At 28.8% G+C, this 57671-nt stretch carries 43 protein-coding genes and 8 tRNA genes; 8 read left to right on the top strand and 43 right to left on the bottom strand.

Annotation, left to right across the window (positions count from 1 at the left end; genetic code table 4):
- Nucleotides 1–207: 207 nt before the first annotated feature.
- The 3 genes from ACWXVS_RS01540 to leuS form a co-directional block, all read right to left on the bottom strand.
- The gene (locus ACWXVS_RS01540; protein ID WP_455994710.1) at nt 208–1863 is read right to left on the bottom strand and encodes a hypothetical protein; all 1656 of its coding nucleotides are present in this window, start codon (nt 1861–1863) and stop codon (nt 208–210) included.
- Between the two features lie 368 nt (nt 1864–2231).
- Entirely contained in the window at nt 2232–3491 is a 1260-nt protein-coding gene (locus ACWXVS_RS01535) for a hypothetical protein (RefSeq protein ID WP_455994708.1), read from the bottom strand.
- Between the two features lie 538 nt (nt 3492–4029).
- Nucleotides 4030–6435, bottom strand: coding sequence for a leucine--tRNA ligase (gene leuS, locus ACWXVS_RS01530; RefSeq protein WP_444704766.1), 2406 nt, complete (start codon nt 6433–6435; stop codon nt 4030–4032).
- Between the two features lie 149 nt (nt 6436–6584).
- Between leuS and ileS the strand changes: the two genes are divergently transcribed.
- The 3 genes from ileS (at nt 6585) to ACWXVS_RS01515 (ending at nt 10153) form a co-directional block, all read left to right on the top strand.
- Complete coding sequence (gene ileS, locus ACWXVS_RS01525) at nt 6585–9260, top strand: isoleucine--tRNA ligase (RefSeq protein WP_455994706.1); 2676 nt, start codon at nt 6585–6587, stop codon at nt 9258–9260.
- On the top strand, nt 9247–9831 hold the full coding sequence (locus tag ACWXVS_RS01520) for a signal peptidase II (RefSeq protein WP_455993606.1): 585 nt from the start codon (nt 9247–9249) through the stop codon (nt 9829–9831). Before ileS ends, ACWXVS_RS01520 begins: the two co-directional genes overlap by 14 nt.
- A gap of 82 nt (nt 9832–9913) precedes the next feature.
- Complete coding sequence (locus ACWXVS_RS01515; protein WP_444704768.1) at nt 9914–10153, top strand: hypothetical protein; 240 nt, start codon at nt 9914–9916, stop codon at nt 10151–10153.
- A 62-nt stretch (nt 10154–10215) separates the two neighbouring features.
- Here the strand turns inward: ACWXVS_RS01515 and rpmE are convergent, their stop codons facing one another.
- The 11 genes from rpmE to rplJ form a co-directional block, all read right to left on the bottom strand.
- Nucleotides 10216–10425, bottom strand: a complete 210-nt coding sequence (rpmE, locus tag ACWXVS_RS01510) for a 50S ribosomal protein L31 (protein ID WP_438340297.1) — start codon at nt 10423–10425, stop codon at nt 10216–10218.
- Nucleotides 10426–10498: 73 nt separating this feature from the next.
- Entirely contained in the window at nt 10499–12880 is a 2382-nt protein-coding gene (locus ACWXVS_RS01505) for a phosphoketolase family protein (protein ID WP_455994704.1), read from the bottom strand.
- A gap of 587 nt (nt 12881–13467) precedes the next feature.
- On the bottom strand, nt 13468–14844 hold the full coding sequence (locus ACWXVS_RS01500) for an MSC_0618 family F1-like ATPase beta subunit (protein ID WP_444704770.1): 1377 nt from the start codon (nt 14842–14844) through the stop codon (nt 13468–13470).
- Nucleotides 14844–16388 (bottom strand): MSC_0619 family F1-like ATPase alpha subunit, encoded by a 1545-nt coding sequence (locus ACWXVS_RS01495; protein WP_455993610.1) that lies wholly within the window; start codon nt 16386–16388, stop codon nt 14844–14846. The genes ACWXVS_RS01500 and ACWXVS_RS01495 overlap by 1 nt, the downstream gene beginning before the upstream one ends.
- Nucleotides 16378–16866: an MSC_0623 family F1-like ATPase-associated protein gene (locus ACWXVS_RS01490; protein ID WP_455994702.1), complete on the bottom strand. Its 489-nt coding sequence runs from the start codon at nt 16864–16866 to the stop codon at nt 16378–16380. Before ACWXVS_RS01490 ends, ACWXVS_RS01495 begins: the two co-directional genes overlap by 11 nt.
- A 99-nt stretch (nt 16867–16965) precedes the next feature.
- On the bottom strand, nt 16966–17226 hold the full coding sequence (gene rpmA / locus ACWXVS_RS01485; protein ID WP_438340302.1) for a 50S ribosomal protein L27: 261 nt from the start codon (nt 17224–17226) through the stop codon (nt 16966–16968).
- A gap of 3 nt (nt 17227–17229) precedes the next feature.
- Nucleotides 17230–17532 (bottom strand): 50S ribosomal protein L21, encoded by a 303-nt coding sequence (gene rplU / locus ACWXVS_RS01480; RefSeq protein WP_438340303.1) that lies wholly within the window; start codon nt 17530–17532, stop codon nt 17230–17232.
- Nucleotides 17533–17700: 168 nt separating this feature from the next.
- Nucleotides 17701–22161 (bottom strand): DNA-directed RNA polymerase subunit beta', encoded by a 4461-nt coding sequence (locus ACWXVS_RS01475; RefSeq protein ID WP_438340304.1) that lies wholly within the window; start codon nt 22159–22161, stop codon nt 17701–17703.
- The gene (gene rpoB / locus ACWXVS_RS01470) at nt 22161–25754 is read right to left on the bottom strand and encodes a DNA-directed RNA polymerase subunit beta (protein WP_438340305.1); all 3594 of its coding nucleotides are present in this window, start codon (nt 25752–25754) and stop codon (nt 22161–22163) included. Before rpoB ends, ACWXVS_RS01475 begins: the two co-directional genes overlap by 1 nt.
- 144 nt (nt 25755–25898) lie before the next feature.
- Entirely contained in the window at nt 25899–26270 is a 372-nt protein-coding gene (gene rplL / locus ACWXVS_RS01465) for a 50S ribosomal protein L7/L12 (RefSeq protein WP_438340306.1), read from the bottom strand.
- A gap of 44 nt (nt 26271–26314) precedes the next feature.
- The gene (gene rplJ / locus ACWXVS_RS01460; RefSeq protein ID WP_438340307.1) at nt 26315–26806 is read right to left on the bottom strand and encodes a 50S ribosomal protein L10; all 492 of its coding nucleotides are present in this window, start codon (nt 26804–26806) and stop codon (nt 26315–26317) included.
- Nucleotides 26807–27148: 342 nt separating this feature from the next.
- Here rplJ and ACWXVS_RS01455 point away from each other — a divergent pair, with 342 nt between their 5' ends.
- Nucleotides 27149–27589 (top strand): hypothetical protein, encoded by a 441-nt coding sequence (locus ACWXVS_RS01455; protein ID WP_455994700.1) that lies wholly within the window; start codon nt 27149–27151, stop codon nt 27587–27589.
- Between the two features lie 534 nt (nt 27590–28123).
- On the opposite strand, the gene ACWXVS_RS01450 is transcribed toward ACWXVS_RS01455, so the two are convergent.
- The gene (locus ACWXVS_RS01450; protein WP_444704774.1) at nt 28124–28282 is read right to left on the bottom strand and encodes a hypothetical protein; all 159 of its coding nucleotides are present in this window, start codon (nt 28280–28282) and stop codon (nt 28124–28126) included.
- 191 nt (nt 28283–28473) lie between these two features.
- Here ACWXVS_RS01450 and ACWXVS_RS01445 point away from each other — a divergent pair, with 191 nt between their 5' ends.
- Both ACWXVS_RS01445 and ACWXVS_RS01440 read left to right on the top strand, forming a co-directional pair.
- The gene (locus ACWXVS_RS01445) at nt 28474–28638 is read left to right on the top strand and encodes a hypothetical protein (RefSeq protein ID WP_455994698.1); all 165 of its coding nucleotides are present in this window, start codon (nt 28474–28476) and stop codon (nt 28636–28638) included.
- A 589-nt stretch (nt 28639–29227) separates the two neighbouring features.
- A complete protein-coding gene (locus ACWXVS_RS01440; protein ID WP_455994696.1) occupies nt 29228–30598 on the top strand; it encodes an APC family permease in 1371 nt (456 codons plus the stop codon).
- A gap of 171 nt (nt 30599–30769) precedes the next feature.
- On the opposite strand, the gene ACWXVS_RS01435 is transcribed toward ACWXVS_RS01440, so the two are convergent.
- The 13 genes from ACWXVS_RS01435 to ACWXVS_RS01375 all read right to left on the bottom strand — a co-directional run bounded on the left by ACWXVS_RS01435 (nt 30770) and on the right by ACWXVS_RS01375 (nt 45615).
- On the bottom strand, nt 30770–31606 hold the full coding sequence (locus ACWXVS_RS01435) for a hypothetical protein (RefSeq protein WP_455994694.1): 837 nt from the start codon (nt 31604–31606) through the stop codon (nt 30770–30772).
- Nucleotides 31606–31953, bottom strand: coding sequence for a hypothetical protein (locus tag ACWXVS_RS01430; RefSeq protein WP_455994692.1), 348 nt, complete (start codon nt 31951–31953; stop codon nt 31606–31608). Before ACWXVS_RS01430 ends, ACWXVS_RS01435 begins: the two co-directional genes overlap by 1 nt.
- Before the next feature lie 130 nt (nt 31954–32083).
- On the bottom strand, nt 32084–32338 hold the full coding sequence (locus tag ACWXVS_RS01425) for a hypothetical protein (protein ID WP_455994690.1): 255 nt from the start codon (nt 32336–32338) through the stop codon (nt 32084–32086).
- Nucleotides 32339–32344: 6 nt separating this feature from the next.
- Complete coding sequence (locus ACWXVS_RS01420; protein WP_455994688.1) at nt 32345–32614, bottom strand: hypothetical protein; 270 nt, start codon at nt 32612–32614, stop codon at nt 32345–32347.
- Nucleotides 32615–33190: 576 nt separating this feature from the next.
- Nucleotides 33191–35986, bottom strand: coding sequence for an Ig-specific serine endopeptidase MIP (gene mip, locus ACWXVS_RS01415; protein WP_455994686.1), 2796 nt, complete (start codon nt 35984–35986; stop codon nt 33191–33193).
- Between the two features lie 32 nt (nt 35987–36018).
- Complete coding sequence (locus ACWXVS_RS01410) at nt 36019–38373, bottom strand: putative immunoglobulin-blocking virulence protein (protein WP_455994684.1); 2355 nt, start codon at nt 38371–38373, stop codon at nt 36019–36021.
- A gap of 334 nt (nt 38374–38707) precedes the next feature.
- The gene (fusA, locus tag ACWXVS_RS01405) at nt 38708–40801 is read right to left on the bottom strand and encodes an elongation factor G (RefSeq protein ID WP_438340317.1); all 2094 of its coding nucleotides are present in this window, start codon (nt 40799–40801) and stop codon (nt 38708–38710) included.
- A 44-nt stretch (nt 40802–40845) separates the two neighbouring features.
- A complete protein-coding gene (rpsG, locus tag ACWXVS_RS01400; RefSeq protein ID WP_438340318.1) occupies nt 40846–41316 on the bottom strand; it encodes a 30S ribosomal protein S7 in 471 nt (156 codons plus the stop codon).
- A 28-nt stretch (nt 41317–41344) separates the two neighbouring features.
- Nucleotides 41345–41761, bottom strand: a complete 417-nt coding sequence (gene rpsL / locus ACWXVS_RS01395) for a 30S ribosomal protein S12 (RefSeq protein ID WP_438340319.1) — start codon at nt 41759–41761, stop codon at nt 41345–41347.
- Nucleotides 41762–41911: 150 nt separating this feature from the next.
- The gene (locus tag ACWXVS_RS01390) at nt 41912–42490 is read right to left on the bottom strand and encodes a hypothetical protein (RefSeq protein WP_438340320.1); all 579 of its coding nucleotides are present in this window, start codon (nt 42488–42490) and stop codon (nt 41912–41914) included.
- 12 nt (nt 42491–42502) lie between these two features.
- Complete coding sequence (locus ACWXVS_RS01385; protein WP_455994682.1) at nt 42503–43678, bottom strand: hypothetical protein; 1176 nt, start codon at nt 43676–43678, stop codon at nt 42503–42505.
- Nucleotides 43679–43757: 79 nt separating this feature from the next.
- Nucleotides 43758–44651, bottom strand: coding sequence for a hypothetical protein (locus ACWXVS_RS01380; protein ID WP_455994680.1), 894 nt, complete (start codon nt 44649–44651; stop codon nt 43758–43760).
- Nucleotides 44652–44718: 67 nt separating this feature from the next.
- Nucleotides 44719–45615, bottom strand: a complete 897-nt coding sequence (locus tag ACWXVS_RS01375) for an RluA family pseudouridine synthase (protein WP_455994678.1) — start codon at nt 45613–45615, stop codon at nt 44719–44721.
- 35 nt (nt 45616–45650) lie between these two features.
- Between ACWXVS_RS01375 and ACWXVS_RS01370 the strand changes: the two genes are divergently transcribed.
- Together ACWXVS_RS01370 and ACWXVS_RS01365 are read left to right on the top strand one after the other, a co-directional pair.
- Complete coding sequence (locus tag ACWXVS_RS01370) at nt 45651–45998, top strand: YigZ family protein (protein WP_455966342.1); 348 nt, start codon at nt 45651–45653, stop codon at nt 45996–45998.
- A 902-nt stretch (nt 45999–46900) separates the two neighbouring features.
- Nucleotides 46901–49495, top strand: coding sequence for a hypothetical protein (locus tag ACWXVS_RS01365; protein ID WP_455994676.1), 2595 nt, complete (start codon nt 46901–46903; stop codon nt 49493–49495).
- 392 nt (nt 49496–49887) lie between these two features.
- Here ACWXVS_RS01365 and ACWXVS_RS01360 read toward each other — a convergent pair whose 3' ends face one another.
- From ACWXVS_RS01360 to ACWXVS_RS01290, 15 genes are all read right to left on the bottom strand, one after another.
- Nucleotides 49888–50148 (bottom strand): hypothetical protein, encoded by a 261-nt coding sequence (locus ACWXVS_RS01360; protein ID WP_438340326.1) that lies wholly within the window; start codon nt 50146–50148, stop codon nt 49888–49890.
- A 233-nt stretch (nt 50149–50381) separates the two neighbouring features.
- Nucleotides 50382–51185: a SemiSWEET family transporter gene (locus ACWXVS_RS01355; protein ID WP_455994674.1), complete on the bottom strand. Its 804-nt coding sequence runs from the start codon at nt 51183–51185 to the stop codon at nt 50382–50384.
- 190 nt (nt 51186–51375) lie between these two features.
- Nucleotides 51376–51451, bottom strand: a tRNA-Phe gene (locus ACWXVS_RS01350).
- 1 nt (nt 51452) lies between these two features.
- A tRNA-Asp gene (locus tag ACWXVS_RS01345) sits at nt 51453–51529 on the bottom strand.
- 1 nt (nt 51530) lies between these two features.
- Nucleotides 51531–51606 (bottom strand) — tRNA-Met (locus ACWXVS_RS01340).
- A gap of 6 nt (nt 51607–51612) precedes the next feature.
- Nucleotides 51613–51703 (bottom strand) — tRNA-Ser (locus ACWXVS_RS01335).
- Nucleotide 51704: 1 nt separating this feature from the next.
- A tRNA-Ile gene (locus tag ACWXVS_RS01330) sits at nt 51705–51780 on the bottom strand.
- A 27-nt stretch (nt 51781–51807) separates the two neighbouring features.
- Nucleotides 51808–51884 (bottom strand) — tRNA-Met (locus tag ACWXVS_RS01325).
- 4 nt (nt 51885–51888) lie between these two features.
- Nucleotides 51889–51965, bottom strand: a tRNA-Ala gene (locus ACWXVS_RS01320).
- Nucleotides 51966–51970: 5 nt separating this feature from the next.
- Nucleotides 51971–52047 (bottom strand) — tRNA-Pro (locus ACWXVS_RS01315).
- A 65-nt stretch (nt 52048–52112) separates the two neighbouring features.
- Nucleotides 52113–53384 carry a GTPase ObgE gene (obgE, locus tag ACWXVS_RS01310; RefSeq protein WP_444704788.1) on the bottom strand — a complete coding sequence of 424 codons (1272 nt, stop codon included), beginning with the start codon at nt 53382–53384 and terminating at the stop codon, nt 52113–52115.
- Nucleotides 53385–53488: 104 nt separating this feature from the next.
- On the bottom strand, nt 53489–54529 hold the full coding sequence (locus ACWXVS_RS01305; protein WP_455994673.1) for a hypothetical protein: 1041 nt from the start codon (nt 54527–54529) through the stop codon (nt 53489–53491).
- 103 nt (nt 54530–54632) lie between these two features.
- Nucleotides 54633–56198, bottom strand: a complete 1566-nt coding sequence (metG, locus tag ACWXVS_RS01300) for a methionine--tRNA ligase (protein ID WP_455994672.1) — start codon at nt 56196–56198, stop codon at nt 54633–54635.
- Nucleotides 56191–56988 (bottom strand): tRNA1(Val) (adenine(37)-N6)-methyltransferase, encoded by a 798-nt coding sequence (locus ACWXVS_RS01295; RefSeq protein ID WP_444704791.1) that lies wholly within the window; start codon nt 56986–56988, stop codon nt 56191–56193. Before ACWXVS_RS01295 ends, metG begins: the two co-directional genes overlap by 8 nt.
- 204 nt (nt 56989–57192) lie before the next feature.
- Nucleotides 57193–57671 (bottom strand): hypothetical protein (locus ACWXVS_RS01290; protein WP_455994671.1); only part of this gene is annotated, 479 nt, incomplete at its 5' end.

Raw genomic sequence — 57671 nt, 5'->3', positions numbered from 1 at the left:
ACAGGGCGCTTTTTAGCTTTTTCTAGTGATTTTACTATCAAGAAGGCAGTTGTTTATTGAAAGCATTCTATTGATTTATTTCCTATGTTTATCATAAAATTTTTATGTTTTAGAAAACAAAAAAACATCTTGAAATATAACAAGATATTTTTTGTTAAAACATTTTTTGTTTTCATTTTGATAAACTTCATTAATTATTATAGATTTTTAAATAACTGATAGCTTATTTTTTATTTGTTCTAATTCCTTAATTTTGTGCTCTAATATTTTTGCTTTTGATAATACGTCCGTCGCCAAAAATGAAATTGCCTTATCCGTATTTTCAACACTTGCTTGAATATCTATAATTTGCTGTTTAAACGACTCTTTTTGCTTAAACAACGAAGCTAATTCATTTTTAGCATTTTGATATTTTTGTATTAACATTTCTTTTTGTTTATTTAAATCTTTATATTCACTGTCAATCTTATTAAGATTTTCTGAGTTCATAATTTGTTCTTTTTTATTTGTAATTTCTAGAACTTCTTCAAGTTTCGCTTTGTTAGATTCTAATGTTTCTTTTTCTTTAAATAGGTCTATATATTCTTGTTTTACTTGATTAAATTTTTGGGTTCTGTGCTCTACTAAAATGTTTGCGGCTTGAAAGTTATTTAAGGCATAATTGTAATTTTCTCTAGCCTTTGTTAGCTCTTTATAAGTTTCAGTAACCTTTTTTTGATTATTTATGTTTTTAGTACCAATCTTATTATTATATTCATCAAACGAAGCTCGAAAGGCTTCATAAGCAATACGAACTTGCTTTTCAGTGTCTTCTAATTTTTTAGCTACAGAAGAAATTTTTTCATTTAAATCACTAATTTGTTCAGGAATTTGATTCGATAATTGGTGTTCAACATTATCCTTATTTTCCTTTTTACTCATAAAATAATGGTAATAATCTTGTACATCAGAAACTAAACCCTTTATTACTTCAACATCTTTAATTTCATTTTTTAGCGCTTCGTTTAATTGATTATTAATTTCATCATACTTAGATTCTAGTTTTTTAGTATCCTCTTTATATCAAGGTAATCGTCCCTCTAATTCGGATTTCCTTTCATTTATATGATCTAAATCTTGCATTAATGATTCATATTCTTTTTGAACTTTTTCCAATTCCTTTTCTTTTTCAGCAAATTGCTCGTGTACTTTTTCATGCTTAGGTCTGAGAACAAATTTTATATAACGACTAAACTCTGCTGCCGTTTCCCTAGCAGCAATGTGCTCATTAACTGCCTTTATAAGTTGTTCATTCATGTTTTTTAATTTTTCGCTAGCTATAACTAATTGTTTATCAGATTCTTGCTTTGCTAGTTCATTTTTTGTTATGGCTTCCTGTTTTAAGAATATATCGTTTTCTTTTTGCTTGATTCTTTTCTTTATTTGTTCTAATTCAGATGCTACATTTAATCTATTTTGAGTAGTTTGATCTAATAACTTCTTAGATTTTTCAAGTTGTAGTGAGGTATTTGCAAGTTTTATATCTAAATTATTAATTTCATTCTTAAATTGTTTTATAGTTTGATTAAGACTAAAATCTCTGCTAGATAATTCACCTATTTCTTGATTAGTTAAATCAAGATTTTTAATTAAATCTTTTTGTTTAATTTTAGTGTTATTTAATGTATGCTGTGCTTTTATTAGTATTTTCTTTGCAACTTCAATCTCTTGTTCCTTTTGTTTAATAATCGAAATCCTATTATTTAATAAATTTTGATTTTTATTAACTAGTGAAACATAAGTTAATGTTGCTCCGGAAGTAACTACCAGCCCTGATGCAATCGCAAGGTATATTCCTAATTTATTTTTTTTAGTTCTTCTCATAAAAATAACTCCTCAATGAATAAAAAATGGATTATATTTCACCACATATTAAATTAAACTAGATAAATTTTAGTCAAGATTTTAAACCATAAGTTTATTTACGGGTGGATCTTATATGATAATTATATATATATATATATATAATGATAAAAAGGTTAAAAATTCTTTAATAACCATTGAATATATGAAATATTTTAACTAATAAATTAATAATTATGTCTATAAATTCATACATATATTTATTTTTAGCAAATAAATAGCCTTCATTAAAAAGGTTTATAGTTGCGATTTTAAAAAATAAAAAAGGTGAGTTTAACACCTTTATTAAATTTTTTTATTTTAAATATTTACTTTTTTAGGATGGATTTTTAGTTAAAATCAATAGTTTTTGAATCTTCTTTTAGCTTTTTTAGCTTTTTTTGCTGTTCAACAATTATCTTATTGATAAAATTATGCATTTTTTCAACGGCATTATATGGACTAATATAAAACGGTTCATATGGCTTTAATATATATACCTTAAATTGAATTTTTTCTCGCAATTCTCTAAAGGCTTGTTCACGATATTTAATAAGTTCTTCCTTAGGATAAGTAATACCAATATTAGATAAATCAGATTCCTTTATTACTTTTCCATCAGAGGTAATAAATGTATTTCCAAAATCTTTATATTGTGAATATGTTTTTTCTAAAGTTTGAACTTGTTTGATATAGTCTTTAACTAAATTAGCTCGTTGCTCAACATCTCAAAGAGTTGTTGTGTCGCCAATTGGACCATTTATCATATTAAAATAATCATAAATTTGATCCTCAATTTCTTCTATTTGAATTTCCAAAACATCTTCAAAAAAATTTTTAACCTTCTTAATTTCAGATTCAACAAAACCACTAAATTTAGTACTTATTTCATCTTCCAATTCTTTATGATTTTTTGTATCCTTCTTTAAATCTCTTAGTAAAGTATCTTTTTCTTCCTGAGTAAATGGCAATTTTTTACCACTAAAAACTTCGAATAATGCATTTATTTTTTGATCACTTGTTATTATAAAAGGTTCATCATCTTCATCTCAAGGAACATTGTGTTCTGGTTCATTTGGAAACAAAACAATTCCTTTATCATTGTTTAATAAAAAATCAAAACCTTGCTTCCCTTCTTTTGATCTATCATAATGTTTATATAAATTCTTGTAATAAAAATTATCAATTACATTCTTAATTTCTTCATTAGTTGGGTCACTAAGATCAATTTCAATTTTTGGTGCTTCATTTTTTATATTATTTATAAGATTATTGTTAGTGTTAATTGAATCAACTGAGTCTAGATTAATTGCATTTTTTATTAATAGATCCGTAATTGGTTTATTTTGTTTTATTAAATCTGTAAGGACTTTTTTTGAATGATGTTTCTTTAAATCTTCATAAACAATTTTGGTATTATTGCCAAACTCTTGATTTTTATCTTTATTTGGAGTTTCTGGTTTCTTTGGTTCTGCTGGTTTTTCTGGCTTGCTTGGTTCAATTGGTTTTTTTGGTTCTTCTGGTTTAGCAGGATTTGCACATGATAGAGCTATAATTGGTGTTGCCAAAACAGGCAAAAATCCTAAAAAAAGTAATTTGCTTTTTTTCATTTTTTTTCCTTTCAATTTAGTATTTTTTATAATTATATGACCAACCAAAAAAAAAAAAAAAATAGCGCTTTTTTTAAAGAAAAATCATATTTTAAATTAAAAATTTATGGCTAATTTAACTTACTATACACTTTTTTTCCATCACTTAATTTTTGTATAATATTTCTAATTTTAGGCTTAAAAAAACTAAAGTTTTATACTTTCATAAACTAATGCAAATAAAAACATAAATAATTCATTAATACATATTAATAAAAAAATGAAAGTCACAAATTAAGCTTAAATTAAACATAAAATAAATAGTTTATATATTAATATTTAAGAATTTTTTAACCGATATTTCATTTTTAAAAAATATATACTTTAATAATATATGTTATCGGCCTTGATTATACTTATTTTTTGTTTCACTAGAGGCATTTATAATAATTGATACACTAAATAAAATAATAAAAAACTCAAATCATTATTTTTGACTTGAGTCTAATTATTTTATTTTGCCTAATGTATTCTTATTTTGGTTATTATCTAAATTTCTTTATTTAATTAGAATGTTCAATATTTTATTTTCAATATAAATAACTTTAATCACTTGCTTGTCTTTTAATCATTTTTTAATTGAATCAAGCTGCATTGCCTGCGTAACAATTTCATCATTGTTCCAAATTGGTCGAATTTCTAACTGACCACGCAACTTTCCGTTAATTTGTACACCAATTTGCGGATTTTTTTCAATAATTAAATTAGTTTTAGCAATTGGCCATTTTTGGTAAAATATCGATTTTTCACCAATCATTTCCAAAAATTCTTCTGCTATATGAGGAGCGAAAGGCGAAAATAAAATAGCAAAGTTTTTAATAATTTCTAATGAATTAATTTTTTCAATATTCGCAAGAAAATTAATAAAGACCATAAACTTGCTTATTGCTATATTAAACTTATATTTTTCAATATTTTCACTAATATCCAAAATAAGTTGATTAATATTGCTATCAAGTTCCTGATTTTCATCAGTTATATCGATGTTTTTTCTTAATTTATCAACAATAAGATAAATTCTATCGAGTCATTTTCTAATTCCGTTGAGAGAATCTGTATTTCATGACTTTGACTCAGTTAAGGGGCCCATAAACATCTCATATAACCTTAGGGCATCAGCACCATGTGATTCAACTAAACCATCAGGATTGATGACATTGCCAAGAGATTTTGACATTTTTTGTCCATCTGGTCCTAAAATTAAACCTTGGTTTATTAACTTTTGAAATGGTTCCTTGGTATTGACAATGCCTAAATCATATAAAAATCTATGTCAAAATCTAGCATATAATAAGTGTAATACGGCATGCTCTTGGCCGCCAATGTATAAATCCACTGGCAACCATTGATTAAATCTTTCCTTTGCTTCTTGACTATCAAGCGGCAAATATGTTCCGTCATCATTTTTTAAAATATAGGCCAGGAAATATCAACTAGACCCCGCTCATTGGGGCATTACATTAGTATCATGTCGATATATCTTATTATCAACTTCAACATATAATCAATCCTTAATGTTGGCAAGCGGTCCTTCTGTTGAGCCTGATGCTTTAATATTATTAACCTCAGGAAGTTTTACTAAATTATCAACTAAATAAATTTTATTATTTTCATCAAATAAAACCGGAAACGGTTCGCCCCAATATCGTTGACGTGAAAATACTCAATCTCTCAATTTAAAATTAGTTTTATTATCAACGACGCCCATCGCATTTAATTTATGATAAATAACTTCTGTTGCTTGTGCTTTTTTAAGGCCGTTTGCGATATCAGAATTAATATGTTTAGAATCGTCAACAAACGGTAACTTCTCCGCTTCTAATACTTGTTTAATAGTTAGATTATATTTTCTTGCAAACTCATAATCCCTGGCATCATGAGCAGGAACAGACATTATTGCCCCTTCGCCATAACTCATTAAAACATAGTCAGAAACTCAAACCGGAATATTTTCATTTGTTAGGGGATGACTAACATATGCCCCAGTGAACAAACCTGTCTTGTCTTTATTAAGTTGTGTTCTTTCAAGATCGCTTTTTGTCTTTGTTATATTTATATAATCGATAATTAATTTCTTATATTCATCTGTACAAATTTCTAAAAGCAATGGATGCTCAGGACTAATAATAATCGATGAAACACCATAGATAGTATCTAATCTGGTTGTGAAGGTTGCAATATTTTTCTTTGAATTTTTAAGATTTCATCTAACAATATGACCTTGTGATTTTCCGATTCAATTTTTTTGTAATAATTTTAAACTTTCGGGTCAATCAAGGCTAGTCAATCCCTCTAGGAGTTTATCGGCATACTTAGTGATCTTTAGGACTCATTGCTTCATCGGCTTCTTGACGACAGGAAAATTACCGCGCTCCGAAACTTTTTGCCCGTTAATTTCAATAATTTCTTCGTTGGCCAATACTGTGCCCAATCCTTCGCATCAATTAACGTCAATTTCCTCAATTGAAGCAAGTCCATGCTTATATAATTCCTTAAAAATTCATTGAGTTCAAATATAAAACTTGGGATCAGTAGTATTAATTTCTTTATCATAATCATATGAAAATCCCATTAGTTTTAATTGTCTACGAAAGTTATTAATATTTTTTATTGTGAAGGGGGCTGGGTGGTTTCCAGTCTTAATTGCATATTGCTCAGCAGGTAATCCAAAAGCATCTCAGCCAATTGGATGCAATACATCAAATCCGTTTAATCTTTTGTAACGTGAAATTATATCTGTTGCAGTATAGCCTTCAAGATGTCCAACATGTAAACCAGACCCCGAAGGATATGGGAACATATCAAGAATATAGGCCTTTTTATTGCTTTTTTTTGTTGTCTTAAATGATCTATTTTGTTCTCAAAAATCTTGTCATTTTTTTTCTATTAGTTTATGGTTATACATGTTATTAATTTTACATTAATATCTTTTTTTACAAATATAATGTTGTTTAATTTCTTACAAAAAACATTAGCACTGTTTTTATATAAATTATTGTAAAATTTAATATATTATTTTTAACTGTAATACAACAAAACAATAAAGGAAAAAATATGGCTGAAGAAAGTAAAGATTATAAAGACACATTATTAATGCCACAAACAGAATTCTCAATGAAAGCAAATCTTGCTGATAAGGAAATTATCTTCCAAAAAAAATGAGAAGATGAACAACTATATCAAAAAATTTTAGCTTCCAACAAAGGGAATAAAACATTTGTTTTGCATGATGGACCTCCATATGGGAATGGGAATATTCATGTTGGTCATGCGTTAAATAAAATCCTTAAGGACATAATTGTACGATTCAAAAATATGCAAGGCTTTTATGCTCCATTTACACCCGGTTGAGATACTCACGGGCTTCCTATTGAACACAAAATGTTAGTAGAGCGAAAAATGACTGCAAAAGATTTTTCAGTTGTGGAACTAAGAAGAGCATGTGAAGAGTATGCCCTAAGTCAGGTTGCAAAACAAATGGAACAATTTAAAAAGCTTTCATTGCTAACTGATTTTAAAGAAATTTATGTTACTTTAGATAAAAGATTTGAAGCACAACAATTAAGACTTTTTAAAAAAATGCTATTTGATGGTTTGATATACAAGGACCTAAAACCAATATATTGATCGCCTTCTTCACAATCTGCCCTAGCAGAGGCTGAAGTTGAATACGCAGACCATATTTCACCATCAATATTTGTTGCCTTTAAGATTACAGAAGGCAATAATATTGTTTGTAAGGATGAAAAACTAATTATATGAACAACTACTCCGTGAACATTAATTGCAAATTCAGGTGTAGCTATCAATTCAGAATTTGAATACATCAAAATAAAAGTTAATAATACTACTTACATTTTAGCCGAAGGCCTAGTTGAATCAGTTGCTCAACAATGTAAATGAGAAAAATATGAAATTATTGGAAGCAGTTTCAAAGGTAAAGACTTATTAGGAATAAAATACGAAAGTCCAATTAATAAACTAATTTGTCCAGTCGTTGAGGGACACCATGTTACACTTGAAAATGGGTCAGGATTAGTCCATATGGCGCCTTTATTTGGCGAAGATGATTTTATTATTGGAAATAAAAACAACCTTGAAAAAATTATGCACGTCAATGATGATGGGACATTAAATGAAAAAGCACTTCAATTTAAGAACATTTTCTATGATGATGCTAATCCATTAATTGGTAATTTCTTAGAGGAAAATAATTTATTGCTTGGATTCAAAAAGATAAAACACTCATATCCTCATGATTGAAGAACCCATCTTCCAATTATGTATCGCGCCACTCCTCAGTGATTTGTATCCGTTAAAAAGATTAAAGATAAAATTCTAAATGAAATAAATAATGTTAAAACATATAACGAGTGATCAAAAAACCGCCTTGAATTAATGCTTGAAAATCGCGATACTTGATGTATTTCAAGACAACGAAGTTGAGGTGTTCCTATTATTGTTTTTTATGACAAAAACAAAAATCCAATATTGGAAGAAGAAATATTTGACTATGTCATAAATCTTATAGAAAAACATGGCTCAAACATATGATATGAAAAAACAGCGGACGAATTATTACCTGAAAAATATCAAAAACTTGGATACACTAAGGAAAATGATATTATGGATGTTTGATTTGATTCAGGATCAACTTCACTAGGCGTTAAACCAGCTGCTATTGAGGCACCATTTGACTTATATCTCGAAGGTTCAGACCAATATCGCGGTTGGTTTAATAGCTCAATGATAAATTCGGTTGCTTGAAGAAATAAAAGTCCCTTTAAGTCATTTCTATCACATGGTTTTACTCTCGATGGCAAGGGGCGCAAGATGTCTAAATCATTAGGAAATACAGTTGACCCGCTAGAAATAGTAAAAAAATATGGTTCAGATATTTTAAGATTATGAGCTGCAAACTCTGAATACACGGCCGATATTACAATTGATAATAAGATTTTGGAACAAAATGTCGAAATTTATCGTAAATTAAGAAATACAATCAAATTTATGCTAGGAGCACTATTTGACTTTGATTTTAATTATGTTAGTCTTGAATCTATTCATGCATTAATGTTTGAAAAAATAAATAACTTGGAAGCTAAAATTCTATCCTTTTATGAAAATTATAAATTTGTAAATGTTATTAAAGAAGTAAATAATTTTATCATTGATTTAAGTTCTTACTATATCACAATTACAAAAGATATTTTATATCTAAATAAACAAGATAACTATGAAAGAAGACAAGTTCAAACCGTTTTTGCCAAAACCATTAAAACTTTATTGCAAATACTTGCTCCTATACTTCCAACAACTATGGAGGAAGTATATCAATATTATAACGAACCTAATAAGCAAGAATCTGTACACTTATTAAAATGAAATCTAAATAAAACTTTTTCAACAAAGCTAAGCGATAAATGACAAGAATTTTTTGATCTAAAAGACGAGGTTTATAGATTAATTGAAGAAAAGATTAAATTGCAAGAAATTAAGAGACAAAACGAGGCATTTGTAACTATTACAACTAAATCAGAATTCATAAAATCATTACCACTAGCTAAATTACTAATGATTGCTAAATTAACCATCGGAAACGAAATGAAGGTTGAAAAACGCGAATCATATAAATGTCTAAGATGTTGAAATCACTTTGAAAAAGATCAATTTAGTTTTAAAAATGAAATTTGCTTTAGATGCGAGGAGGTTATTGATGCAAGAAAATAAAAAGGAAAAATACTTTTCAAAAGAATATTGAAGAACAAATTGAAAATTCATTCTTGTTAACATAGCAATTTTTTTGGGAGCATTATTTATTTTCTTATTAATAGACCAACTTACAAAGGAATATATTTTTAGATGAAAAGATAAAAGCATTTTATCTCCAGATCTAGACTATGAAATCGGCAACAAATTTATAATCTTTAAATCAGTTTTTCACGCTGGCACTACGTTAGGTTTTTTTGAAAGCAATTTGCCAGTCTTGCACACATTTAGTTTTGCCATTATTTTAGGTTCACTATGAGGCGTAACTTTTGTCAGAGAAAAGCATTCAATATGCATAACTATTTTTCTTGGTTTAGTAAGTGCTGGATCTATGGGTAATATGATTGATAGATTTATATTCGGTGGCGTAAGAGATATTATGAATTTTCCGTGAGCAAACCAAGGAGTTTTAAATTTTGCTGATATTTGATTAGTTTTAGGAGCAATAAGTGTGGTTTTATCGATTGTAACCATACATTGAATAAAACATTATAAAAAGAACAAACTAACAAAAGACGAAAATAAGGTTTAACTAAACCTTATTTTTTTCGCTCTTTTTTCATATATTTGTTATATTTCCAAGTTTATAAATTAAAAATTTATAGGGAGGAAAAATGAAAAAATTAAGTGAAAAAGAATGTGATGAAATTGCTGGCGGATTTGCCATATCAGCCTTAATTACTTCTATATTAGGAGCAATTCCAATAATCACCTCAGCAATAAGCTCTACCGTAGGTCTAATAAGATCAGTAAATTCTTCAAAGGGCGAAATTAAAACCAAAGATTTCAATGCAAAATGGGAGGATACTGATAATAACATTGGCTTCAATGTTGGCTTTCATTACTGCTTATAAATAAAAAACTAGGAAACTTTCCTAGTTTTTTATTATTAATCTTCTTTTTTTGAAATAAGTACTTATTTTTTTGATTTTTCTAATATCTTGTTAAATCTTTCTACACGACCACGTGCCTTAACGTCTGTACGATTTCCGGTGTAGAATGCATGACAATTAGAGCAAACATCTAAAGATACTTTTTCAGCGGTTGAACCAAAAATAAAATCTGTGCTACACGATGAACATGTTGCATGAATTTCAGAATATTTTGGATGAATTTCCTTTTTCATAGAATATGCTCCTTATATATTATTTATTGAAGTTAATTAACTAGCAAAAATTATAACATAAAAGCGTTATTTTTTACTCATTAATATTTTTTCATTTTCACTCAACAACTTCTGGCATATCGTAGCCAAATTCATGAATATATTCATTATGTTCTTGTATTTTTTTATTCATTAAATCGATAAAATTTTGTTCCTTAGAACCATATAATTTCTCTATTGCATCTTTAGCAATGTGATATCTATCCATTTCACTTAATTGTCTGATATCAAAACTAGTTGTTATATCACCATTTTCACGATAACCATGAATAATTAAATTGTGATTTGTTCGATCAAAGAATATATCTCTTATTAAACCTTCAAATCCATGGAAAGAAAACACAACTAGTTTATCTCTTGTAAATGCTTTATCAAATTCCTCGTCACTAATTCCACGTGGATCGATCTTAGGATTTCTTAATTTTAATAAATCAACAACATTAATATACTTGATTTTAAGCTTAGGAAAATGACTATGAACAATAGAAATTGCTGCTAGTGTTTCTAGGTTCGGTTCAACACCAGATGATGCAAAGACAATATCAGGCGTTTCTGTTTCCTTAACATTTGAAGCTCAATCAATAACCTTATAGCCTTTTTCAACAAGTTCTTTTGCTTCATCGATATTGAAAAATTGTTCTCGCGGTTGCTTAGAAGCAACAATTAGATTGATAACATTTCTTTCAGTTAATGATTTTTCCATAACAGCCAAAAGTGTATTAGAATCTGCAGGCAAATATTCTCTTATTAATTCAGGACGTTTGTCGGCAAGATGGCCTAAAAGGCCAGGATCTTGGTGCGTATAACCATTATGATCTTGTTGAAATGCTGTTGAAGTTGCAATAATATTTAGAGATGGATAATCATTTCTTCATTTCAATTCTAAAGACTTCTTTAATCACTTCATATGCTGAGTTAACATTGAATCGATAACCCGTAAAAATGATTCATATGAAGCAAAAAAACCATGGCGCCCAGTCAAAACATAACCTTCCAAAAAGCCTTCAGCCTGGTGCTCGCTTAATTGTGAATCAATAATTCTACCAACAGGACCAACAAATTCATCATATTTGTCCGAATATTCCTCTAATCATTGACGCTTAGTAACTCTAAAAAGTTCAAATAATCTATTTGATTTTGTTTCATCAGGACCAAAGACCCTAAAATTATCAGGATTTTTTGTTACAACATCAGCCATATATTTTCCTAGCTCAACCATATCCTGCCCTTTATTTTTACCAGGATATTCAACATTAGTAGCAAATTTTTCTCATGGAGATAAATCTAGATAGCGTGAATTGATTCCTCCGTTTGTTATTGGATTTGTTGCCATTCTTTGCTTACCTTTTGGAGCAAGGTTTTTAATTTCTGCTAGAATAGTTCCGTTTTCATCAAAAAGTTCTTCAGGTTTATATGATTTTAGTCACTTTTCTAACTCTTTAATGTGAGTAACATTAAAAGCACTAACAGGCAAGGGCACTTGATGTGCTCTAAAACTGCCTTCAATTGCTTGTCCATCTCAATCTTTTGGACATGTCCAACCTTTCGGGGTTCTAACAACTAGCATAGGCCATAATGGTCTTGTTACATTATTTGGCCCGACTAATTCTGCCTTAGCCTTAATATTTAGAATATCTTCAATAGCTTGATCCATGATTTTAGCCATTTCTTGATGAATTTCAACACTAGTTTTATTACCACTTCATTCAAAGAAATATGGCTTTCAACCTAAACCTAAAAAATATTGTTCAATTTCCTTTTTTGGTTTTCTTGCTAAAAGAGTTGGATTAGAAATTTTCCCACCATTTAGATGAACGATAGGAAGAACAACACCATCATTCACTGGATTAATAAACGAATTTGAAAATCATCCAGCACAAAGAGGCCCAGTTTCAGCCTCACCATCACCTATAACCGCTGCTGCAATCACACCAGGATTATCCAATATTGCTCCTGTTGCATGCGATAATGAATAACCTAACTCTCCACCTTCATGAATTGATCCAGGTGTTTCAGGAGCGGCGTGACTTGCTGTTCCACCAGGAAATGAAAAACGCTTGCACATTCGTTGTATCCCTTTTTCATCCTGTGAAATTTGGGGATAAATTTCTGAATAAGAACCATCCAAATATGAGTTAGATATCATGACTTGGCCACCATGTCCAGGACCCTCTATATAAAACATATTTAAATCATATTTATTAATAACACGGTTTAAATGAGTATAAATAAAATTTTGTCCAGGAATTGTTCCTCAGTGACCAATAGGATATAATTTAATATCATCTTTTGTTAATTCTTTTTTTAATAATGGATTGTTTCTTAAATAGATTTGAGCAACACTTAAATAATTAGCTGCTCTAAATCACTTATCCATTAATTCAAAATATTCTTTTTTATCAAAATTACTATTCATATTCCTCCATAATATATTTTTGCAAAAAATATAGTAATAATATTTTACATCAATTTATTAAGAAGTAAAGGGGTTAATAGCTAATCATACATAAAAACAAAAAATGCCCTACAATAAACATAGTCATTTTTTTAAAAACACATTTTATTGTCAATTTCTCCAAAAAAGCGTATGTCGAGTTTCTTGATTTAATGACAACTGTAATCTTTTTTGTTATATCAATTTATTATAATTTTCTACAATAGTTTTTAGTTATAAAAAGCCATTTTTTTAACATATGTTTAATAACAAAATCTAGATCATTTACTGAAAATAAATTTTAATTGAGAATTTTATTTGTTTTGTGATGAATTACAACTGATAAATAAATATAATTTAATTTTTTGATGTTTCAATATATAAAACTACAATGTTTGGCATATCTCTATTACAATTTCTTTTTTTACATAATCAATAAACAAAGAACTCAAGCCTCTTATTTCTTCTTCTTTTTTTCTTTTAGCTATTTCCTATTAGCAACTAATTAAAAAAATCCAAGCACAAATGTGACTGGATTTTTTATCTATATTCAACAAAAGCAAGTAATTTTATAATCCTAATTCCTCATCAGTCGGAATATCTAGATTTGAACCAACATAAGCAAAAATTTCGGGACTTTGTTTTAAATATTTACCATCTAAAATTCTTTGAACAGATTTTATCGTATCTTCCAACGAAACATAAACACCGGGAGATTTTGTAAAGTGTTCAGTCATAAAGAAGTTTTGAGTAAAGAAATTTTCCAATTGAAGAGCCTTTTTAACTGTATTCTTACTTTGTTCATCTAATTCATCAAATCCTAGAATCAAAATAACATCTTCAAGGTCTTTATATGCTTTTAAAATTCTTTTTGTTTCTATGATAGCGTCAAAGTGTGCTTTACCAATAATTTTTTCATCAACAGAGTGCGATGAAGAAGCTAGAGGGTCAAAAGCAGGGAAAATATTTTTTGAGGTTTGATTACGCGATAAAACAAGATTACCATCAAGGTGGTTAAATACTGCAACGGCTGATGGATCACTTAAATCATCCATTGGCAAGAAAATAGTTTGGAATGATGTTATTGATCCATTTTTGTTTCTAAATAATCTATTTTCAACATTAGCAACATCTGATTCTAATGTAGATTGATAACCGCCCACAGAAGGTTTTTTACCCAATGAAGCAGAAACCTCGTTTTCAGCCTGAATAAAACGATAAATATTATCAATAAATAATAAGACATCATCTTTTTCATAATCTCTTAAATATTCGGCAGCTGTAATACCAATTGGTACAATCGACATTCTAGCTCCTGGTGATTCATTCATTTTTGAAATATACATTACTGAATTCTTCATTAAATTTGATGATTCTAACTCATCAAATAATTCAATAGCTTCACGTGATCTTTCTCCGGAACCAATAAAAATATTTGAAGTCTTTGTTGATTTTTTATTAACATTAAAAATAATTTCCTTCATTAAAACAGTTTTACCAACACCGGCACCACCAAATATACCCAATTTATATCCTTTAATAATTGGCATAAAGAAGTCAATTGCCTTAATTCCTGTTTCAACTATTTCTAGATTACTCTCTAGATAGCGATCGTTGTTAATAATTGAATTCATTTCAATATATATAGGTTTTGTTCCACGTTTTTCAAGTAACGGTTTTCCCTCAAATGAATAGATATTATTTTTGGAACCTGAACCAACTGGAACCATAAAACTTTGTTTGGTATTAATAATTTCATCATTGATGTTAATTTCTTTTGAAGAATAGATAATAATAGCTCTAATTGTTTCCTCATCAATAATTCTTTTTACCAATAAATAAGTTTTGCCGTCATTCGTTGTTAGTAATTGATTAACTAATGGCAACTCTTTTTTATTAAATTTAACTTCAATAATGTCAGATCATAATTTAACTATTTTTCCCATTATTTATCTCCTAACTTTTTAGCAACTAATTCTAAATATTCCTTACTAAATTCAACAAACTCATGTTCATATTCAACATCTCATCCTAAATTTAAATAATCTGAATATTGTTTTAAAGCATATGCAAAAAAGTTTTTCATAATCTTATCATCATAATCTGTACTTGTTTGCATAGTATTATAAGCATTTTTAGCTTCCTGATTTGTTTCAATTAAAAGATCGATAAATCTTAGCGCTTTTTCTTCATCCTTAATTCCATGTAATATAGTTCATGAAATTAGTTTAGACATCAATAAAACAAATTTATTCGAATATAATGTATATCCTTTTTGAATAAACATCTTATCAATCATTTTTCCTTTGTACAATAATGTTGCGGTTTCTTTATTCAATTCATAATCAAGAGCAGCAAGCTTTAAATGTCTCTTATATTGTTTAAAGATTTTACCTACTTCTGAAGCTACCTTTGACATAATTCTATTTTGTACTGATGAACCAGTTCTTGAAACTGATAAATTAATATTGATAGCCGGTAAAACACCTTGAGAAAATAAGTCAGCGCTAGTTACAATTTGACCATCAGTAATTGATATAACATTAGAAGAAATTAATGAAGTTATATCGCCATCAATAGTTTGTAAAATTGGTAAAGCAGTAATTGTTTTTCTATTTTTAAATGAACCAGCACGTTCTAATAATTGTGAATGAGCAAAAAATATGTCGCCGGGCATTGCTTCCTTACCAACAGGCTTATCAGTTAATAAAGCAATTTCTCGAATAATATTAGCATGCTTTGTTAAGTCATCAAATATAATAACAACATCATCAGTTAATGAAATGTTTTCAGCATGAGCCATACCTACATATGGAGCTAGATATTGCTCGTATGCACTAGTAGCAGGCGCATCAACAATAATAGTATTTTTTAAAGCATCATGTTCTTTTAAGGTATTATAAATTTTAGATATGCTTTCTCTTTTTTGTCCAATTGCAACATAAACACACTTGGTATTGGTTTTTGCTTGATTTAAGATAACATTAATTGCTATGTGAGTTTTTCCGGTTTGTCTATCCCCAATAATTAATTCACGTTGTCCTTTTCCGATAGGAATTAATAAATCTATTGATGTGAATCCTGTATATAGTTGCTCATTTAATGTTTGAACACTCATTAATTGATGAGCAAGTTTAAATGTGGCACTTTCAGGATCATTTTTTTGTTTTTCAACAGCAAGCTTTTTAGGTAAAACAACATCGCCAAAAATATCGACTACATTTCCAAAATGTTGTTTTGAAGTAAATACATCACGCTTTTGGGTAGCGATTATTGTATCATTAATTTTTAACTCTTTATTTTCATTATTAGCTAATAAAAACGCGTGATCATTTGTAGCACTAATAAGAATTAATTTAATATTTGTATCTCTTTCGCAAACAAATTGTTGTCCTTGTTCATAAGGAAATTGTCCTGATACTTCAACAATATAACCAAAAATAGAAATTATCTTGGGATTTTTATTTGGTTTAGCATTACTATTTTCCATTTTCTTCTCCTTTATTATTCATAAAATAACTTTTTTTAATATATAACTTCAAAATTCCTGCTATGTCTGAGAAATATAAAATAATGTTAGGCAAGAATTCAACATAATATCCATCTTTTATTAGGTCCTTAAGAATCTCATTATATAATTTTTCGAAGTCATTATTTCATTCAAATTCTTCATTATTCACATAAATTAATGGAACTTTTTTATAAATGCTAAATATAGTGTTTTCTTCGAAGTTAACAATAAAATTGGCAAATTTTATAGGTAGATAATCCATAAGTGATTTCTTAATTCTCTCTAGAAAGTCAATTACACGGGAATCCTTTGTATTAAAATTACCTTTAAATAAAATAGTTGAAATAAGTTTATTAAAATCAATTAATTTAATTTCATTTTGATTTTTTTGATCTTCAAACCAGAACAAAATTCTATCTTTATTTCCATCTATTAATATAGATTTTTTTTCAGGCATTTTTCTCCTTAAAATAAGTTAAATAATAAAACAACATTATTATAACCATAATTTCCTAATAATTTAGGAATTGATAATAAAAAAATAATAGCAAAGCCATTATTTTTCTACAATAGGATATACTGAAGCAAATTTTCTATTAATTCTATTTTCGAATTTTACAATACCATCTATTAAAGCAAATAATGTATCATCTTTTCCTTTGCCTACGTTATTGCCAGGAAAGATTTTTGTTCCTCTTTGTCTATAAATAATGCTTCCGGCTGTTACAAATTGTCCATCAGTAGCCTTAACTCCTAATCTTCTACCAGCCGAGTCTCTACTATTCGAGGTTGTTCCACCAGATTTCGTATGTGCCATGTCTTATTTCTCCTTAATTTCTGCAATTTGAACTTTTGTATAAGGTTGACGGTGACCTAATTTACGTTTATGAGTTGATTTAGCATTGTGTCTATAAACAACAATTTTCTTTGCTTTCCCTTGTTTTTCAATGATACCTAAAACAGAAGCAGCTTCTAAATATGGAGTTCCAATTTTATTTTCGACTGCTAAAACTTTATCAAAAACAACCTTGTCCCCTGCATTTCCATCGATTTTTTCGATATAAATAGAATCGCCTTTTTTAACGATTAATTGTTTACCACCTGTTTCGATAATTGCAAACATTTAAAATCTCCTTATATTTTGTCACATCTTTGAGGTACTTTTAAAAAGTTTAAAAACCTGTTTAGAATGGTTACTCTATAAGTAACTTGATTATTTTACCACAAATTTACGTATATTTCGGCAAAATAAAAAAACAAGGAAATTATTCCTTGTCCTTATTCTAATTAATTATTCGTAATCTATTTTATTATCATCAAATTCTTCTGATTCATTATCATCAGTCTCAAAATCTTCATTGTCATAAAAATCATCAGCAAAGTCATTAACAAAGCCTTTATCACTAAGACCTTCTTCATCATATTCTTGTGTCAAAGTATCTAAATCAATCATATTTTCATCGCCTAATTCAATATCGTCTTGTTCTTCATTTTCATCAAAATTTGTAAAGTATTTAATCGATGGTTTAATATCGTATTTAGAATGTTCTTCAAATGAATATAATGCAGTTCCTGAAGGGATTTTCTTTCCAACAATAATATTTTCTTTTAGACCACTTAAATTATCTGTTCTAGAAGAAATGGCAGCATTAACAAGAATTTTCGAAGTTTCTTGATATGAAGCGGCAGCCAAAAACGAATCAGACAACAGCGGAACTTGTTTAGCACCTTTAATAACAACACTTCCATATGCTGGAATTTTGTTTTGGGATAATAATAATGAATTTTCTTCTTGATAATCAAAGATATCAACAATAGCACCAGCAAAGAATTTTGAATCTCCGGGATCACTAATAACAATTTTAGACATCATTTGTCTAATAATAATTTCAATATATTTATCACTAATAGCAATACCTTGAATACGATAAATTCTTTGAATTTCTTTTAGTAAGTAATTTTGGACTGTTCTAACATCAGTTAGTGCTAATAACTCTTTTAGAATAATTGGGCCTTCTGAAAGCTTTTGGCCGACTTTAACATCATCACCAATAGAAACTCTTAATTTCTTATTAGTATTAACTAAAATAGATCTAGTTTCAATTTGATTTTTATTATTCAAAATTTCGATATAAACAACATAATCGTTATCAGATTTTTCAAGTTTTTCAATATCAACTACAATACCTTGATATGGCGAAATTGTTGCTGGTCTACCTCATGGTTGTTCATGAGCATCAATTAATTCAATTAATCTAGTAAAACCACCAGTAATATCTTCAACACCAGCAACCCCACCAGTATGGAATGTACGCATAGTTAGCTGTGTACCAGGTTCACCAATTGATTGAGCAGCTATGATACCTACTGCTTCACCAATATTAACAACACGGTTTGTTGCTAAGTCCTTACCAAAACACATTTTACATACACCATTACGAGTATTACATCCAAGGATCGATCTAATTTCAACTTCTTCAATACCAGCGTCAATAATTTTTTGTGCTATCTTATTAGTAATTAAGATGTTTCGGCTACAAATCAAATTACCTTCTTTATCATAAATTGGCTTATTTGAAAATCGACCAATTATTCTTTCTTTTAGAGATACAATAATTTGTTTTGTTTTAGTATCAATGATATTTCTAGCTAAAAATCCATATTCCGAACCACAATTTTCTTCTCTAACCACAATATTTTGAGCAACATCAACCAATCTTCTTGTTAAATAACCTGATTTAGCAGTATTAAGTGCAGTATCAGTAAGACCTTTTCTAGCACCATGGGTTGACGAATAGAATTCAAATGCGGTTAGGCCCTCGATAAATGATGACTTAACGGGAACTTCAACGGTCGAACGAACAACCCTATCATTTTTAGCATCAGCTTTAGTGGTTTTTGTATTGTTAGCCATCAGTCCACGCATACCAGCTAATTGAACATAGTTCGAAATGTTTCCACGAGCACCTGAGTTAATCATAGTGATAACTGGGTTTTGTGGATTTTCTTTAATGATTGTTTGCAATTCTTGTTGGATTTTATCTTTGATTTCAGCTCATTTTTTAATAGTTAACGAGTATCTATCATCATCAGTTATATAACCTAATTTGTAGTAGTTTTTTAATTTAGCAATATATTCATCACCTTCAGCGATATATTCTTTTTTCTTTTCAGTTTCTAAAATATCCGAGAAGGAAATAGAAATACCTGAAGTAGTTGAATAATCAAAGCCAAGTTGTTTAATATCGTCAAGAATAGAAGCAACAATATTTGTATATTTAAATCAAACCTTGTCTAACAATTTAGCTTTCTCTTTAGCACTTAATGGAATATGAATTTGTCCGCGGTATCTCTCTTCATTTTCTAAATTTAATTTTTGTTTTTCTTCTAAAACAAATTCAGTCAATAAATCTGCATGTTCTCTTTCAAGATTTTGGCCCTTGTAAGTTTTTAATTTTAAAAATTCTAAAACAATATCCGAATCTTGCAAATCATTAATTTTATCAATAACGCTAGCAACTTCCGCTATGCTTATTGTTGCAACATAGTTATCAAACATGTAACGAATAATCTTGGCAATATTCTTTTTATTAAAGGCATCTAGCAATGGTAAGGTCTTAATATATTCAGGAATATTTATACCAGCTTTAACTACATATGTTTTATTAAACTCATTCTTATATTCCTCTAAATTAATTGCCTTTATTACTTTATTATCAAAGATAAAAGGAAAATCTTTTGGAAACACATTATTAAAAATAAATTTACCAACTGTTGAAATAACATAAAGCTGTTGATTAATTGTATTTTTATTAAATATTTTAGAGTTTTTTACCTCTTCAGCAGGTAATGCTACCCTTGCATGTAAAGAAACTTTTTTAGCCTCAAGGTTCCTTATCATGTGATCATAATTGTCAAAGACTCTTCCTTCGCCCTTAGCATCTTTTTGTTCAATTGTTAAATAATATAAACCCAAAATCATATCTTGTGAAGGATTAATAATAGGTTCTCCATCCTTAGGGCCTAGAATATTTTTATTGGCAAGCATCAATTCACGACTTTCCAATAATGATTGTTCCGAAATAGGCACATGAACAGCCATTTGGTCACCATCAAAATCGGCATTAAAAGGGGTACATACTAAAGGGTGTAATCTTATAGCCTTTCCTCTAACTAAAACCGGTTCAAATGCTTGAATAGACAAACGGTGAAGCGTAGGAGCACGGTTAAGAAGTACTAATTTTCCTTTAATTGCTTCAGCAACATGAGGTCAAATAATTGGATTTTGATCTTCAATTATTTTCTTAGCATTTTTAACAGTTGTTGCAACCTGTTGATCAATTAAACGAGCAATAATTCATGGCTCAAATAATTTTGCAGCCATCTCTCTTGGAATACCACATTGATGCATCTTTAGATTTGGCCCAACAACAATAACAGAACGGCCAGAATAGTCTACACGTTTTCCAAGTAAATTCTGTCTAAAACGTCCTTTTTTACCTGTTAGTGCATCTGAAATAGATTTAAATGGACGATTGTCCTTTGATAAAACAGGGTTAGGGGTTCTTCTTTGATTATCAATTAAAGCATCGACGGCTTCTTGAACCATACGTAATTCGTTTTGCGTTACGAGTTCAGGAGCATCTTTTTCTTGTCATTCTTGTAAACGATTATTTCTAATAATAACTCTACGATATAGTTCATTTATATCACTTGTTGAGTGTCTACCACCATCCAATTGAATTAATGGTCTAAGATCAGCCGGAATAACTGGTAAATTGTAAATTAGCATATTTGTTGGCGATTGTTTTGATTCAATAAACGCGTTAATAACTTGCAATCTCTTATATAATTTTTCCCTATTTTGTTTAGTAGTAGTTGCAAACTTTTCGGGATTTTTAGATTCTTGTAAATTGAGTTGATTAATTTGCTCTGTTACATAAGCTTTTTCAGCGACTAGATCTAAATTCTTCAATAGATACTCAATAGCTCTTGCCCCAGTCATAATTTTTGCGTCTGAGTAATGTTGGATGATATCATTTAATTCATAAAAGTCAATTCCATATTCTTGACCAATTTTTGAAGTAGCTTTTTCAACCAATTGCTCAATTGTTTCTGAAATTTCATCATAAGCTTCTTTATGATCTGGATTTTTTGGATCAAAACGTGTTAATAATTCATCCAATGCTTCTTTATATATAACAGCAGCATCATTGATTTCGATTATTAAGTTTTTAGGTAATGATTTAAGTCCACCATCTTCTACAACAATATGATTTTTATAATAAATAAGATTTTCAAGTTCCTCTCTTCTAACTGTTTCAGATGAATTTTGACTCGAAATTCTTAAACCTAATAATTTATAAATAATTGAATGGTCAACCTTAAAAAACCAAAAATGAACAACAGGGCTATTTAACTTAATATGCCCCATATGATTTCTACGTGCTATTTTAGGCAAGATTTGAACATTTTCTTTACGACACAAATCAGTTCTTGTACAATATGAACCTTCATTTATTTTCTTATATTTATAACCACAAGTAGGACAACGATAATCTATCATTGGTCCAAAAATAATTTCATCAAACAAACCACCACGTTCAGGTTTATATGATTTATAGTTAATAGTTTCTGGTTTTGTAACTTCTCCATGCGATCAAGATTCAACATCCTCAGGAGTAGCTAATGATAAAGAAATTTTTCTAATTTTTGATTCATCTAATAAATCGAATTTTGCATTATTTTTCATTATTCTGCTCCCCCATCTCAATCTTGTTGATATTTAGTATCAATTCTTTCATATTCAAGCTCATTTTCTTCTCGTGAATCATCATGAGTTTCAAGTTTGATGCACAAACCTCTTAGTTCATATGCCAAAACATTAAACGACTCAGGCATACCTGGCTTTGGCAACTTTGTTTTTCTTGCAAGCGAGTTATAAAGCTGATTACGTCCATTAATATTATCTGACTTATATGTTAATAGTTCTTGTAATAAATTTGCTGCACCATATGATTCGATGGCTCATGTTTCCATTTCCCCAAATCTTTGCCCACCATTTTGCGACTTACCACCAAGCGGTTGTTGCGTAATTAATGAATATGGCCCAACTGAACGAGCATGCATTTTATCATCAACCATATGATATAGTTTTAAATAGTACATTATCCCAACCGATATTGGTTGATCAAATGGTTCACCAGTACGCCCATCATACACAACAGATTTACCTGATGGATTAATTTTTGCTTCTTCAAGAATTTCTTTAATTTGATTATGAGTAATTCCATCAAATGTTGGAGTAACAAATTTTGTATTTAATTTTTGTGCAGCTAAGCCAAGGTGCAATTCTAGAACTTGTCCAATATTCATCCGTGATGGAACACCTTGAGGGTTAAGAACAATATCCAGTGGAGTACCATCTTCTAAATAAGGCATTTCCTCAACTGGTAAAACAACGGAAACAACGCCTTTATTACCATGACGACCTGCCATCTTGTCCCCAACTTTAATTTTTCTCTTTTGGGCAATTGAGACTTTAACAATCTTTTCAATACCGTCTTCTAGAACATCGCCAAATTCACGACTCAAAACATCAACAGCAACAACTGTACCATTGTGACCATGTTTAACTTTTAGTGATGTATCCTTTTTTGAAGCGGTCTTTTGTCCAAAGATAGCTCCCATCAGTTTTTCCTCAGGAGTTGGGTTTTCTTCACCTTTTGGCGATGTTCTACCAACCAAAATATCACCTGCAGAAACTTCAGAACCAACTCTAACGATACCATTATCATCTAAGAAACGCTTTGAGTGGTTTGAAACATTAGGAATATCAGTTGTTAAAATATCTTCACCGGCTTTTGAATGTCTAAATTGAATAGTTTGTTCTTCAATGTGAATCGAAGTATAGACATCATCCTTAACTAGTCTTTCTGATAAAACAACAGCATCCTCATAATTAAAACCATGTCATGTTGTGAAACCGACCAAAACATTCTTGCCTAATGCCATTTCACCATTTTTCATTGATGGACCATCAACCAGTAAATCTCCAGTTTTAACACTTTGACCTACCTTAACTAATGGAACCTGATGAATTAAAGTACCTTGATTAGATCTCTCGAAAGTTCTTAAATGGTATTCATCTTTCTTATTACTTTCATCTCTCTTAATAATGATAACGTTAGCATCAACATAAGATACCACACCATCATATTTAGCAATAATGTTTGTTGAAGAATATTTAGCAATATCAGCTTCAACACCAGTTGCAACTAATGGAGCTTCAGGGAATAATACAGGTACAGCTTGACGTTGCATATTAGAACCCATTAATGCCCGGTTAGCGTCATCGTTTTCTAAAAAGGGAATAGCAGAAGCAGCGATCGAGGTCATTTGACGGTTTGAAACCCCAACAAAATTAACTTCATTAGCTGGGACTTCAAGATATTCATTATCACGACGAACCATTACCATTTTATCCACAATTATATCATTTTCAATATTGACGGTTGATTGCGCAAATGTATACCCAGCTTCTTCGATGGCTGTTAAATAGTGCGGACTTGAAAAATCTACCTTTTTGTTTTCAACCTTAAAATATGGCGATTTAATAAATCCGTATTTATCAATGTCTGCGAATGATGCAAGATTAAGAATAAGTCCAATATTCGGCCCCTCAGGAGTTTCGATTGGGCAGATTCTTCCATAATGGGTAGGGTGAACATCACGAACCTCAAATTGGGCGGTATCACGGTTTAGACCTCTTGGCCCCAGCGAGGTAATACGACGTTTGTTCGAAATTTCGGCTAGCGGATTACATTGGTCCATAAATTGTGAAAGTTTTGATGTATTGAAAAATGATTTAAACTGGTTAAATATTGGTTTATTATTTGTTACATTCTTTGGCGTAATCTTTGATGTTTCCTTGGTTGAAATTCTTTCACGAGTATTTTTTTCTAATTTAATTAGACCGATTCTAAATTGATTTTGCAAAAGCTCACCAATAGTAACAATTCTTTTATTTACTAATGAGTCAGGATCGTCATCAACACCAATATTAAACAATAAATTAAAATAGTATGATATTGTTGCAATTAAATCAGGAATTAGTAAAAAGTTTTCAGTTGAATTAGGATCATTACCTAGCACTTGAACTTTATTAATGTCATTTATCATGTCATTTTCTGTAGGATAAACTCATACCCTCGGAACAGATAAACGCAAAGCAAGTTTTTCATTTCCAGGCATATCCAATTGATTACCATATACTGAAGGATCAACATCAGGTAATTTTCACAAAGGAAGAATGCCTAATCTAAATTCCTCCGCAATCTTTCTTGCTATTTCTCAAGTAATTAACAAACCTTTTTCATACTTAACTTCGCCATCCATATTAATGATATGCTCAGCTAAATAGGTGTTTACTAATCTTTCGGCGATATTTAACTTACGGTTCAAAGTAAAACGACCAGTTTCAGTTAAACTGTATCTTTTTTCATTAAAAATAGTTGATGGAATTAAATTACGGGCCGATTCGGCGGTCATTCTATCACCCTTTCTAATTAAGCGATATATTGTTTCCTGGGCATCCCTTGTAATTTCCTCATCAGTATTACCTAATGTTTTATCTTTTCGTAAAGTTTCATTTAATTCTGGAATATCACCAAACATTTTCTTAATACCTTTTTCAGTAAAACCAAGTGCTTTCAAAAAGGTAGATAATAAGAATGATTTATTTTTATCGATATGCACCTTAACGGTGTCCGGGTTAGATGAAGTAGTTTTGTGGTATATTTCAACTCATGAACCGACTTGAGGAATAATTTCAACTTTATTAAACAAGTCATTAGCCTGTTTATTTCTTACATTAACTCCAAAGTAAGCACCAGTTGAACGAATTAATTGAGAGACAATAACCTTTTCTGAACCATTAATGACAAATGAGCCTCCATATGTCATAATAGGAATTTCAGCAAAAACAACTTCAGCAGGTGTAACTTCACCTGTTTCTTCATTAACTTGCTTTAATTTAGCCTTTAACTTACCTTGATATGAAGAACCTTTTTGTTTTGCCTCTTTAATACACTCAAATTCAGTTTTATTAGGATATTCAAAAGTAGCAGAATTTTCAATATACTCAATTCTTACTTTTCCGCGTGATTCAATTGGATATATGTTTCTCAATTCCTCTTCAACACCTTTGGTTAAAAATTGTTCAACAGAGTCTCTTTGCATTTTTAAGAAATCAGGAGTATCGAATTTCTTTTGACTAATTGAATAATCTCTACGTTCGGTAACCGGTCCAAATTTTCTTAAAACATATTCTGGTTTTTTGTTCATATCTAACCTCATTTTTTGTTTAAATTTACTAAAATATACTCAAAGTATTTACAACAGTTTACACATACGCATGTATGCGCATTATTTATATTATATAAAAAACACAAAAACGGCTTTTTAAGCCAGTTTTTTATGTTATCTTTATTAGTCTAAAACTACTTCAGCCTTAACTTCAGCTAATTTAGCCTTTAATTCTTCTGCTTCTTCCTTCTTAACATTTTCTTTTAATAAGGCAGGTGCTGACTCAACCAATTTCTTAGCATCCATTAAACCTAAACCTAGTAAATCCTTAACTGCCTTAATAACAGCAAGTTTATTTCCACCGTCTGATTTTAATGTAACATTAAATGTTGTTTTTTCTTCAACAACTTCAGCAGAAGCTGGAGCAGCGGCAGCAACAACAGCACTAGGATCAATTCCAAATTCTTCTTTTAGTCCTTCGACAAGTTCCATAACTTCTTTAATATTCATTTCTTTCAATGCTGAAACGAATTCTTCTTTTGTTAATTTAGCCATATTTTTCTCCTTAAAATTTTATTTTATATTTTGATTATTAAGTTTTACATTTCCTTTTGTTTAACTAACTCGTTTAGACCAATTGCAAGATTTCTAATTGGTGCAAGCAATGAGTTTCCAAGAATCATAAGTGATTCTTCATATGAAGGAAGTTTTGAAATTTCTTCAAGATTTTTTGCATCAACAACTTTGTTTTCATAAATACCAGCGACCAATTGTAAGGCAGGGTATTCTTTTTTGAATTTAGCTAATGCTTTTAGTGTGATTAAGTCATCTTCATTAGCAAAAATAAATATATTTTGGCCAACAAGATAATCATTTAATGTTTTGTGTTCTGTCGATAATAAGGCTTGTTTAACTAAACGATTTTTATAAACTTTTATTAAAACGCCATACTTAGCCAATTCTCTACGAATTGCTTGCAACGAACTAACATCTAAAGTTTTATACATAGCAACATATAAAGCCTTAGACTGATTTAGGTTTTTAGAAATTTCATCAACCACTAAGACCTTAGCATCCCTTAATGCGCTCATTTCTCCTCCTATTTTAAATTATGTTTTTGCAATATCAATAGTCAAGCATACTCGGTAACTTATTAAGCGTTTGCCGTTACTGTCTTCATATATTGCAAAAGCATTATATCATAGAAAAAATAAAAATTTAATATCATTATCATAATTTTCCATTATTTAATGTGTATTTATAATATATAATATATTTTGACTCATTTTCTATTTTGATTATTTATATTTTAATAAGAGTCAAAACAAAAGTCAAGCGTTTTTTGGTGTTTGACTCTTCTATTTTTTCAATCTATTTGTAGCAAACAAAAAAATTGGAATGGAAACTTTTTTACAAAATACAAGGATTTTATTATGACAGGTAAAAATGCAGCAATTACATCTTTTATAATATATATTTTTGGCGCGCTTTTTTTAACAATAGCCTTAGTTATGTTTTTGTTTTTAGCTTTAGTTAACATAAAATCTAATTCTAATGAAGAAATATTTGAAGAAATATTTGTTATTTTACCTTTTTTACCTTTGGCACCAGCGTTGATATTAAATATTATAGGTTTAGTATTTTATTTTATAGCTATGGTTAAAACAGGTTTATCAGCAGCTAGAATATTAATGATAATCGGGTTATTTCTTCCACTTTTAGGATTAATAGGTTTAATTATTGCTATGACTGAACAAACAAATTTTAATAAAGCAAAAATTTGTATAAATAATGGAAATTATTGTAGTTTATGTGGACAATTGTTACAAAAAAACAATCAAACAATACAAAATCCGCAAATCAACACTCAATAAGAGGCCACTATTATTAGAGAAGTAATACATGTTAGTGGTAATGATGCAAATCTAGAATAAAAAAAATTAAAATAAACCTTAATACATAAAGTATTAAGGCGAAAAATGGAAAACTCAAATGTGAAAAAATTTCATTTTTTCATTTTTCAGATTTTCTTAAGTTTTTGAGCAAAAATAAAAAGTGTAAAATTGACCATTATTTTCAAGCAAAACACACTTTTTGTTTTTTTTATATACAATTTTTTTACAATTTCTAAAATTTCATTATAAGTTTCTTCATTGCTCTTATTAATAGCGGGGTTAATAAATCTTTCTTCAATTATTTTCGCGTTTCTTAACTTAGTTAACTTATTACAGTCTTTTAAAAAAATCAATTAACTTAGTATTGGTTATTTTTCAATGAAACCTTGTTGATGATAGAATTCATTAATTTCAAATATTGTAAAATAAAACAATTAATGCAATGAAATTTAGTAAAAAATGCCCTCGAATATGTTTTTCGGTTCAGATAAATATCGGTCAGGTTTTTAGTGATTATTTCAATGTTTTGAGGTTTTCTTCAATTTGATATTGTTTGCGATAAACTAAAACAATTTCTTCAAGTTTAAGATCTTTTCTTGATGTTTCATAAACAAAGTAACCATCAAATTTTTCATCTTCTTCGATTTTGTCTAGATCAAGAATAAAACTCATTTTTCAACTCTTTATTTAAAAAAATATCTAACAAAGATGCTTTTATTACGCATCCTCAACACTATACAAATTCAAAAAAGAAATGAGTTTTATTATCCCATATGATATTTTACTTACTTATAAGTCTATAGGAAGTCATTTAGGTCAAAATCTAAGTGCCATAAACCTAAGAAAAAACTGCTGGCAAAATAATGCGTGAACAACCTAAAGAAATTAATGATTGATTAACTTTGAATGACTATGAAATGGATATAGTCTATAGAAATATAAAATCAAAGAAAGTCATATTAACTTTGATAAATCGCTTAACAAAAAATCTTATGCAATCATATCAAGACTCAATGCTAGAGCAATAAAAAGAGCTATCGAAAAATTTGCTGCTAGATTTAACTTTAAGATTAACACTTTATTAATAGATAACAGATCTGAAAACTATATGTTGGACAAGATAAAGAGTATCAAACAATTTTTTCGCACAAATGCATTTGCATCATCTCAAAAGGGTTAGGTTGAGAATATACATAAACTTATATTCTAAAAAAAATTATTTGACTGATACAGCAATGATGAAACCTGATCCATGATGGACAAAATTAATAACGTTATTCGGCATAATATTAAGCAATTTCCATTTCTGATGTCGGTTAATGCAGCTCAAAATTTCTTTCAAAATAATTAAAAGTTTAATGAACGAAATTGTATGTTAGATTAGTATCCACGCAAACAAAAAGCAATTAGATATATGCAACTCTCAAATCCTTAGATATTAAAAATCAATGCAAATTGATTATTTTGTTATTGATTTTAATTAAAAATTCGCGTTTTTTTAGGAATGCTTTTGCATTTTTTTACATAAAATTATTCTAATAAAATTTAGTGAAGATGCACTTTTTCGTTTTATATTTAACAAATAATGTATATAATTAGGTGCATTAGGTATTTAAAATGAAAAATAAATTTAGTGAAAAAAGTTTTTTCTTATATGGTATTAATTTTATAGTTGGTTTTGGTTTTATAACAACAATCACAGGAATAATTGCTCAAGGTATATGAGGTATGTTAGTTTTTGCACTAACATCATTCATCAGTTTTAGTGTTATTTTAGCATTTGCGCGTGGAGCTCAAGCATTTGGTAATGAGGCCGGCGGTTCATATGTTTATGCCAAAAAGGCTTCAGCAAATAAATTTTGAGTCTTTTTTAATGGCTGGAATCAATTCTCACAGATACCGCTTTTTTCAGCCACGACAATTTTATTTTTTTCAACATTGCTATCAGAATTTGATAAATCACATCAATTAATCTATCAAATTGTTTCTCTTGTATTCTTTCTTTCTTTGACATTAATTGCAACGTTTGGAATAAAGACATCTAAATGATTTATTTTATTTTCTGCATCAGTAAAATGAATAACGATAATATTAGGTGTATCTTTAGGTATTTATTTATCCTTTAGTTCACTCGATTTTGCTAATAACATCTTGACAAATAGCAAAGTTTCAGTCTCAATAATTACTATAAATGTATTGAATTTTATTTATGCATTTGGTGGTGCAGAGGGTCTTGCAGGAATAAGCGCTAACGTAGAAACAAAACGCTTTAAAAAGATATTATTACTAATTTTTGCTGCTGTACTTGCAATTTACTTTACTTTATATCTCTTACTGTTAGGACTGCAAAAAGGATTTATTGGTGAATCCACTTCATTTTCAAAATTCTTTCAATCGTTATGAGGTTTAGCTGGACTTATAATTTTTATGATAGGTACACTATTCAATAGAATTTCAAGCACTCTTTCGGCAAACATATACTATTCAAGAATTGTTGCTCCTTTAGCTCATGATGGATTCTTACCTTCAAAACTAGGCAAGAAAAACAAGCATGGGGAATATAGAAACGCATTATTATTTGCAACAGGTTTTAGTGTTATATCAATGATTATTTTTACAGCAATACCATATGCATTAGGTATAAAAGATCAATTTAGTTTTATCCTTAATGCTGGTAACGTGGTTTTCTTAATGCAGTACCTTTTAGTAATAATTTCGATTTTAGTTATTGCATTCAAACATAGAACATTTAGGCTTACTTGATGAGAAACTACAATATTTATTTTGTCTATTATTTTAATAATTTTTATATTAGTAGTTAATTTTATTCCTCCGATTGTAGGCGATGAATACACAAAAGGAACTATATTTTTAGCACCTAGTTATCTAGGTGTAATGTTGATTGGCTTTGTCATTTGAGGAATATATTCAGCAGTAAAACAACGTAAAAAGAAAAATATTTCAAAAACTTATGAGCTCAAAATATAGCTATATTATCAATTTGCTAATTTTCCTGATTACTGGTTTGAATTTTTAGGTCTTAAAAAATAAATTTAAAATCATAAGTTTAATAAACATTTTTAAACTATAAAAATGTTGCAATTTAAATAAGAATTAACAAAATAAAAAATATAACCCAGAACGTAGCTGGGTTTAATATTAATAATCAAGTGTAAAAAGTTTATTCTTATGAGTTAATTTTCTTACATCGATTTCGTATTTTTTTATATATTCGTCATCGCTTTTATTATCCATTTCAGGATAATATCTTTCAAAAACAACAGATGCTTCGGCCTCTTCATGATAATGATTAACTCATATTGTGAATCCATCAATAACATCCAAAGTTTTATCTGCGCTATACTTAATTTTATTTTTTCTTAAAATCTTTAAAAGGGACCATTTCCCTTCTCCTGGTTGTCATGTATCGAAATATAATGGATTTCTAAATTTCATTTCATCATTAATAGTTATTGCATTTGATATCGGTATTATAAATTCTTCATTTTTTTTAAGAGGAGATGCAAAATAATCACTTGTATTATTAAATTGATCTGGAATTAGCAATTTTACAGAATGAGGAAAGTACAAAAATGTAATTTCTTTAGCTTTTGTAAGCCAAATTTTAAATTCTTTTTCGTATCCTTCTTTATTGGTCGTATCATTATTTTCCAATTTCACATTTATAGCAAGCATATAATAGTTTTTAACTTTATTTTCATTAACAAAATCTATTAATTCTTGATATTTATTTTCTGTTTTAAAAGTTATTTTTCTAAAAGGTCTTTTAATTACCTCGCCTTTATCTTTATTGCGAAGTTTTGAATATAAAAGCGGATTATGAGAGTATTCAGCTTTATAAATCCCACCTGGTTTTATAATGTCTTCATGTTGTTCATTATCCTCATTTTTGTGAATTATACAGCTTGTAGATAATAAAACAGTACTTAAAAATGGAACGATAGTTATTATTTTTATTCATTTATTTTTTTTCATTATTTTATAAATCCTCATAATTTAAGTGACTCTGTCATTTCATCACCAGTTACATGTTTTTTTAACATATCTATCATATAAATATTTTTCAATTCAGGTGAAAACTTATTTTCGTATAGATATTGTTTCTTAATTTCTGGTAAATAACTTTCCATTGCTTCTTTTAGTTTTATTGATGGAGATTTTCTATGTCTTGGACTTCATTCTTCTGGTCCTAATGTAGTTATATCAATATGAAAGTCTTCTTTTTTGTTTATATATTTATCGCTTTCTGTTATCGTCATGTAATTAGAACCTAAAAATAATGATTGTATAGCATCATTTGATTCACAGTAATATATGCACATATTCCCTCTCATTCTTCATATATATAATTAAAAGTGTCGTTTTCTCCAAATGTTTTTCTTGGTTCTGTTTTAAAAATTCAAGAATGATTTATTTCGTTATCGGCATATAAAAAACCATTCAACTCATCTCTTATTCCAAGATTAGAATATTCCGATTTTTTGCATTTTGCAGTTCTAATAAATTAAGGTATTTGAAATTATTGAAATTTACTTTACTCTTTTTGCTATCTTTTTTATTTTTTCAATCTTCATTTATGCTCTCGTTATTAGTCTTCTTTTTTGGTCTTCTATGATCCCCTATCATTAATTTATCTCGATCATTTTTATTTAATATTGATATATCTCCGATGGTTTCTCTGTAATATACCAAATTATCACTGGACATGATTTCTTAACTTAAATTAGATATGTTTCAATTTGGATTAACCTCTATTATTTTTTCTTTTTCTTGATCAAGCATTGAAAAACCACCTTTCTCATATCCTACTATATATGAATATTTATTTGTTTCCGGATCTAGATAATTTCTACTTACAAATTTTACTTTTGTGTCTTTTCTTCCAGTTAATTTTATAAAATCATATAAACAGTATGAGGATAATTTTTCTTTATATTGTCTTTCTTTCTTTTCCTCAATATATTTTGTATCCTCATATGGCATTATTTTTTAATGAAACCATTGTAAATGGTATAATGCTAGCTATCGTAGCTAAAAAACGCTAAATAATTTATTTTTCATATATTCCTTTTTTGTTTCTTCATATCTTTATTGTATTATTTTTAATAAATAGTGTTAAATTTATATTTAAAATACACATATATTTTCATATTTATTTTTTTGTATTTCCCAGTTTTGGCATAAAAAATACAGAATTTCAAACCAAATAATCTGTTTATACTATTTATAGTATAGGTTGTTTTTATTTTCTTATTTTTTTAACAACATTTTAATTTAATATAGTCATGTCAAAAGAATCTAATTTGGTCGATATTTTTTCAAAGCCTGGAAAGAGGGTTGATATAAATTCGCCAAAAAAGAAATTATGAAATACAAAAAAGAGGATTCTAATACAAAAAAGACATTTGTTAAATTTATGATGATATTAAAAACGATGTTAAAAGATAGTTAAAAAATAACAAATATACCTCAAATTTAGGTAGATTTGTTATTTTTGTATAATAAAACTGGAAAAATCAAAAGGAAAATAAAAAGCAAGAAATAATTCTTGCTTAATTCTTAATTATTATTAAATTTAAATTCAGAAGGTATTTCACTCAATCCGTTTTTAAATAGGTTGGTTTTAAAATCCGAGGCTGAATAGATTTCTTTTAGCGCTTCACGATATGAATTTTTTTGTTCTTTACCACCGCCATAAATTAGATCATATTCTGGAAGATTATATTTTCCATATAAACCATCATAGTTATAACCTTCAGATCTAAAAGCAACCGATAGGCCGACACGTGCCAAAGTATTTGATGCATAAAATATTGAAACTAGCTCATTATTTTGATTTCGAATAGAAGTTCCAGAAGAACCACCAATCGGTGCATATCTACGTGGAATATAAGCTAAGCCCATATTTACATATCTTTTACCATTAACATAGTAAAAATCTTCGCCAATTTTTGGAGCCGCTATAAATGTATCTAAAACACCGGGTTTATCAATAAACGAACGATAACCAATTTGGTAAGAAAGAAAACTTCCTCGACCAAGTTTTTCTTTTGAATATGAAGAAGGTGTACCATCTTCGCCATTAGTTATTTTTGCATCATAATATTCATATTCGCTATTAATTCACAAGCTAAAACTATTGTTTTTTCTTTTAGTTTGATCATCATCAATATATTTCTTCAAATAATAATCTTCACGTGATGAAGGCCACCCTACAGCATACAAGAAATCTATATCTTTAGGTAATTTAGATTTTAGAGGAAAATCAATTTTTGAATAATCGTTTAAGTATGATTTTTGTTTAAATTTAACTTGTTTATCAGCGTGATTAGCATAATCATTAGTAATTTCTTTTGCTAAATTTTGTGCAAAATCTTTGCTACCGACTTGTGGATATCTTTTAGTTACATTTTGGTCATTTGAAGTTGCATAATATTTATTAATCTTAGTAAAATCAATTTCTAAAACAGCAAAATCAACAAATTCTTCCACATCAGCATATTTTTTCTTTTGACGCTCAGATAAGAAATCAGATGGATGAGATTTTAAATAGTCAGTTCCATCAAAAACCTTTCTAATTGCGCTAGGGTTTTCAAACGAAAAGCGAGTAATATTATCATCTAATTCAGAAATACGCAAACTTTGCCCAACCTGCAATTTATTGTCAATCTTAGCTATTGAAAAACTTGTCAAATTATCAGTTAATGCCCTTGCAACGTGAGAATTAGTTCCTAAATATCATTTTGTTGGATAACCATTACTATCAAGTTGGTAATCAAGAATTCAAGTGGTTCCATTTTCGCCAATTACATGTTTTTTTGATTTTGCTTTTAGTTCTAAATCAAGAATAGCTGCTTGTTGCTTTTGAATTTCGATTTCACGAGTTCTTTTTTGATATTCTGCAATAGCGTCATCATATTTTTTTAGTTCAGTTTCTTTTTCTTTTTGAAGACTTTCAGTTAAATGAACATCAGTGTTCTTAGCAATTTTGTCATCTAATTCTTTTTTTAGAGCTTCTTTTTGTTCTTTTAATTCAGCAACCTTTTTGTCAATTAATTTTCTAAATTCTGATTCATTATTAGGATCTTTCCAATGTTTAATAGCTAAATTAATTTTTGCTATTTCATCTTTAAAATCATTAACTCTTGTTAAAGCAATTGTAAAAGTCTGTTTGGCTATATCAAGATATTTTTGATTAACAATTTTTCTTGCTAAGCCATTAGTTTTAAAGGGATCATTTTTACCTAGTGTATCAACTCATGAAGGTTGTTTTCCTAATTCTGAAGACTCAAATAGTTCAATTCCATCGACTTCACCATTTGCTTTATATGAAGGCAAGCTAAAACCTTTATATGCGGCATTTTCATAAGAATCTTGACCTAACGTTTTTGCTTTTTCATCATATTTTTTAATTTGTTCACTAGTTGCCTTAGTATTTTCTCTTAATTTAGTTCAATCATCAATACCGGCAGAAAAAGCTAAATATTGCTTTAGCGAACCGACGTATTTATCATTATCATATTTAAAACGCTCTGTTTGGCTTAAACCAATATATTTTGAAACTTCATTATCTTCTAGATTTGAATCAATTTTGTTATTCGGTTTATCACCATTTGAATCACTATTAAATGGTGAAGTTTTTAAACCTGATAATTCAAATATATGATTTTTTCTTGTTAATGTTGCTTTATTTTTAAAAACAACATTAAATTTAGCTTTTCCGGTAGTATTAGCGTCATCTTCTAAAATAATACCTTCAATTGATATGTTGATTTTATTATTTAGATTTACATCCTTAAAATTAATTTTTATATTGGAAACATTCTTTTGTAGCTCACTAGCAAATAGCTGTGACTTGGTATTGCCTGTTAAAAAGTTGTTAAAAATAAGTTCAAAATTATCTTCAATATTTGCATTAACAATTAATTTGTTAAAATCATCATTAAATTCATTATCCGAATATTTTATGCTTGTGTCCGGTGTCTCACTAGACTGATTTTTCTTAATGTTTTCCTTAATATTTGCAATTTCGCTTTTTATGGCATTAATGGCTTGATCTGCCTTATTTTTAGCCTTACGCAAATCAAATACGCCACTGCTTTCATTAGTTAGAATATCATTAATTTCTTTTTGAACTTTTATCCCTTCAGCATAAGCGCTCGATTGTTTAGCATCACTGCGGGTATCTTTTAATTCTCTTAAAGATGTCTCTAATTCGGTTAATTGTTTTTTAATGTTGTCTTTTAGTGATGTTATGTCATCCTGACATGATATCAATGCAAATGTTGGAGAAAAAAGTAACGGCATTCCAAAAAACGCAGTAATAATTGCCTTGTTTCTTTTTGTTAATTTCATAATTTTAAGATTCCTTACATACTTTTCTAAAATTAGTTAAATGCTTCATCACTAGCAAAACTTACTTTGTAACCATTAGATTCAAGTTGACTCTTCAATGAACTTGCCCCCTGTGGAACTTGAACTTCCCTCGAAATTCCTGATAAATTAATTAAGATGCTTAAATTTGTTAAGGCTGAACTGGTCAAATTATCTTTAGTTGTCAATCTAACATTTTGCGTAACACTACCATTACTAAATTCAATTTTAGTTGGAGGAAATCCAGGTTCACCGCGTGACATTACGGTGTCAAATTGTGCACCATCTAAATCATCACCACTAATTTCGTATCAGGCTTTATCACTAAAGAATTTAGCATTTTTTAGTTTTCTTGGTTTATTTGATGATTTAATGTAATCATAAAAAATTAAGCCTTTTAATGATCTGATAGAAGGGGCTCTTGAGAAATCAATTCTTGTTGGATAACTATTTCCACCTTCATTGGTATCTGGATTTAGACCAGGGCCGAACCCACCTTGAAATATTCCTTCATTATTTCTAGTGTAATAAGCCATTCTTAAACCATTGTTAATTCTTTCATATTTCTTTTGCGGATCCGATTCATCTTTTAGTAAATCAGACTCTTCAAATGCTAAGGTGTTAAATGTAATTCTTGAAGCAATTTCGGCTCCGGGTCTTGTATCTCAACTAACATTGTAATCAATAGTATTAATTCACTCAACATTACGCAATGCTCATGGGTTAATCGATCAATCATCAAGTAGAGAATTACCTAAGGTAAATAACGCTAGTTCCTTAATGTTTTTCTTTTCTAATTCGACTAATGCTGATGTATTAGTTGCTCTATGATCAAAGAAAAGTTCTAATTGCGGCAAGTTATCAGGTAAGGCTCTTAAAATATCTTTGAATTTTTGGTTAGGATCTTTTTTACCCATATTTTTTATACGATATGAAGTAATTTCAATACCTTTATTCTTTAATGATTCAATTAAATTCTTAGTTTTCTCATAACCATCATAGTTAGCAGCATCAATTTCCACAATGTAGCCTTTATTTAACTTACCTTCTTGTGGTTTTTGTCTTGTTAATTCAGTTATGGTTATACCATCATTATTTCCGACATTAAATTGTTTAAATTGTTCAGATTGGGTAACATCTTTTTTATTTCATCCTGGATATACACCATTTTGAATTTGTTCTGGGTTTCGACCAAAATATCCCTCAATGCCAAAAGCACGACGGTCACGATTATCTCTTTCACGTCTAGCTATCTCGCCGTTATAACCAGGAGCTGGTGAATAGCTATATGAGTCGATTTCTCCATTTTCATTAATATATGCATTATTAGGAGAAGCAGTATAACCTTGTTTTAGATATTCTTCTGCTCCTTTACCTAATTTTGTAAATTTTGTATAATCTAAATTTTTAATTAATCAAGCATATTTAACATTTTTACTCTTAAATTGTTTATTAGGATATTGTTTTTTTGCATCCTCTTTTAAGAAATTAACAACATTAGGGCTATCTAAAAGACGTCTGAATTTATCAATTAATTGAGTTCATACTTGACTATTTAATTCAATATATCTATCAGGGTCAAATAATTCAGTTTCTTTATGTAGTACATCATCGATAAGGCTTGGGAAATAGTTTTGTAGTCCATCTGCATTATTATTAATAAGTTGTTTAAGAGTTGCTTTTCTTAACTCTTCTGTTACTTCAACACTTTTAACATTTCCAACAATTTCATTTACATAAGGATTTTTATTAGTAATTCCTGCAGCAACATCGCGAGGGTCTAATGGTCTAGTTGGAGGTGGTGTTACTTCAGCTAGAACATGAACACCATTAATTGTAATAGTAATTCTTTCGCTTCTAGGTGTAGGGGCAGGTTTAGGGGCAGGGGCCGGCTTTGGCGCTGGTTTGGGAGTTGGTTTTGGTTTTGGCGGAACCGGAACAGGTTTCGGCGGAACTGGGATAGGTTTAGGTTTTGGTTTGGGTTGTGGAAGGGGGACTGGGTTTGTTTTCGGTTCGGGTTTTGGTTCAGGTTTTGGTTGTGGTTTGGGTTCAGGTTTTGGTTCGGGTTTGGGTTGGGGAGGAACTGGGATAGGTTCTGGTTCGGGTTTGGGTTGTGGAGGCACAACAACAGGAGGTTTTGGAATTTCTTTTAAATTCTTATCAGTTATAGACACATCAGCTTTAGTTACATCGGGTGTACCTTTGTGAAATATTTCAGAGTTTTCACCATAAATATTGTTAAATTCTATACCATTTTTATTCTTTTGGTTAGCAGCAAAAATAGCATTACCTATAATTGCTGAACCTAATATTGTTGATCCTAAGGTAAATAAAACGATCTTATTCTTTTTACTCTTTAAAAGCTTCATATTTTCTCCTTAAAATAATTTCAATTCATAAAAAAAATCTTATGAACCTTTAATTTAACCTACATTATACTAAAATTTATATAATAATACACAAAAATAAGCATAAGTTAACTACTATCTATTTTCTCCAAACTAACAATAGTTAGTCTAAAATAATAAAAAGAGATTTTACTACTTAATTTAAGGTGTTTTTTTATTTTTAATTCCTATCATATTATATTGCAAATAAGATAGGCCTGTTAATTTGCAAATATACTAAGAATATACAAGTATAATAAAAATGCCTAGGCAATTTTGCCCTAGACCTTTTTATTATTTTTAAAATTTATTTAAATTAATCTTCGTCAACCGAAACTTTTCCGCCACGTTTCTTAATAATTTCGTCAGCTAAATTGCGAGGTAATTTTTCATAATGATCAAATCACATTTGATATGTACCACGTCCAGTTGTCATTGATCTTAATTGAGTTGCATATCCAAACATTTCGTTTAATGGAATGTATGCTTTAATAACATGCGCTCCATCGTTTCGAGTTTCGTTATCTCTAACTTGACCTCTTCTACGAGAGATATCCCCCATAACATCACCAAAGAAATCTTCTGGCACAACAACAGCAACATCCATAATTGGTTCTAATAAAACAGTCCCCAATTGTTCACGGCCCTTGGTCAATGATTTTGAAGCAGCAATTTTATAAGCAAGTTCTGATGAATCGACTTCATGGTAGGAACCATCAAATAGAGTTGCCTTAATATCGATCATTGGATAACCGGCAAGAATACCAATTTCCATTTTTTCTTTAAGACCTTTTTCGATCGATTTAATGTACTCTTTAGGGATTTTACCACCGACAATTTTATCAATAAATTCAAATCCACCATCAGGGTTTGGTTCGTATTTAATTCACACGTGTCCATATTGTCCCTTACCACCAGATTGCTTCTTATGAATACCTTCAACTTCTGCTGACTTAGTAATTGTTTCACGATATGATACTTGTGGAGCACCAACACTTACTTCAACCTTAAACTCACGTTTTAGTCTATCAACAATAATGTCTAAATGAAGTTCACCCATACCAGCAATAATAGTTTGCCCAGTTTCTTCATCTGTATAGTATTTAAATGTAGGATCTTCTGCTCCTAAACGTTGTAAAGCTAATGAAAGTTTCTCAGAAGCATCTTTTGTTTTAGGTTCAATTGCTTGCGAAATAACTGGCTCAGGAAAATTCATATTTTCCAAAACGATTTCTTTATGTTTTTCATCGATAAGTGTGTCACCGGTTGTTGTATATTTTAAACCAACAGCAGCACCTATATCACCAGTTCTAACCTCATCAATATCAGTTCTTGAATTAGCATGCATTAATAAAATTCTACTAAATCTTTCTTTTTCACCTTTTGTTGAATTTATTACATATGAGCCTTTTGAGATAACCCCACTATATACTCTAAAGAAGGTTAAATTACCAACAAATGGGTCATTCATAACTTTAAATGCTAATGCTGAGAAAAATTCATCATCAGAAGCAGGAATTGAAATTTCTTGTTCACCTTTGTATGCCTTCATTGCGGTAATATCCAATGGTGAAGGTAAATATTCAACAATAGCATCAAGCATTAACTTAACACCTTTATTCTTAAACGAAGTTCCGCAAACAACTGGGAAATATGTTGAAGTTAAAGTAGCCTTTCTAATAGCTTTTTTCATTAATTCAGCTGAAACTTCTTGTTCCGTTAGGATTAATTCAGTAATTTCTTCATCAAAATCTGCTAGTGATTCGGCAAGAGAAGCACGCATTAAATTTGCTTCGTCCCTTAGATAGTCAGGAATTTCGATTTCCTTCATATTTTCGTCGACACCACCATCAAATTCATAGGCTTTCATGGTTACTAAATCAATAATTCCATTAAATTGCGATTCTTCACCAATATTAAGTTGGATAGCATGTGCATTAGCACCTAATAGCTTTCTTAGCGACTCAACAGATGCTTTGAAATTAGCACCCATTTTATCCATTTTGTTAACATAAACAATTCTTGGAACCTTATAGTTAGTTGCTTGTCTCCAAACAGTTTCTGTTTGAGGTTCAACACCTGATTGAGCATCTAGAACAGCGACAGCACCATCTAAAACACGCAACGAACGCTCAACTTCAATAGTAAAATCAACGTGTCCAGGTGTGTCAATAATATTTAATCTTTTATTCTTTCAATATGCAGTTGTAGCTGCGGAAGTAATAGTAATACCACGTTCTTGTTCTTGAACCATTCAATCCATTTGTGAAGCACCTTCATGTGTTTCACCGATTTTATGAATTTTTCCTGTGTGGTATAAAACTCTTTCTGTAGTTGTAGTTTTACCTGCATCAATATGAGCCATAATTCCGATGTTACGATAATCTTCTAATTTATATTCTCTTGACATACTTTGTTCCTAATAAAATAAATAATTTAAATAAAAATAGGTAATTATCATCTAAAATGAGCAAATGCCTTGTTTGATTCAGCCATCTTGTGGGTATCGTCACGCTTTTTGATAGCTCCACCCATTTTATTTGCTGCATCAATGATTTCATGTGCTAACTTTTCTTCCATTGTTTTGTCATTTCTTAATCTGGCATATTGAATAATCCATCTTAGTGCTAATGTTTGTTTTCTTTTGGCACTAACTTCACATGGAACTTGGTAATTAGAACCACCAACTCTTCTTGAACGAACTTCAAGTTGTGGACTTACATTTTCTAGTGCAGAATTGAATACTTCCATTGGTTCTTTACCAGTTTTGTTTTTAATAATTTCAAAGGCACTGTATAAAATATTCTCGGCAACAGATTTTTTACCATCTAGCATAATTGTGTTAATTAATTTGGTAATAATTTTTGAGTTAAAAACTGGATCTGCTAAGACATCTCTCACAGGTGCTTTATGCTTTCTTGACATATTCTTTCCTTTCTATTTAACTTTCTAATTAATTACTTTTTGGTTTTTTTGTTCCATATAGAGAACGACCTTGTTTTCTATTGTTTACCCCAGCGGCATCTTGAGTACCACGGATGATAGTATATCTAACCCCAGGTAAATCTTTAACTTTACCTCCACGGATTAATACAACTGAGTGTTCTTGTAAATTGTGCCCTTCACCAGGAATATAAGCAGTAACTTCTTGTCCATTAGATAATCTAACACGGGCGTATTTACGAATAGCTGAGTTAGGTTTCTTAGGAGTCATTGTAGCAACCCGAGTACATACACCACGTTTAAATGGGGCTGGAATTGCTTTTTCTTTTTTTTGTAAAGAGTTGTACATCTTTAATAAAGCAGGGGCTTTAGATTTAGTTGTCTTATCTTTACGGCCTTGTTTAACTAATTGCGCAACTGTAGGCATTTTTTTCCTTTCTTAACATTGTTTTACATATTTTCAGATATTTTTAACTCTTATTTTAAAAATACTAAATTATTATACAACAACTAAACCAGTGTTTTTACTTTTTTATGTTTTTTATTAATAAAAAAGCAGCCAGATATAATTAGGCTACTAAAATTTCTTGGTAATAATATCAATTTGCTCTTTTTCTTTCTTTATTTGTTGTTCAAATGCCTTAAGTTTGCTTATTTCTTTGGTAATTTGGCTAATATTTCAATCATATCTAAATACATGATCTTGCAAATATTTCTTAATTTTTAAAATCAAGGGCGTGTATTTAACATTAATCAAATTATCTAGTGTTCATTGTGAAAAATTACTTAGTTCTTCAAAAAATTCAGAAACAAGGCGAGTATTATTATTGTACATATCCACAAATTTCTGCACTAAGTTTTTAAATTTTTGTTTAGCTTTATTTATAAAAACGTCAATATTATTTTCATGAGTTATCTTTTCTTCTTTTAGAGACCTTAGAAGATTGCTAATTTCATCCTTTAATTTAATAACTTCTTCATTCTTAGAACTTCCAAATAACGCATCAACATTTGCTAATAAATTTATAATATCATTCTTAAGTGAGTTAATTACATTATATTTTAACTTTTCGAGATTTTGACTACATGAAGCAACAAGGGGTGCAATAGTAATAACTGGCAAAAAACCTAGTACTAATTTTATTTTTTTAGCCATAGCAAAAGCAAATTATTTAGTTGCTAAAAATTTTGAAATTAAAAATTGTTTATATTCATGCATAAAATCAATAAGTTCTTTTTCATAAATAATATTTGAATCTTCATAATAATATGAAACATTCGAATGTGGATTAAAGAATAAATCTTCAACTTCATTATCACGATAAAATAATCATGAATTTTTAGTGGCACTTTGATATAAAGGATCATTAGCACGAGCCGTGTATACATATTCCTCGTATTTTTTATTAAATTCAGCTTTTGACATTGCTGCTAATTCCTTAGTTTCGTTAAGAATTTTAGCTTTTTTGTCCATTTTATTCATCCAAATAATTTCCTGCTCAATCTTTGATAAATCTTGATTGTGAATTGGTGTAGCAAATTCCGCAATATCAGAAATTTTTTGAGCATTACTTTTAATTTCGTTTTGGACTTCTGCAAAATACTCTACTTTAAATAATTGATTTAAAAATAAGTTATATTGTTTATCGAATTTTATTTGTTCCATATTATTATAAAATTTCATTCATCTTAATAACACATTGGATAATAAAAGATTAGAAGATTTTAACTTATCAAACTCTATATTAATTTTTTCAGGATATTTAGCTAATTCTTGTTTTTTTAGTTCCTTAAGAGAAATAATTTCATTATACACTGCCTCATTCTTATGTTTATATTGAGGATAGTTAAAACTTATGTAATAAATCACAACAAATGCGATACCAAATGAAATCAAAAGAACGATAGCAAAAGAAATAAATGTTATAAATAAAGGAATATATGAGGTAATGGTGTCTTTATATTCTAGATACTTCATTTCTGTAACAAGACCTGAATTAAATTTCTGGGTTGCAGTTCCCATATATGAATATACTTTTGACAATGATACAGATGAAAAAATAATTTGGATAGCTAGAATAACTAAAATTGTAACTATATTATAAAACGCGGTACTTTTTATATTTAACCCTTGTATATATTTTTTAAATAAAAAACCATCTAGTACTGCTTTTGTTTTATTAATGCTACGCTTAAAATTAATAAAAAACTTAATTATTAAATATAAATTAACTATTGCCAAAAGTGTCAATATTAAACCATAAATTAGAAAAGGATTAGAACCGACACTTTCAGAATTATTGGGAACCTTTGAATTCTGTCCTTGTAAAAACAGCTGACTCATTTTACCTCCTAAAAATTAATCATAATCATTATTATTCTCAATATCTTTTATTTCTTTGGCATTATCAGATTCATTTTCTTTAATTATTTTCATTGTTACTCATATTAGCTTTTTCGTTATGACTATTATTATTTTCAAATATGGCACTGATTTTTTCAATTAATTGCTTACGCTTTAATTCGCTAGCACCAAATATATTTAATTTTTGCGCCATAATTATTAGTTTTTCATCGCTTAATGTTTCTAATTGTGAGCTATATGATTTATTATTTTTTTCCTCAATAATCTCATCATTGTTTTTTTGTTCATTATTATCAAATATAGAAGGTTGTGTAGAATAAGTTTGTTGGTTAGTTTGTGAAAACTTTTGCCCAAAAATTTCATTTATTCTACCTTGTTCATTGTTGATTCTTACAATTCTAAATAATTTTACAATTCTTGAAAACGGCCAATATATTGTAAAATATCCTATTAAAAATATGATTGTAACAATAAGATTTAAAATTTGGTTTATATCCCATGGTTTAATTCTAAAAATACCACCAGCTGAGAAAAATAAATTAATAAATATAATCATAACAGTCATACTATATAAGGTCAGTAACCAAGGCGAATATTTTGTGAAATCTTTTTCTTTTAGTGAAAGTGTCAAAGAAACGATATGTCAAATCAATACAGCTCCAGAGAATAATGCCACAACGATAGAAAATGCAAATTTTCTTATAAACAAATCTTCAACTGAAGCATTAATGGTAGATATCTCATAACTAGGATTTGCATTTGAAAATGCTTCTTTATAATTCAATAAATAGACTTGTTTTCTAACTGCATACTCAATAAATATGGCCATTAATGATAAAAACATCACAACTAAAAATGCTGTAAATAATATTGATTTTACTAAAATTGCCTTTTTGTTGTGTTTGTAAAGTTCATCAATTGAGTTGTATTTATTTATATCAATATTTTTCATAAACACCTCCTTTTTGGTTTTAATGAGTTTACTTAATTTTAAAATATATTAGAATTATAACTAAATTTTATCTACCTTGCTCGATTTCTCTTTGCATTAGTTCGGGAATAGGGGCCTCAAGATGTATGTTTCTTCCCTTATTATCAATAAAATCTAGTTCTGCAGCGTGAAGCCTTTGATTAAAAGAATCAATTTTTTTATTATAAACAGGGTCCCCATAAACTGGATGCTTAATATATCCTAAATGCACTCTTATTTGATGAGTTCGTCCTGTCTTTAAATTACATTTTACTAATGTTTTATCTTTATTATCAATTTTCAAATATTCAAGACATTCAATCATTGTATATGCATTTTTCGAGTTTTGATCGCTAACAGCAAATTTTTGACGATTTTTTATATCTCTTCCAATGGGCAAATTAATATGCATTTTTTTGTTAGCTATTCTTCCATCAACTATAGCAATATATGTCCTGTTAATCTTATGTTCTTTAAGCAAGGAAGCAAAATAATTGTGGGTTGAATTATTTTTAGCAATAATTAATAGCCCGCTAGTATCTTTATCTATCCTATGAACTATGCCAAGCCTTAAAAGCCCATTAACATTACTTAAATTATTTTTAAAGTGGTACATTAAGCCGTTGACCAAAGTATTATTCCTGTGGCCCGGGGCCGGATGAACTACTAAACCCGAAGGTTTATTTATAACCAAATAATCTTCATTTTCATATACAATGTCAAGGCTGATTTCTTGTTCCTCAATCTTTATTTGTTTATCGATGACTCTAACAATTTCTATTTCATCATTGTTTTTGATAACAAATTTATTTTTATTAATTTTAATTCCATTAACAAAAACAGCCCCCTCTTTAATTAATTCTTGAATATCATTTCTAGTTATTGAAGAATTATTTGCTATATATTTATCAATTCTTTCAGAATAGTTTGCAACAAGTTTCAACATAATTTTTAAATTATAACAAATGTTATAATAATAGCATGAAGTTTTTGGAAATCAAAAAATCAAAATTTATCCCCATTTTATTTAATATCAATTCAAAAGAAGATGTAAGAAAAAATATCGAATCTCTTTGAAAAGAACATAAAAAAGCAAAGCACATCGTTTATGCTTATATTATAAAAGACAATAATGTTATTATCAATGGATATACTGATGACCGTGAACCAAAAGGTGTGGCTGGGATTCCTCTTTATAGCTATTTAAATAGTAAAAATTTAAAAAATAAATTATTAGTTGTTATTCGTTATTTCGGTGGTATTGAATTAGGAAGAAGTAATCTATTAAGAGCTTACTTGCAAGCAGCCAAACTACTTTTTAATGAGTAAATAAGATTAAAATTCAAATATAAGTCTCGCTTTTTTTAAAATTAATGTTTTAAATATTTTTAATATTTAAAAGCTCTATCATTACACTAGATTGAAATTTAGCAAAAATAATGGAGGAAAAATTTAAGGAATTTATTTTTAGATTTAGTTGAAACTACATGTCTTTTTAAAATTAACATCAATCATATCCTTGTATAATAACTAGTTTTATTAGTGGTTTTTTATAGTTATCATACTATCAATGGTTATAACCTATTCTAACTTAAAGATATTAAACAAAACAAATCAATGTAACATGAAAGAAAGTAAAAAGCAATTATAAAAACTAAGAAAAACCCAAATATACTTTTTCTAATTCTTTCGAACCTTTTAAGGCAATCCTTTGAATTAAAATTATTTAATAAATTAAAACAAAACTCCATCTTGAGATCCTAAAAAATAACTAACGAGCTAGTATAGAAAAAACCAAAATTGCAAATCCAAGAAATAATGAGAAAGATAAAAAATCCCCTTTTAAAGATATAATAATATAAAATTTTCCCTAATTTTGAATTCTAATTTATTTTGTAACCTTAGATTTTAATTTTATTTTGTGTTAAAAAACTTAGAACCCAACTAAACTAACAATAGTTTCAAAAAATGCTATTTTCACCCAATGTTCAAAAATTATGAATTATTTATAAATAAAAAGTAATAATTTTATATAATTTTTTATTTATTTAGATTTAGCGATTATTAAGAAACTATAAACACTAATTTACCTATTTTTTCTTGAAATAAAACTATTTTTTTGTTCTATTAATCTGGCATATTTATTAATATAATAATAAGATATATTTTATACCTAAAATAGCATAATAATAAATTGATTTATAGTAAATTTTTTCATTAAAAGGAGTAATATGAAGTTTAAGTTAAGCCCATTGTTAAGTGCAGTTATAATAGCTGCAACACCATTAGTAATTAGTGCTCAAAACAATATGGCCAACAATATCGAAAAAGAGGAAAAAAATTCTAGCAATAATGTTAGCGTTTATGCAACTGAGGCAATATCGATACCCACAAATGATGACTATAATGATGTTGAAAGTTATAACATTTACTGAGAGACTGAAGCTTTTAAAACTCATTACAAAATGTTATTTGCATATAGAGTACTAAAAAAATTAATTAATTTTCAAGGTGAGAAATTAGAGATACTTCCATATAAAGAAAAATTAATGGAATTTAAAATTTTTCCTGATGGTGTTTTTGATAATTTTAACAATGAATACTTTTTTTATGACCATAATTTTTTACATTGGGGAACCTTTATTAGATTATGATCAGATGTTAATTTTGACTATAATGTTTTCTTACTTAATGAATACAAAAAATTAAACATTGATAGTGTTTATAAGGTTGCAGATGATTTAAGATCAAATGTAACTTCTGGAAAATTTTCATCAAAAATTAGTGATATTTATATAGTCCAAACTATTATTGCTCATTTTGAAGCCATTAATTTATTGATTAAACACAAAGAAAATTCAAATATTAAAAATTTGATAAAAGATCTATTCAAGGTGCAAAGTGGCATTAATTCTGCAGATCCTGCTTATTTAAATACCTTAAAAGATTCATTGCCAATTCTCGAAAAAATTAAGAAAGAAGCGAATGATAGTATTATTGAAGAAATCATAAAAGAAGTTGAATCAGAATTTTCACATGATAAGTTAATGTATGATGCATTAATTTCCGCACAAAAATCATACGGTTCTATCGAATACGATGAAAAAATTAAACCATTAGTTAAACTAGTTTCGAATTCTAGCACAATGGAATTTTTGGAAAATCTTAAAAATTCCGCTAACAATATTTATCTTAGTGAAAAACAAAAAGTCGATATGGCATTTAATGATTTAAGAAACAAAGACCCTAATATTAAAGAAAAAATTAATAAGGCACGTAATGTAGGAATTTTAAGAGAACTTTATGCTGATATTATGGCTAAAAAAATACAGGAATATCAAAACGATGTAATGATATTAATCGAAAAAACAAAGGGTTCTAGCATGTATGATGATTTTATGAGAACATTTAGTACCATAAAAGAAAAAAATGAGCAGCAAATTGAACAAAGAAAAGTTGCAATAGAAGCTTTTGATAAAAAATGAAAAGATTTTGGCCGTAACCATACTAAAATTAATATTGATATTAAAAAAGAAAAAGATGAACTTAATACTAAATTATCAAGTCAAATAGAAAACCAAAGGATTACTATTGAACAATTTAATGATCTTAATGATAAATCAACTAATTTGTTTTCTGATGAAAACAACAAAACAAAATTGCTTATAAATAGCATCAACTCAGTAGACCAAAGAACTAAAAAACTTGAAGAATTAAAAAAAGCAAAAAACATTGAAGATCTACAAAAATTAATAGTAGAGGCACAAAAAATTAAGAATGTAGAAGATTTAACAAAAGCAAGGGAAGAAGCTACAAAAGCACTGAAAAAAATTGAAGGTTCAGTGAATTATGAAGAATATAAAAAACAACATAGTGAAGCGCAAGATAATATTACCAAACTAACTAAGTTAGCGGATAAAATAAATGCTGAATACAAATTAAAAAGAAATGAAGTTGAAAAAAATCTAAAAAGTTTAGATGATAAAACAGGATTCGAACAAGCACTAAAAGAAGCTGATAATATTCAAAAATTAAATAAATTAAATGAAGCACTATTAAATCAAATAAAAGAACAAGATTTAAACAAATTAATAAAAAGAGCGCAAAAAGCTGTTGATAAAACTGAAGGTTCAGAAAGATTTGAAGAATTTAAAACGTTGTTCGCTAATGCAAAAAATGATGTTGTTAAACTTACTAATGTAGCAGAAAAAGCTGAAGAAATTTATAACATAGAAAAGCAAAAAATATTAGATACGTTTGACAAATTGTTAGATAAAAAGGATTATCAAACAAAAATTAATAATGCAAATAATATAAAGAATCTAAAAATTCTATTAAAAGAAATAACTCAAGAAAAAATACTTCAAGAAAATGCCCAAATAAAAAAAGAGGCGAATGATGCTATTGACAGACTAGAAGGTTCTGAATTAAAAAAACAACTAGGTAAGGAATTAAGCAACAACAAAGAAAATACTAATAAAATAAAAGATATTGCAGCTAAAGCAACACAAGAATTTAATATGGAACTTAATTCTACAAAAGAAGAACTAAACAAGCTAATAAATTCAAATACAAAAAAAGAGTTAGAAAAATTGATAGAAAACGCCCAAAATATAAAAGAATTAAGAATTATTAAATTGAAGATTCAAAAAGCAATTACTGAGCAAGAAACAAAATCTAAAAAAGAAGGCAAATCAAAGATAAATGTAGCTGCGATTGTAGGGCCTCTTGTGGTAATACTAGCATTAGCTGGCGCAAGTGTTGGGACTTGATATGCAGTTAAACGTCATAAGATTCAAAAAAGAAAAGAAATAAACAAAAATTAGGTCAAAATAAGAAAGTCTTGAATCTCTTATGAGGTTTTAGACTTTTTTGTTGACAATTTTTAGCTAATAAAAAGCAAAAAAGTGTTACCATAAATAATTTTGTGCAATTTTTTTAAAAAACTTATTTCTTTTTGATAGCTCTTTAATAAGAGTTTATTTCACAACCCAAAATCAGTTAGAAAATGAAACAAAGTTTGTTCCTAATTGGGGGCCTGTTTTTAATCGATTACAAATTATTTTTGAAAAAAATAAATAATTAAAACAACCAAACAACATAATGTTGCTTGGTTGTTTTTGTATAATAAATTTAGATTTGTGTGGTTGCTATTCTCAAATCTCTTACTAAAAATAAGCCAGAGATAAATTTACACAAAATTATCTACACTACCACATTATTTTTTTATCAATCTTATTAATGATATTAGTGACAATATACCAAATATCGCAGCTATCGCTATACCAACATAAGATATAATTCTTATATCACCAAGTTTCAAAAAGCCGTTTAGTTTAAACACTAGTTTTCCAAGCGGTGTAGTAGCATTTGATAATAATGCTTCATTACTAAATGTAATAGAAGCAATTATTGAAGAAACAACAAGTATTGGGAAGCTTATTATCAAACATATTACCCAACCAATTTTATGACCCATATTTTTTCCTTTCAATCTTAAAATAATTATATATGTTTTTTAAATGATAAACTATTTTTTGACCAGTTCATCATGCACATATTTTAAAAGTAGCATACAAACAATAAATAGTTTTTGAAGCTTTGTTTAATTTTTTGTATTGTCCACCATTAAATTAAAACAGGTTTTTTATAAAAAAAATAAAAAAGAGACTTTGATATATTTCAAGTCAAGGCCTCTAAAGATATAGAATCTTATTTTTGTTCCATTGCATCATCTTGTGTCATCATAGTTCTTTTATGCAAAACCTCGCACTTTTTCATTTTCACTTCATATGATATAACAAATGAAAATTGCACTGTATAAACAATTAATGATACAATTTGCCATACAAGAGCCCCGATTAAACCATTCAAGGCAGCTTCCTCACCTTTGATATTTTTATCTACAATACTCAAAATAAAGAAAATAATTCATCATAAGTTATTTAAAATAAAAATAAATAGCATTCAAGGACTTATTGATTTAAAGTTTCTTGTTTTTAATCCTTTTATTAGTTGGGGCATAAAAGCTAAGGTTGTTCCCGCAGGCGTAATTAAACCAATAATAAGTGATGTAACTTTATCAAATACCGCAATTCTATTCCCAACAATTGGATAAAAATAGCCAGTATTAATCTTTTGAAATACTAATACTATAAATACAGCGAATATCGAAGTTGCAAATAATTCTACTAAAACTATAGCTGCCGTTGCAAATTTTTTTTGATTTTTGGTAATTGCTTTATTATAGTGATATAAAAAATACATTGTAAAAGCATATATAAAAGAACAAATTAAGTTTGCTAAAAAAATGTATCAACCGTTTTCATCACCTGTAAATACACCATAAATTAACCAAATAATAATTCCAATATAAAAAATTCAAAATGAATAATAATTTATGTTTTCAGCTTTTTTGGTTTTAACAACCCTAACTAGTTGAGGAACACCTAAAAGAATTGTCGCTATCGCTCCTAATGCTCCAAAAAACTGAATAGATATTTCTAATGCTGTCATAACTAAAAAATTATACATTAATACTAATTTATAAACATAATATTGCCTAGTTTTTAATATTTTTTTATAGCAAAAACATATTATTAAAAATTATTATAATAAAAACCATCTAAATTTTGCTATGTAAAATTAGAACGTTCAAAAAAAAAAAAAAAAAAAACACCAATTTGGTGTTAAGTCATTTCTGAAATGGTGGCTCCGGCAGGAATCGAACCAGCGACACACGGAGCTTCAGTCCGTTGCTCTACCAACTGAGCTACAGAGCCATGGCGGTCCAGACGGGAATTGAACCCGCGATCTCTTCCGTGACAGGGAAGCGTATTAAACCACTTTACCACTGGACCGTGGTTGCGGAGATTGGAATCGAACCAATGACCTTTGGGTTATGAGCCCAACGAGCTGCCGCCTGCTCTACTCCGCTATATTATGGCGGGCAATGAGGGATTTGAACCCCCGCGGGCCGTGAAGCCCCTGGCAGTTTTCAAGACTGCTCCCTTCAGCCTCTTGGGTAATTGCCCATGGTGGACCCAACAGGACTCGAACCTGTAACCGACCGGTTATGAGCCGGTTGCTCTAACCATTGAGCTATGGGTCCTAAAATTTCACTATTGGGTTTTACATTTGGTAGCACCGAAGAGAGTCGAACTCTTGACCTTCCGGGTATGAACCGGACGCTCTAACCAACTGAGCTACAGTGCCATAATGGTGGAGAGGAAGGGACTCGAACCCTCTACCTCCTGCGTGCAAGGCAGGCGCTCTGGCCAGGTGAGCTACCCCCCCATAAATGGTGAAGAAGACAGGATTCGAACCTGCGACCGCTTGAGCCCAAGTCAAGTGCTCTACCAAGCTGAGCTACTTCTCCACACAGAAATTTTTGCTAAATGCTTTATTATTATATATTATTTTTTATGTTAGTTATTAATTTTTTTAAAAATCTTCGTTGTTTCAAATAAACTCATAATCCTTAATTTTAATAGTATCACCATCTTTAATATCTGAATTTTTAATTAAATCAAATACACCTAATGATTTTAATTTGTAATTAAATCTTCATAAATTATCAATAGAAATAACAGGAATTTTTTCATAAACCTTATAAATATCACTGCCAACAATTTCATAAGTATCATCAGACAGTTTGATAATTTCTATTTTCTTTTTATCTAGCGAAATAACAACAACTTCTTCAGATTCTTTTAATTCATTAACAATATTAATTTTGGCTTCTTGTAGAGTTTCTCATAACACTTTTTTTATTTCTTCTATATGCGAGTCAAGCAATGATGAATTTTCTATTAATTTAATATTAGGGTACTTACTTTTAAATTTTTCTAAATGAGTTTGATATGATTCAAGATCAGATTTGTTAGCTACAACAATCTGCGGTAATTTTTCAAGTCTAAGATTATAAGATCTTAGTTCATTATTAATAATTTCATAATCCAAAATTGGGTTTTTATTTGAATCACCAAAATCAATAATGTGGCATATAACCCTACAACGCTCAATATGCTTTAAAAATTGAATCCCAAGGCCTTTGCCCTCCGAAGCTTTTTCTATCAATCCAGGCAAATCTGCGACTACAAAAGTATTTTCATAAAATTTAACTAAACCCAATTGTGGAACAAGTGTTGTAAAATCATAATCGGCTATTTTGGGTTTAGCATTAGAAATTTGAGATAAGATTGTGCTTTTCCCTGCGCTTGGTTTTCCAACAAAGCCCACATCAGCTAAAACCTTTAATGTTAGATGCAAATTAAATCTTTCACCTAATGTTCCGTTTTCACAAATTCTTGGAGCAGTATTTCTTGATGATTTAAATCTTAAATTACCTTTACCGCCTTTACCGCCTTTAGCAATCAGATATTTTTCTTCTGTAACAATATCAGCAACTAACTTGCCATCATTATAAACCATAGTGCCCAATGGCACCTTAACAATTAAATCATCAGCGCCTCTGCCAAAAGCATTTTTAGGTTTCCCGTTTTCCCCATCATTAGCAACAATCTTTTTTTGGTAGTAAAATGGCAATAATGTATTTTGCCCAGGATCGCCCTGAAAATATATTGAACCTCCATTTCCTCCATCGCCGCCGTCCGGACCGCCTTTATCAACATTAGCCTCACGACGAAAACTAATGATCCCATCTCCACCTTTTCCAGCAATAACCAAAATATCAACTTCATCTATAAATTTCATGTGTTTTATTTTATCAAAAATTTAGATAAATTAGCCATTATGAGTAATTATTAAATAGTTTAAAAGCAACCTTTTTAAAATTGACAAGGTTGCTTTTCTATTATTTAATTTACTTTATTTTGTGATTCAATGGTTTTATTTAATTGTTGCAATAATGAATCTGTTAGTGACAATTTTTTATAAAGATCTTCGATATTTTTCTTCCAATCTTCTTTTGTCTGTGAATCCGTTATTTTTTCTAGAAGCTCAGTTAGTTTTTTATGTAATTCTTCCTGCTTTTCAAGTTTCTTAGATCATGTTTCTTCTGCTTTGGCTCTTGCTTTTTCTGAAAATTCTTCAATTAACTTATCACCTTTTTTTTCTGAAAATTCCGTTATAAGTTCCTTTATTTTTCTAAGAAGTTCTTCATCAACATCATTATTCATACTTTTTTCTTCTTTAAGTTCCGAAAATCTACTATTAATTTTTTGATTTATTTCGTTAGCTAAATTAATCCGGAAGGAAAGTTCTGTGTTATCTTGAATTACTTGTTGTCTGGTTAGTTTATTTATTTCATCTCCATTAAGTTTAGATTGTAAATCATCAATCTTTTTATTAACATCATTTCATTTTTGTTCATAATAGGCAAGTAACTCTTCAAATTTTTTTATAATGCCATTTTTATCATTTGGTATATTATCATCTTCTTTTTTGATCTTTGATTGATCATCCTTTTTTGGTTTATCATCATGTTTATCCATAGGATCATTTGGGAGGGGTGTTTGTTCAGGTTTTTGTTCAGGTGTTTGGGGATTTTTTTCTTCTTTTTTATTGTCATGTTTTGGATTATCTTGTTGAGGATTTTTACTTGACTGATCTTCTTGCTTTCCTTCGCCGGGTTTTTGGGGATTCACTATTGGAGGAGTAGTATTATGTCCTTGATCTGGTGTCTCATGCTTATCAGGTTGTTTTTCTTTTGGCTTATTTTCAGGGTTGCCTTGATCGCCAGGTTTGCCGGGACTATGCGGATTGCTTGGTTCAGCTGGTTTTTCTGGTTTTTTAGGCCCTGGGTTAGATGGATTTGAACACGAAACCAACGCAGCTCCTGTAATAACTGGTAACGAAATAGATGTCAATGCTAATAGCAATTTATTTGATTTTTTCACTTGTTCTCCTTATTGTTAAATTCCTTATTTTGATAAAAAAGAATCTTTTTTGCTTTTTATAGATATTCCATAATTTCAATTATATTATAAATGAAAAATGGTCTTATTTCTTAATAACTCTTGCAAATAAGATCTCGTTAGCCTCAGGGTACAAATTATCAAATTTGGCAAAATTAGTTATTTGTTCGTAATTAATCAAATCTATTTTAATAAAACTAAATATTTTTTCCATCTTTTGAGGCATGACAACAGATAACATTAAGGCTATGCTATAAATCCCGTTAAGCAAGGTATTTAAAACGCAATTAAGTCTATCTAAATCTTCCTTCAACAATCATGGTTTTGTTAAATCTATATATTCATTTAATTTTGAAGACAAATTAATAGCATTTTTAATTGCCTTATCAGCATGAAATTGATCAAATTCTTTTTTATATTCCTCATAATAAACACTTAATGAATCCAATATTTTTTGATCGATTTCAAGCAAATTATTCTTATCAAAGTATGTGCCGTTTGCAAAGTTTTGATTAACCATTTTGATAGTACGATTAACAAGATTACCAAAATTATTTGCCAAATCAGCATTTAGGACGTTAATTAAAAGTTCTTCACTAAAAGAAAAGTCATTATCGATATTAACCTGCGAACAAAAGAAATATTTAATTTCCTCAGCTCCGTATTTGTTAATTAAGGGAATTGGTTCCACAATGTTTCCTTTTGATTTTGACATTTTACCCTCGGGGGTAATAATTCATGAATGAACAACTTCTTTTGTCGGTAGATTGATATCAAGTGATTTTAAAAATATTGGTCAGTAAATTGAGTGAAAACGCGAAATTTCCTTCGCTAAAACGTGAACACGTTCATTACCATTACGCCAAAATTTATGATAATTATCATCGTTATTTGTTTCATATCCCAAAGCAGTTAAATAGCTGAATAATGCATCTAATCAAACATAAATAACATGTTGCTTTTCATCATTATTTTTTTGTTTAGGTACATTGATTCCTCAATCAAAGGAAACCCGAGTAATTGATAGATCTTCAATTCCTTTGGACAGAAAATTACTCTTTAGCTCCTTGGCAATATTTTTATTAGTTAAAAAGTTAGAATTTATATCAAAAAATTCATTTATTCAAGGTTCCAACTTTTTCATATCAAAGAAATAGCTTTCTTCTTTAATTTCTTGAAGCTCATGACCTGATGTCGGGTGGTAATATCTTCCATCTTTATAGATAGCTTGTGTTTTAGTAAAAAATTCTTCATCGCTAACTGAATAAAGACCTACATACTTATCTTTAAAAATAAATCCCTTTTCGTACATTTTTTCGAAAATTTTAATAATTGCTTGTTCATGTTGTTTACTTGTAGTACGACTGTAGAAATCATAGTTAATTTTCAATAAATCTCATAAATCAATAAATTTCCGAGATTGAATATCAACATATTCTTGAGGAGACAAATTATATTCCTCAGCTTTTTTTTGAATTTTTTGACCATGTTCATCAATACCGGTCACAAATAAAGTTTCATATCCTTGAGTTTTTTTATAATTTGCAAAAACTCATGCCAGTGTCGTTGTTAAGACATGACCAATATGTAAATTTCCGCTAGGATAATATATTGGAGTAGTTATATAAAATGTTTTTTTTGAATTATTCATGTTTTTCTCCTTTTTGTTTCATTGGGATATAAAGTTTTTGCGTTTCTAGGCGATATGAATGGTCGTTTTTATCATCATTATGAAGATAAATATTTGGTTCAAAATACGTGCCTCAACCCGAGTTAAATCGTGATTCAACTAAACAAAATTTAGGTTGAGAATTGATTCTAGTGAAAACTAGTTGCACTCTTTTTGGTTCAAAATTATATTTGCGCAATAATGATATTAAATCAATATATCTAGCAATTGGAAGCACAACACTAAAATAACCTTTTTGCTCAATTATTTTAGAAGATAAAGAAATAAGTGTTTCTAAATCTAAATTAATTTCATGTGTAGCCAGTTTTTGCGCATATGTACCAGTTTTTCTAACTTGATTATAGTTTTCATTGTAGTAGGGTGGGTTAGCAACAATTGAAGAGTATTTCTTAGCAAGATTATTCCCACATTTAAAAGCATAATCTTTTGCATATTCTTTAAAATCAGCTTCAAAAATTTTTATTTGGTCTTCCAAATTATTTAAACATACATTTTGCTTAGCCAACAAAACTGCTTTTGGTTGAATTTCGACTGCGTCAATTTTTATTTTCTTGGATCTGGCAGCCATAAAGATTGATAAGGCTCCATTATTCGTACCAACCTCGAGCATATTCGATACATTGCGATTAATTGAAACGAAATTACCTAATAAAATTGTATCAACAGAATAATTAAACATCTCCTTATCTTGATAAACAAAGAGGTCATTACCATATCCTAAGTTATTTTTAAAAACACCGATTTTTTTCATAATAACTAATTATAAATTAATATTTTTTTTGATACTGCATTAAGTTAGATTAATCTTTTCGTTTTAATAAAATGTTTAAAACCTCATAATTTATAAAAGCCTTATACATAATGATAAATAACAACAAACTAGTTACCAAAAAAAATGAATATTTTCCTTAAGCAAACTAAAAACCAGAATGAACCTGGTTTTTAGTTTGAATTTCTATTTTTTTTCACCGGGGATGCCATATATATCAATAATCGGACCTTTACCCTTAATTCCGCCTGAGAAAAGATCATAAAGATTATCTCATTTTGATGGCCCGCCTAAATCTTGAACTTTCGGTTTAGAATCACTTTTTTGTTCTTGTTTAGATTGCGCTTTTGGTAAGGATTGCATTGATTTTGCTATACCGGGTTCATCATCTTCATACCATGGTTCATTATGTTCTTTTTCATTATTTTTTGAAAAAATATCTAAATCACCATAAAATGCATCATCTAATGGAAAATCAAATCCATGATTGCCATCATCCTTAGTTTTGTCGTATTCTTTATATAAATTCTTGTAATAGAAGTTTTCAATTACATTCTTAATTTCTTCATTAGTTGGATCACCAAAATCAATTTCAATTTTTGGTGCTTCATTTTTTATATTATTTATAAGATTATTGTTAGTATTGATTGAATCAACTGAGTCTA

Source organism: Mycoplasma sp. 327 (genome assembly GCF_053851655.1).
This window is presented reverse-complemented; position numbering and strand designations above follow the sequence as displayed.